Consider the following 51384-nt stretch of genomic DNA (forward strand, 5'->3'; position numbering starts at 1 on the left):
CATTCATCACCCATAAAGAGGTGGATATTGAAATGGCTCAGGATATTGTAAGTAAGCTTATCAAGACATCAAACAGAACTATTTCTATTGAAAAGATACAGAGAGTGGTTTGCGATTATTTTGAATTATCGCTTGATGTACTGCACTCTAAATCCAGGAAAAGAGAAATTGTTCAGGCACGCCAGATTGCTATGTATCTTGCGAAAAATTATACTAAAAATTCACTTCAGAATATTGGTCAGCAAATAGGAAAAAGAGACCATGCCACAGTATTACATGCCTGTAAAACAGTTAATAATCTGATGGATACCGATAAATCATTCAAATCCAGTTTAAAAGAACTGGAATTAAAGCTGAAATTCTGAAAAACAAGATATTTTTAAGGATGCGGAGGGGTAATTATACTCCTCTTTTTTATGTCCTTTAATTTTTATTTTTTCATATAAATAAAAAATGTATTTTTGTCTCACCACAACACGTAATTTTCTGAATTATCCATTCTTTATAAAAAAATAATAAACTCAAAGTCAGTATGATATCTGATTCATCCGCAGGTTGCATAACAATGTCGGTTTTGAACTGTTATCATTATGAGAATATTGGAAATGGAATACACAAATTTTAGAAAGTAAAGCACATGAAGATACAATCATTTAACGTAAATCCACCTCAGTGGAAGACTATTAATGTGGCTTCGAGCCTGCCGGAAGAACTTAAAGGTTTAGGTGAGATCGCCAGAAATTTCTGGTATGTCTGGAATTATGAGGCCACGGATGTATTCAGTACCATTGATCCGGATTTATGGGAAGATTATAAAAACAATGCAGTTTTGCTCCTGGAGCGTACTAATTATAAAAGATTCGAAGAATTATTGAATAATGAATCTTTTATGAAAAAGTATCATAAAGCCTATGATAAGTTTAATGCTTATATGGCTGAAAAACCTGCAGAAAATTCGCCTTCCATTGCATATTTCAGTATGGAGTATGGTCTTGCAGATATTTTAAAAATCTATTCCGGTGGTTTGGGAATTCTGGCTGGTGACTATTTGAAGGAAGCCAGTGATTGTAATGTCAATATGACTGCAGTTGGCCTGATGTACCACTATGGTTATTTTACACAAACCTTATCAATCAACGGGGAACAGCAGGCCATTTTTGAAGCACAGAATCTGAATCTTCTGCCTGTTGAACAGGTTAAGGATGAGAATAATAATTTAGTGAAATTTACGCTTCCCTTTCCGGGACGTGATTTACATGTTGCCATCTGGAAAGTCAATGTTGGTCGTGTCTCGCTTTTATTGCTTGATACCGATCTGGAGGAGAATAATCCGGCAGACCGGACGGTCACGCATCAGCTCTACGGAGGTGACTGGGAAAACCGTCTGAAGCAGGAATTACTTTTAGGTTTCGGTGGTATAAAAGCACTCGAAACACTTGGAATTGAGAAAGAACTTTATCACTGTAATGAAGGCCATGCCGCGTTTATTAATGCTTCCAGGTTATCTCATTATGTAAATTTTGAAAACCTTGACTTTGAAGTCGCACTTGAACTTGTTCGGGCGTCTTCGCTGTTCACCACACATACACCTGTTCCAGCCGGACATGATAGTTTTGATGAGGATATGCTGAAGCATTACCTCAGTTATATGCCGGAACAACTAACTTTGGGTTGGGATGATTTTATGGCTCTCGGTCGTACCAATCCTGACGATAAGAATTCTAAATTTTCAATGAGTGTTTTTGCGGCAAAAACCTCACAGGAGATGAATGGGGTAAGCTGGTTACATGGTAAAGTCAGTCAGGATATGTTCCAGAATTTGTGGCCCGGATTTATGCCGGAGGAACTGCATATTGATTATGTGACCAATGGTGTTCACTATGGCACATGGACTGCCCGTGAATGGAGACGATTGTATGAAAAGAATTTTGGAGAGGATTTTCTGACAGATATTTCTAATCCTGCACATTGGAAAAAGATTTATTCCCTTCAGAATGATGAAATCTGGAAGGTAAAGCTGACTTTGAAGGAAAAGCTTGTGGATTATATCAAACAGCGCTTTGAAGAAGACTGGCTTAAGAAGCAGGGCGATCCTTCACGAATTGTTCAATTGATCGACGGTATGCAATCGAATGTTTTAACCATTGGTTTTGCCCGTCGTTTCGCCACATATAAACGTGCGCATCTGTTATTTAATGATCTAGACCGTTTATCTAAAATCTTAAATAATCCGGAAAAACCTGTACAGTTCCTGTTTGCAGGTAAAGCACATCCTGCTGATGGTGGTGGTCAGGGCTTAATCAAGCACATCGTGGAAATTTCTAGAAGGCCGGAGTTTTTAGGTAAAATTATCTTTCTTGAAAACTATGATATGTCACTGGCCCGCAGATTGGTTTCAGGAGTGGATATCTGGCTCAATACGCCAACCAGACCGTTGGAAGCATCAGGAACCAGCGGACAGAAAGCTGAAATGAATGGTACGCTTAACCTGAGTGTATTAGATGGATGGTGGCTTGAAGGATACCGGGAAGAAGCAGGATGGGCCATAACCGATAAACGGACTTATGATAATCAGGCTTTCCAGGATGAATTGGATGCAGCAACAATATACAGCCTTCTTGAGAATGATATAGTACCGGCGTATTACAACAGAAACAAAGAAGGCTTGTCTCCGGATTGGATTGAATATATTAAGAAATCGGTCAGTGAGATAGCACCGCATTATACCACCAAAAGGATGCTTGATGATTACATTCATAAGTTTTATACCAAACAACATAAACGGGTAACAAAACTGAAAGCTGACGATAAGAAACTGGCCAGGGAACTGGCAGATTGGAAAAACAAGGTAATTGAGCAATGGGATGACATTGAAATTAAATCAGTTGATATCCCTGATTTTGCCGTAATGATTCCTAAAATCGGAGAATCGTTTGATATTAAGGTTGTGGCAGATATTAAAGGGCTGAAAGCAGAGGATCTTGGTATTGAACTGGTTCAGATGGCGGAAGATGACGAAATGCATAAACAGTACGTTAAGGAATTGAACCAGCTGGAAGTATCAGAGGTAAACGGTTCAGAAATAACGTATCACCTGAATCTGAAATTTTCTGATCCGGGTTCTTATAACTATGCCATCAGAATGTATGCCAGACATGAAAATCTTCCTCACAGGCAGGACTTCGGTTTGGTAAAATGGTTAAACTAAAAAATAATTGAAAATAATGTGAAAGGTCTTCTGAAAAGGAGACCTTTTTTATTATCAGAAATTCAATGGAAAAATTTTTAGATATCTGTAATATGTGACATTTTGTTACATTTTTGCTCCATTTTGAACCTTAACATAAGGTTTTAAATGTTAATGTTGTTTAGAAATCCTTTAATCTGTTAACATTTCTTGAATGACTCAGTCTGTATTCGTAAATTTGATTCTTTCGGTAATTTCTTAAATTGAATAATCATGAAAATGGCAAACTTAGATAAGGAATCCATCACTAAAGCGGTTCTAAAGGAGGTTGTTCGTCACAACAGAGGGGCAGAAATCCATGCCAGGCATACCCGGGATCTCCCAAATCCTGCACGTTTAGCCTGGAAAAACAAGGAAGAAAACTATATGCCTGATATCATTGTAAGAAATGGTAAGAATGGTCTTAATATATATGAAATTGAACTGACAGACGAGTTCGATATCAGTAAATGGCGTCTATATTCCATGTACGCCAGAAAATCGAACGGTAAGCTGCATCTTGTATTACCCCGTTGGCTATCTAACCGGGCCAAAGAAAAAATTGAAGAAAGCAACCTTAAAAATATTCTTGTCGAATATGTTACTGATGCCTGAATATTAATAACCTAATTTTATACTCACTTATACATGACTAACTACACTAAAGTACAGCAGGGTATTGCTGAGAAGATAGATTCTGAAACTACTGCAAGAAACTGGAGAGACTGGAAGTGGCAATTAAAAAACTCAATTGACTCCATTGATAAATTCGAGAGACTCTCCGGCGTTAAATTTTCAACTGAACAACGCACAAGACTTTACAAAACACTCGATAAATTTCCCCTTTCCATCACCCCGTATTATTTTTCACTCATAGATTTCGAAAATTTTGAAAATGACCCGGTTTTCAAGCAATCATTTGCAGATGAACGGGAATTAATAATTGCAAAAAGTGATTTGAAGGATCCGCTAAGTGAAGATAAAGACAGCCCGGTTCCCGGAATAACACATCGATATCCCGACCGGGTATTATTTCATATCAGCAATACCTGTTCCATGTATTGTCGCTTTTGCACCAGAAAGCGGAAAGTTGGCGATACAGATTACATCCCCAACAAAGCACAGCTAAAAGAAGGAATAGATTACATCCGAAGTACACCGGAAGTGCGGGACGTATTGCTCTCAGGAGGTGATCCGTTAATGTTACCGGATGATTATCTGGACTGGATATTGACAGAGTTGCGTTCAATTGAACATGTGGAAGTTATACGTATTGGTACCCGGATGCCGGTTGTATTACCATACCGGATAACCGACGGCCTGGTGAATATGTTAAAGAAACACCAGCCATTGTGGATCAATACACATTTTAATCATCCCAGAGAAATTTCGCCATCTTCAAAAGAAGCCGTACGGAAACTTGCGGACGCCGGGTTCCCGCTGGGTAATCAATCCGTTTTGCTGGCCGATGTGAATGACTGTCCAAAAATTATGAAGAGCCTGATGCACAAGCTGGTAATGAACAGGGTTAGACCCTATTACCTTTACCAGTGTGATCTGTCTGAAGGATTAACACATTTCAGAACTCCGGTAGGGAAAGGCATTGAAATTATGGAGAATCTGATTGGGCATACCAGTGGATTCGCTGTACCAACATTTGTTGTGGATGCACCCGGTGGCGGAGGAAAAATTCCGGTTACTCCCAATTATATCATTTCATGGTCTACCAATAAGGTTATCCTGAGAAACTATGAGGGGGTAATTACAACGTATAAAGAACCGGATAGCTATGAAGCAAAATACTGTAACAGGGATTGTGAGAATTGCACTCTGGAACTTGACCTAAACGAAGCAACTGAATCTCAGATGTTGGGTATTCAAAAACTCCTTTCTGATGAAAATGATTCCATTTCACTAATTCCAAATGAAAATGAACGGTATAAAAGACGCGAAGATAACATTTGATAAAATTGAGAAAATAGGACAGGGGAGTCTGGTTCAGCATGGTAAAATGAATGACAGGCTTTATCTCATGAAGATGAGCCCCGGTGATAAAGACAGCATTGTAGATCTTATTGAAAAACTGGCTGTTGACAACAGCTACTCAAAAGTGTTTGTCAAAATTCCTTTTTCTGTACGGGATAGTTTTATACGCCGGGGATTTGTTCAGGAGGCTGTTATTCCACACTATTTTTTAACAGGAGATGATGCCTGGTTTATGGCTAAATATTATTCTGAAGAGCGAAAGATACCGGATTTTGAAGATTTGAAAAATTTCAGAAAGGTTCTTGATTCTCCGCTAAATTCAGTAACGTATAATATTGACCCTGATATCCGGTTGAGGGAATTAGTTGATGCAGATACAGATGATGTGGTCGGCATTTATAAAAAAGTGTTTGAGACCTATCCGTTTCCCATCCATGATCCGGATTATATCCGAGAGGTAATGAAAAGTCACGTGAGGTTCTGGGGAGCTTATTTGGATGATAAGCTGATTGGTTTGTCATCTGCTGAAATGGACCGACAGTCAGGTGCCGCAGAAATGACAGATTTTGCGGTACTACCTGAAAGCAGAGGTAAACGCATTGCATATCATTTGTTGCATCTGATGGAAAAGGGAATGCTGGACGAGAACATTAAAACGGTGTATACAATCGCCCGGATTAAATCTGCAGCCATGAATAAAACATTTATAAACAGTGGCTATACCTTTGGTGGTACACTGGTAAATAATACAAATATCAGTGGAAATATTGAATCAATGAATGTATATTTTAAAAAGCTGCTAAGTTAAAGGTCACTGTATCAGTTCCATTAGTCCGGTTTCATTAACGATTGTAATTTTTTTGCCATCAGCAACAATTAGTTTGTCTTTATCCAGCTCGCGCATTGCCCGCGTAAGCGAAGGTCGTGCCACACCAAATACTTCTGACAATTCATTATGGGATGCCTTTAATTCAAACGTTTTATTTCCCGCCTTTTTAGACTGCTGTATCAGGTAGTGTGCAATTTTACCCTTTATGGTCTGAAACGACAGAAACCGAATTCTTGAGGTAAGGAATTGGGCACGATTAGATACGAGACCCAGATAATTATTAAGGATGGTCTGGTTTTGCTGGAAAAGCTGTAACAGTGAGTCCTTCGGAATAACAAGTATTTCTGATTTTTGTAAAGCAACCACATCCACTGGAAAACGATTGTTCTTACCAAATATAAATGAAGGAGCCAGTGGTTTTCCCTGATCCAGTTCCTCTATACGGATAACTTTTCCGGAGAAATCCGTCATTTCACCTTTTACTTTACCTTTAATTACGACATACAAAAAACGGCATTCTTCATCGCTGAATGCAATCGTTTCTTTAGGATTGAATATTTTAACTTTATAAGAAATCTGTTCCAGTTCATTATCTATAGCTTCACCTGATAACCCGTGGAAAATTGGACATTTCATAAGAACTCCGGCAACATCAGTCATATTTATTATTTTTTTCAAATCTACATTTTTAACAGCCTCTACCCAATTATGTTCTGAATTTCGGTGAATCGACCAGTTTTTTCTTAAAATTTTCGGGGCATGTAACAAATGTTACCGCTTAAAAAGAATAAATCATAGCATTTTTGTAGTGTAAAATTAAACAAGATGCTTAGAGACGTTGTAAAAATAGATGAAAACCTATGTACCGGATGTGGCGACTGTGTTCCGGGATGTCATGAAGGTGCTCTGCAGATAATTGATGGGAAGGCCAGGTTGATCAGCGATCTGTTGTGTGATGGTCTGGGGGCCTGTCTTGGGCATTGTCCTACAGGAGCCTTAACCATAGAAAAACGTGAGGCAGAGCCATATGATGAGTTGAAAGTCATGGCTCTGATGGTTGAGAAAGGCCATAATACCGTAGTGGCTCATATGAAGCACTTAAAAGAACACGGAGAAACCGGATTTTTAAAGCAGGCCGTAGGGTATTTAAAAACCAATGCATCCGTAATCAGCCTGGATGTTCCTGCTATAATTTCTGAAGTGCATAACAGTGGTGGCTCTTGTGCAGTAAGACATGATAATCATAAGCCGGTAATGAAAATGCAGCATGCCGGCAGTAGCTGTCCCGGATCAAAAAGTATGAGTTTTGCACCTGCTGGTGTTACGGGTGCGACAGCGGCTAACTCCGAAGATTTTACAGCTCTGTCTCAATGGCCTGTTCAGATGCATCTTATTAATCCTGCCGCAGGCTATTTTAATGGTGCGGATGTACTAATTGCTGCTGATTGTGTCGCATTTGCCATGGGGAATTTTCACCAGAGGTTTTTAACGGGAAAAAAATTGTGTATAGCCTGTCCGAAGCTGGATTCAGGATTGGAAACTTATCTTGATAAAATGAAACGGTTAATTAATGAATCCGCTATCAATACGTTAACCGTAGTCATTATGGAAGTACCGTGCTGTTCAGGATTACTCCGGTTGGCTCAGATTGCTGTGGATCAGGCTTCAAGAAAGATTCCATTAAAAGCAGTTACAGTATCCATTCAGGGTAAGGTATTGAAAGAAGAATGGGTTTGAAACCAAAAATCAGAAAAATAAAATAAAATAATAAACCAAATAAATTTAAGATTTAACGATGAGTATGTTTTGTTATCAATGCCAGGAGGCAGCAAAAGGAACCGGTTGTACGGTAAAAGGAGTTTGTGGAAAAACGGATGAAGTGGCTGCAAGTCAGGATACCTTAATTTATGTGGCAAAAGGGATATCCTATCTGGCAAATGCACTGAACGAAGCCGGACAGAAAAGTGAAACCGCTGACAAATTTGTATTTGAGGCTTTGTTTATTACGATAACGAATGCCAATTTTGATAATGCAAAAATTGAGGATAAGATCAGGCAGGGAATGAAGCTTAAAGCAGAATTACTGGAAACTGTAAAATCATTTTTTGTTCCTGATTTCAAATATCCGGATGCAGTAACCTGGCATGCCGAAACGGAAAAGGAATTTGAGCTTAAGCGATTTGCGGTAAGTATTTTAAGTGAAGACAACGAAGATATCCGTTCGTTGAAGGAATTGTTGACTTATGGCTTGAAAGGCATGGCAGCATATGCAGAGCATGCATATAATCTGGGATATACCAATAATACCGTTTTTGATTTTATGCATAAGGCACTCGCAGCTACTTTGCTAAAGGGTATTTCTGCAGATGAACTAACGGGTCTTGTTTTGGAATGTGGCAAGCATGGTGTGGATGTGATGGCTCTTCTGGATCAGGCGAATACTGAAAGTTACGGTCATCCTGAATTATCCACTGTAAATATCGGTGTAAGAAATAATCCGGGTATACTGATTAGTGGTCATGATTTGAAAGATATGGAAGAACTGCTGAAGCAGACAGAAGGAACCGGTGTAGATGTATATACTCACAGCGAGATGCTTCCTGCAAACTATTATCCGGCATTTAAAAAGTACCGACACCTTGTAGGAAACTACGGTAACGCATGGTGGAAACAGAAAGAAGAGTTTGAAAGCTTTAACGGACCTGTATTGCTGACAACAAACTGTTTGGTTCCACCGAAGGAAAGCTATAAAAGCAGGGTTTATACTACCGGAGCTGCTGGTTTTGACGGATGTGAACATATAGAGGATCGTAAGGATGGCCAACCCAAGGACTTCTCGGCAATAATTGAACATGCCAAACATTGCGATGCTCCTCTGGAAATTGAACAGGGTTCTATAGTTGGTGGGTTTGCGCATAACCAGGTTTTTGCACTTGCCGATAAAGTTGTTGACGCCGTTAAATCAGGTGCTGTTAAGCAGTTTGTGGTTATGGCAGGTTGTGACGGACGAATGAAGAGCAGGGATTACTACACTGAATTTGCCAATGAATTGCCAAAGGATAATATAATTCTTACTGCCGGATGTGCGAAGTACAGATATAATAAACTGAGCCTGGGAGATATTGGCGGAATTCCTCGTGTGCTTGATGCGGGGCAGTGCAATGATTCATATTCGCTTGTAGTAATTGCTTTAAAGCTTAAAGAAGTTTTTGAATTGAACGACATCAATGAATTGCCAATTACCTATAATATTGCATGGTATGAGCAAAAGGCAGTAATTGTACTGTTGGCACTACTTTATCTTGGAGTTAAAAATATACACCTGGGACCAACATTACCAGCATTTGTTTCTCCCGGTGTTGCAAAAGTTCTGATTGACAATTTTGGATTAGGTACCATATCGGATGTGGAGAGTGATTTAGTGACAATGGGGTTAGCAGCAGTTTAGGATTGATTTTGGATGAACGGAACCTATATGGTACAAACGAAGGAGGGTGTCAATTAATTGACACCCTCCTTTTTGTTTTGAGTTTTTTTTACCAAAGTTTTGACGGGTATTCTCCATCAGCGATTAAACGGTTTAATCTGGCTACTGCATCCTCCTTATCTTCTTTATAGGTTACACCAAACCACTGAGCCGTTGTGCTTAATACCTTCACTTCCGCTTCTCCTTTATTTATAAGTGTATTCAATACCGATGGCATATAGAATTCTGCCTTGGGATTGTCGACATTCTCAGTGATAAATGCATTAAAGTATGCTTCGTAATAGGTAAATACGGAAGGTGTGAAAGCCATAAAGTTCATTGAAACAGGTTGTTGTGGATTCAGTTCGTGGAGAGTTCCGTTATCATCGTAAACAATTTTATCATTGTTTCTGAATATTTTTGTTCGTTCCACAATGTCGGTCAGGTTACCATCCTGATCTACGCCGCAGATGCCACGTGAAACTGATCCGAACTCAGATAAGGTTTTCTGCACCTCATATCCTAAAAGATAATAAGTTTTTGTTTCATTCGAAGTGGCATTTAATTCCTTTGCAACGGTTTCAAAGGCATCACGCCCATAAAAATCGTCGGCGTTGATCACAGCAAAAGGTGTCTTAACCGCATCTTTAGTCACCAACACAGCGTGTCCTGTTCCCCATGGTTTGGTTCGCTCCGGAGGTACGCTTAAACCCTCTGGTAGGTTATCCAGTTCTTGGTACACATATTCAACTTCTATTTTGCCCTCGAATTTACTTCCGAAATGGGCTTTGAACGCTGCTTCAATGTTTTCACGCACCACAAAGACCACTTTCCCGAATCCGGCTCTGATGGCATCAAAAACAGAGTACTCAATAATAGCTTCACCGTTCGGGCCAAACCCATCAATTTGTTTCAAACCTCCATAGCGGCTTCCCATTCCTGCCGCCAGTATTACTAGTGTTGGTTTCATTTTATTTTGTTTATTTTATTTGCAAAGTCAACAGAAACATAATTGTCATAACTCATACATACCTCGCTAGAAAAAGACGTGGCAATTTCAGTTATTTTTTTCCACATGGATTCATCTAGTTCTTTGAGTTCATTTCTGTTTATGTTATACTTAAATAAAGCGTAAGCAAAACCTGCGTTAAAGTTATCGCCGGCACCAATTGTACTCAGTGGCTCTAACTTCTGTACCGGGAACCGGTAAGTATGGTCTTTTAGTATTATTTTTATACCTTCTGAACTCATCGTGTAAATCAGGGGTTGTTCATTTTTACAAACCTGCCTGTATATCTCATCCGTGTTTTCTGATTTCAATATGTTGTAGAAGTCCTCATCAGATCCACGGATGATTGTGGCATCCGAAAAGTTTTCAAAAATAGTTGCTTTTATAGCATCCAGCTGATGAAGATGTGAGCTCCTGAAGTTAGGATCGTAATATACAATAGCGTTATTCTGATTGGCTTTGTTTACAAGGCCCTTTACCTGGTTTCTTAAAGCAGGATTAATGGCGAAGTATGATCCGAACAGGATGAAATCATCTGAGTGAACCTCCGGAAAACCTGATTGCAGGCGCTCTTTTGGATAAGTTTTATAAAACTCATACTCAGCATCATTATTTTCGTTCAGGAAGGCCAGAGCCAGGGCTGATTTACCATTTTCAAAACGGGTAATGTATTTTGTTTCAATATTATTCTGTTCCAGGAAGCGGATAATAAGATCTCCCACTTTATCTTTTCCTGTTTCACTGATAAAAGTAGATGGTATTCCGGTTCTGCCAAGCGATATAAGTGCATTAAATGAAGAGCCACCGGGTTTGGCTGCGACCGGTTGTTCATCTTTAAAAATGATATCGAGTACGGTTTCACCAATGGCGATAACTTTTCTCATTCTATTTTTCTTTAGCCTGTGTTCTGGATTTGTCACCGAGGTAGCCGCCATGATGGCGTTTGGCATAATCCATACTACTGAATTTAATTTTTTCCATCATTAATACGACCAGAATATTACCGATAACATTCATGACCGTGGTTGATGTAGTAGGGGAGAGTCCCAGCGGACATATTTCACCTGGATTGCCTGTCCAGATGGTTGAGTTGGCTTCGTTGGCCAGAAAACTATCTTGCTGACCGGTAATAACAATTACGGGAATATCCGGTATGAGAAACCGCGCCAGATCAATAAGCTCAATAATTTCCCGCGTTTTTCCGGAATTGGATATTAAAAGTAATACATCATTTTTCTGAAGCAAGCCGAGATCTCCATGTTGTGCTTCGCTCGGATGCATAAATGTGGCAGGAGTACCGGTGGAGCTGAATGTAGTTGCCATGTTGTGGGCTATTTGTCCTGCTTTCCCCATACCGCTGGTTACAAGCTTGCCACCTTTTATCTGAACCTGTTCAAATATAATATTGATTGCTTCCTCAAAAGATGCCTGTATCGGAATATTTTTAACGGCCTCTGATTCAAATTTCAGAAGCTCCGTAATGCGGTTTGTCATTGCCAATAATTTCTTATGCAGTCTTTTTGTAGACTTTAATCCAGTCCACAATAAGTTTTCCCGGTGCAGGGTGTTTTTTTGTTTTGTAAATCATGGAAGCGAGTTCCAGAGCCATCTCTTCCCCGGGAAGCCTGATTTCTGTTCTGAAAACCTCTTTATCATTTACTTTCCAGATGAGCATCTCATTTTGCCATTCAACCGAGAAGATATGAAAATCAGAATTTGGATTCAGTCCTTTAATTCTTGAAGTTCTTATTGTATGGCGTTTCCCATCATATGTGCTTACACCTACCATCGGTTTCCCTTTTTGAGAAATCTGTAACAGTTTTATCTGAATATTGCCTTTTGCCGAAACCAGTTGTACCGAGTGCGCAACTGGTGCATGGCTGTCGGTTTTAAGTTTAACCTTAAAAATACCCTGGTTTTGTTTAAAGCTTTTTCCGGTAGAAATAACTCCGGAGGTATATTTCATTTCCTTTTGTATAAAACCATGATCTTTGTCCCAGATTCTTCCGGTTGTGTTTTCAGCTCTTGTGTCAATAGTCATATAATCCCGGGATATTTCTATATTTCTACCATTGGAATATGCCTGAAGATGATTGCTGAGGCTGTAATTACCCTGGCCAAAGTCGGATCCAAGCTGAAAAGCTGTTTGCCATTTATGCATATCCAGTTTTTCAGGGGCAAAATCTTCTGCAAAAGTGATGTCGTAAAATTTATACAGATCAAACATGTTGGAATTATGGAACCTGACGTAATTCTTAATATTTATATCCTGATCCAGATTGTGAAACCGTTGTTCTTTCTTGGCCTGTTCAGTGTGATTCCATCGGTGCGCATCCTCACAAAAGGATTTATAAGCCTTAAATTTGTCTGATTCAACTTCTTCCTTAAGTTTGATGTATTGATTCAGGACTGTTGAACCTTCAATCTTCCTGTAACTTTTATATTTCTTTGAATTTTCAAATCTGAAAAAACGGTCCAGGTCAGCTAATTCCTTTCTTTTTTTCTTGTCGTTTATATCCCTGTAACTATCCGTTTTTCTGAATTCGAGATAGGCATTCAGTTCTGATGAATCCTTTAATTCAAAGTAGGCTTTTAAATCTTTATTTTTAGTTAACTTGTTAAATTCTTTAAGCCTGGAATATTCTTTTGTGGATTTCCATTTAAGACGTGTTATCCGATTTTTTTCATTTACAAATTCAGGAGAAGTTATCTCATCTTTTAATTCCAGATACTCCTTTAAATCCTCTGAATTAGCTGTTGCCAGTACTTCCTGATAAAGGCGCTTGTGTTCTGCGTCCTGTTTTTCTATCTTCTCTGTGCTGGGGAATTTATTTCCAAAAAGGCCCATGTTTTTTAATTTTTACAGACTCATGCCAAAAATACTAAAAATATTAACAGCAAAGAATGATAATATAGAATTAATTTTAAATTAAAGTGAGTGGTCGCGTATTACTTTTCCACTTTCAGAAAAACGTATTTTTTCAACTTTTATGATTTCACGGGGTTTTTCAAATACATCAAGTGAAGAATCTATTGTTTTTTTCAATTGCTGATAGGCATCTGAATTTTGTTTTTCAATCACTATAACGAGTTTTTGACCAAGGGTTTTATCTGTTTTTCCACTGATATAGAATGGAAAAGGAATTAACGTTTTAAGTTTGGATTCTATGTCTTCAGGAAAAACCTTAACCCCGCCGGTATTAATCACAAAATCAAATCGTCCTTTCCAGTAGAAATGATGATCATCAACCAGGTCAACAATGTCATTTGTTACGATGGGTTCCGTAGATACATGATCAGCATGAATTAAAAGACAATTTCTGTGGTCAATGCTGAAAGATACACCCGGGATTGCAGCATACGGATGAATGATCTCAGTGTGATTCAACGGTCTGAGTGCAATGTGACTCGCCGTTTCTGTCATGCCATATGACTGATAAATTCTTGTGTCGAATTCATTCAGCATATCGTGTGTTGAATTATCAAGCGGAGCACCTCCAATTAAAACGACCTCTGTTTTTTTCAGGGAATCAGGATGTTCAATGGATTTTTTTAACTGCATAGGTGTCATTGCAACAAAATCAATTTTTTCATTCAGTTTAGCCAGCGGATTGCTGTCGGGTTCCTGGAGCAATAAGTTCATCCCGCTGGCGATCGCCCTGATTATCATCAGCTTTCCTGCAATGTAATTCACAGGTAGACAGAGTAATGCAGTGCTTTTTCCTGTCAGCTTGAAAATTGAACAGGTCTTTAATGCTGAAGCAAAGATGATTGATTTTTGCAGTTCGAGGCTTGTTGGTGCACCTGTTGAGCCTGAAGTGCTTACCTGAATAACGGTATCCCCGTTATACCATTCTTTAAGAAAATGAAAAACCTCAGTACTGAATTTATCGGCTTTAAACATACCGGTGGGTGTAGTCTCGCTAAAATATGCAGGATCATACCAGTTGTTATTCAGTTTTATCGGATTCAACGGATTTGGCATAATGAAACAGCATTTATTATTTGTTTCTTTCCATTACAAATATACCACAGGTACCTTCCTGATCAATGCTGCTGCCAATAATTTTACCTTCACTGTTAATGTTACCTTCCCAGTTATCCAGCGAATATTCTGTCCTGAAATCTCCACCGTTCAGGATTTTATATGATGTACCTTTCAGAACAATTTTCCTGTCAAGTACAATGCCTGCAAGCTTTTGAATCAGGTGCAAGGGGGACTGACCTTTAATGTTTTCTGTCATTTCAATCTCACCCCATAATTTGTTGTCCTCCTGGAATAGTTTGGCTACACCATTGCAGACTCCTGTTTCGAATTCTTCTTTGAAGAACCATTTCCCGGAAATATCCATACTAATTGTTTTAGCAGAATTCAAATATAACGTTATTCTTAATCTGATTTGTCAAAAATATGTGAATTAATAATTAAGTAATAGGTGGATGCTTTTTGAGGATACATGTGATTAAATGTTAAATTTATTCAAATCCCTTTTAGAATCAGCAATTTGATTCTGTACGGTGTTTATGTTAAATTGAATTAATAGAATATTTTTAGTAATTTTGTGCGATCTTTTCAACAACAAAGTATGGAAGCAAAAAAGGTTCTATTTATATTTCAGGAAATTACTCCCTATGTCCCCGAGTCAGAATTATCAACAATTGGTCGCAATTTACCGCAAGGTATACAGGAAGCAGGAAAAGAAATCCGGACCTTTATGCCACGGTATGGTTTAATTAATGAAAGACGAAACCAGTTGCATGAAGTTATACGTTTGTCGGGAATGAACCTGATAATTGATGATACAGATCATCCACTTATTATTAAAGTGGCTTCTATACAGGCTGTTAGGTTGCAGGTCTATTTTATTGATAACGAAGACTTTTTTCAGCGTAAAGCTATTGTGGCTGATGATGATGGTAAAGAATTCGAAGATAACGATGAAAGAGCTATATTTTTTGCCAGGGGAGTGCTTGAGACCGTTAAAAAACTGAGATGGTCACCGGATATAATTCATTGTCATGGCTGGATGTCTGCATTAGTGCCGTTGTTTATTAAAAAGTCATACCATGATGATCCGTTCTTTCAGCATTCTAAAATGGTTTATTCTGTATATGACAATCCGTTTGAAAATACATTCAGGGATTTATTTAAAGAAAAAATTCTGATGCCGGGGATAACAGCCGATGATTTAAGCCTGGTGGAAAAACCCGATTTTGTGAATCTGAATAAACTGGCGGTTCATTACTCTGATGCTGTAATCCAGGGAAGTGAAAATATAGATAAGAACATAAAAAAATATATTGATGCCGAGCAAAAGAAATTCCTTGGTTATCAGGCACCTGAGGAATATATTCAGTCTTATGATCGGTTTTATGATGAAATTTTAAGTTAAATTAACGCCGTTTAGTGTATAAAAACCCGTGTATAAACGTTATTCCCGAAAAAATATATATGAATTTTAAACCCTTACTGTTAGTATTAATTGTAATTGCTGCTATCACAGGTTGTACTCAGGATGAAAATATCATCGGTGGTTCCATCAGTCCACTTAAAGATAAAATCAATGTTGCTTACGTTGATTCTGTTCCATTCAAAGCTTTTAGTTTTAAACCTGCTGCCCATACGTTAAGGACAGATGGAGGTGTTGAAGGAAATGACTATTTTTTACTTGGTGGTCTGAAACCCGATATTGCAGATGCCGCTGGAATAAAGGGGGATATTGCTATGGAATTCTGGTATAAGGAACTTGATATCACACAATCCAGTCCGGATAGTATTCTTGTAGTTGACAGTGTTTTACTGGTATTGCTGCAAAATAGCTACGATGGTGATTCCACCGCTCTACACTTTTTTGAGGTTTATGAATTGGATAAACTACTCTCCAACAGTGAGGATTATTTTGCAGATGAAAATCCTGAAGACTATTATTCTGAAGAAAACAAGATTGGAGAAAAACAAATACAGACTATTGATTTCACCGTACCAGACAGTATAAGATGGTCGCAAAATTATATGCATCATATTTCAATTCCATTGTCAAAATCGATCGGAGAACGTATTATTGAAAATTATGATGATATATATAATAATGTAAATAAATTCAGGGAATTATTTAAGGGCGTTTATATTAAAACCACCTTCGGTTCCAAGGCTATGATGCATATATATCCTTTTATGTCTACATCATCACCAACCGTAAGCTATACCGATTTTAGTGCCCTGAACCTGGTCTATCATTACAATCCTGCTGATACTGCAATTGTTGGAGAGGATACGGTGATTACTTATCCGGAGCGTGATACATCATTCTATGCAGTTCAGAGTATTGTAGTTAATAATGAATGCCCGCGTTTTAATGTGATCCGGAAAAACTATGGTGATTATGATTTTTCATTTAATGCCAACACGGTACAACCATCGGCGCTATATCTACAGGGATTAAATGTTTCAAAAGTGCGTTTGAAATTTCCTGCTGTTTACACCCTTGATGCATTTAAACCTCTTGCAGGAGAAGATAGTGCAAGAATTGCGATAAACAGTGCAAAACTGACACTTCAGATTGATAAAAATATTCAGGATATTAATCAGTATTTTCCACCTGTTAGGTTGCTGTTGAGAAGAGATACACTGGGACGCGATACAATAGGAAATGTTACATATATTCCGGATGAAGCAGTTTATGTGGCTCAAAATAAAACCGCCAGTTATACCTATGGAACTTTAATAAGTGACTATACGTATGAATTTAATATTGCAGAATATATTCAGGATCTTTTTGACAGCAAAGTAGACCATCCGGATGATCTCATACTTTCTGTTTCGGATAATGTGAATAATCCTGGATTTGTATTCCTGAATGGTTTGACCAAAAGCAGTGATAACCTGAAACTGGAAATTGTGTATACTAGATATTAAAGTTAAAGAGTATGTGTGGAATAGTTGGTTACATAGGATCGAAAGATGCGTGTCCTATTTTAATAAATGGGTTGAAAAGACTTGAATACAGAGGCTATGATTCAGCAGGTATAGCACTTTATAATAATGATAATATCTCCGTTTTTAAAAAGAAAGGAAAGGTATCTAAGCTGGAAGAAAACCTGCAGGGAAAAGATACGGAAGGATCGATAGGTATCGGTCATACAAGGTGGGCAACCCATGGTGAGCCTAATGATGTAAACGCACATCCGCATATGTCAATGAATGAAAAATTTGTCCTCATTCATAACGGCATAATAGAAAATTACGGCACCCTTAAAGCATTTCTTCTTACCAAGGGCTATGAATTTAAAAGTGAAACAGATACCGAAGTTCTGGTAAACTGGATTGAATATGTTTACATGAGCGAGGAAATATCTGCTGAAAAAGCCATTCGTTCGGCTTTGGCTAAGGTGATTGGTGCTTTTGGACTGGTCATAATCTGTAGGGAAGAAGGCGATAAACTAATTGCCACAAGAAGGGGGAGTCCATTGGTAGTCGGTGTTGGTGATAATGAGTACTTTCTGGCATCAGATGCAACACCTATCATTGAATATACCAAACGGGTGATGTATCTTGATGATGATGATATTGTAATCCTGACCAATGATTCATTACAATTAAAAAATATTCATAGTAATGGTAACATGACGCCACTTATCCATAAGCTGGATATGGATGTTAATGATATCGACAAGGGCGGTTTTGACCATTTCATGCTGAAAGAGATTTTTGAACAACCTACAGCCGTTTTGGATACCATCCGTGGACGTGTGGCTGCTGATGGAAGTTCTGTACGTCTGGGAGGAATCAGGGAGGTGATGCCGAAACTTGAAAAGGCAAACCGTTTAATTATAATTGCCTGCGGAACATCGTGGCATGCCGGTCTGGTTGGTGAGTATTTATTTGAAAAATATGCCAAACTCCCGGTGGAAGTAGAATATGCATCTGAATTCCGGTATCGGGAACCAATTATAACAGAAGATGATGTTGTACTGGCTATCACGCAAAGTGGAGAGACCGCTGATACCTTAGCTGCAATCCGTATGGCGAAGAAAGCTGGCGCTACTGTCCTTGGTATTTGTAACGTGGTTGGCTCGAGTATTTCACGTGAGACAGATGCCGGGGTTTACACCTATGCCGGACCGGAAATAGGTGTAGCCTCAACAAAAGCATTTACGAGTCAGATTACCGTGCTTACAATGATGACATTGATGCTGGCACAACGTAAAGGTACCATTGATGAAGATACATTTCAGGCAATGGCACTGGGTTTGCGAAATATGCCGGATAAAATACGTTTGTTGCTAAAGCAGAACGATCATATAAAAGAACTTGCCGAAAAGTATGCCGAGGCGACTAATTCGCTTTACTTAGGACGTGGTATTCAATTCCCGGTGGCATTGGAAGGCGCCTTGAAACTGAAGGAGATATCATATATCCATGCCGAAGGATATCCTGCGGCAGAAATGAAACACGGTCCGATTGCATTGATCGATGAGAAGCTTCCGGTGGTATTTGTGGCAGCCAAAGATCCTAATTATGAAAAAGTGGTCAGTAATATTCAGGAGGTTATTGCACGAAAAGGAGTTGTAATAGCGGTTGTGACAGAAGATGATGAACATATCAGACATATGGCAACTCACGTCATTGAGGTTCCTGAAACACATGCGGCACTGACACCATTATTGTCTGTAATTCCCCTGCAGTTGTTTTCCTACCACATTGCAGTAAAACTTGGACGGAATGTGGATCAGCCAAGAAATCTGGCTAAATCTGTTACAGTAGAATAAAAAAAGATAAAATATATTTTAAAAGGGGATAGGTTTTTACTCAATCTGTCCCTTTTTTTAATACCTCCATTTGTTGGCTAATGCAACCAAAGAAAGCATTACCGGAACCTCTACCAAAACACCCACAACGGTTACCAGGGCAGCAGGCGATTGCAGGCCAAACAAGGCAATAGCAACGGCTACGGCCAGTTCAAAAAAGTTGCTGGCGCCAATCATGGCAGCCGGTGAACAAATGGCATGAGGCAACTTTAAAAAGCGTCCTGCAAACCATGCTATAAAAAATATGAAGTAGGTTTGAATAACCAGTGGTACAGCTACAAGCAGAATTATCAATGGTTTTTGTGTAATAGTAGATCCCTGAAATGCAAATAACAGGATCAGGGTAACTAACAATGCAATAATGGAAACGGGTTTGAATTTCGGAAGGAAACTGGATGTAAACCAGGCCTCGCTTTTCTTTCGTATCAGAATCTTATGTGTGAGATAACCTGCAAGTAGTGGTATGACCACGAAAATAAAAATACTTGCAACAAGTGTGTTGTAGGGTATTGTAATATTGGTGATCCCTAAAAGTAATCCAACGATAGGTACAAAGGCGACCAGGATGATCAGATCATTTACCGAAACCTGTACCAGCGTATAGTTGGGATCACCGTTAGTAAGATAACTCCATACAAACACCATGGCAGTACAGGGAGCTGCACCAAGCAGTATGGCACCGGCAATATATTCGCCTGCCATTTCTGGTGAGATAATAGCAGAATAAATCTTTGAGAAAAAGATCCATGCGAAGAAGGCCATTGAAAAAGGTTTGATCAGCCAGTTTATAACCAGGGTAAGAATCAAGCCTTTTGGTCTTTTTCGCACATCCTTTAAGCTCGAAAAGTCCACCTGCAACATCATCGGGTAGATCATAAGCCATACCAGGATGGCAACCGGCAAATTGACGTTGAAGATTTCCAGTTCACTCAGAAATTTTATGGTATCACCGGTGAAATGCCCTATGGCAATTCCTGTTGCAATACACAGAGCGACCCAAAGTGTCAGGTATTTTTCAAAGAAACCTATTCTTCTTTCTGATGATTCCATTTTAAAGTTGTGGTTTTATCTCATGGATATAGAGATTATAAAATGCTTCTTTAATTTCATCTCTGACCCTGATGAATTCACTCCAAATAAATTCATCTGTACCGGTGGCATGTGATGGGTCATCAAACCCGATATGTAAACGGTGTTTAACCTTGCCTAAAAAAGCCGGACAGGTTTCATTGGCTCCGCCGCATACAGTAATCACATAATCCCATTGGTCGTTCAGATATTTATCAACTGAATCAGAAGTATGGTGACTGATGTCAATACCTGCCTCTTTCATGACTTCTACAGCTTTGCTGCTTAATTTACCCGAAGCGTTGGTGCCGGCAGAGCATACTGTTAAACCGGGATCAAACGACTGAAGAAAACCATGTGCCATCTGACTACGGCAGCTGTTTCCTGTGCATAAGATTAAAACTTTCATATGATTAATTGTTATAATATTAAATTGAAAATGAAGCCTACCAGCATAATTCCTGTAGCAACTATACCTATGAAAATGGCGATGAACTGCCATTTCAAAACTTTTTTAAGGATTACCATTTCAGGAAATGACAGTGCAATAACGGACATCATAAATGCCAGTGCAGTTCCCATGGAAACGCCTTTTTCTATCAGTACACTGACAATAGGAATAATACCTGCAGCATTAGAATATAGCGGGACACCAACCAGAATAGCTAATGGTACGGAATACCAGTTTTGTGCTCCCAGGATATTTGCCATAAGATCATCGGGAACGTAACCATGAACTCCGGCTCCAACCGCAATTCCTATCAAAATGTAAACCCATATTTTTTTTATGATTTCTTTTACCAGGTTATATCCGGCATCGAGCTTGTCGCTTAACTGAAGTTTTCTGTTATCTATGGTTTGCTGCTGACCCTTAATCTGAAAAACCCAGTCGGCAACATAGCGTTTCATGCCAAGCTTCTCAATTATAAATCCCGAAACTATCGCTATGATAAGTCCGGTTCCGACATATATAGCTGCAATTTTCCATCCAAATAAACCACCCAGCAATACAAGTGCTACTTCATTGATCATGGGTGCCGCAATTAAAAAGGAAAAGGTTACGCCAATGGGAATGCCGGCTTCAATAAACCCAATAAACAGAGGAATGGCAGAACAGGAACAGAATGGGGTAAAGATGCCAAGAACGGAGGCAAAAATGTTTCCGGCAAACAGCGGCTTTCCTTCCAGTGCTTTTCGTGTTTTTTCGGGTGAAAACCAGGATTGTATAAATCCTACTACAAATACCACCATAGCAAGCAGTAGCAGGATTTTGGGGGCTTCGTAAATGAAAAAGCGGATAGCAGACGTATAAAACCTGTTTGGGTTCATGCCAATGATCTCATACAGGGAATAGTCGCAGATGTAAACGAACAGGTTTGTTTGCCCCGAGCAACATTCCGGGTATTTTAACATCAACGGAGTGTAGTCAATAAAAGGCAGTTTTGTAAAGAAAACCACCCAAAGCAGCAATAAGGTAAAGAAGAATAGAAGACGTTTGTACATCAGTTTCTATGTTTGCTTTGTAGTATCCGAATAATTTCGTTTACGGATGGTACATTTCCTTTGGTTACAACTTCACCATTTACTACCAGAACAGGTGTTGTCATAACGCCATATTGCATAATCTCAACAATATCTTCTACCTTAGTAACGGTAGCATCAATGCCTGACTGTCTCACGGCTTCCCTGGTAACGTTGGCGAGCATATTACATTTTTTGCAGCCTGTACCTAATACTTTAATATCCATTTTGTTTTGTTTTTCGGTTGAACACGAATCGTTTGTCTGTATCTCTTTATTGAATAAAGTTTCTATCAATTGTCTGGCATCATGCCATGCTGTTTTATTCAGACAGTATTTTATTTTAGGTGCTTCTATTTCGCCCTGTATAAGCCCGGCTTCTTTCAGTTCCTTCAAATGCTGTGACAAAGTCGATTTGGCAATTGGAAGTTCATCACTTAAATCACCACTGTAACAACAGGCCTGTTTCGAGAGCAATTCAAGTATATATATCCTTACCGGATGACTTAATGCCTTGGCATATCTTGCTGTCTGTGTCTGCTCTTCTGTAAAAATTGTTACTTTCATTTCGTATTTCGTAAAATTACGAACAAATATAAAGGTTTTATTTTTATTGCAAAATATCAAGCGTAAAATACCTTAACTATTTTTTAAGCTGTTAATAATTTATATATTTGATGAATGTACTGATCTGCTTATGAGCATTTTACATAAATAACCTGAATGTTTATTCTAAAACCCCAAAATCATGAAACGAATTCTTCCGTTATTATTTATTGTTTTAATTTCTTTTCCTGTGTTTGCACAGGTTGTTGTTAATGATCCTGTGGTTGGTTTGTCCACAGTAAAGGATTTGTCTGTTAGAAAAATTACACTTACAAAAGATAGTACTGTTATAGACTTTTCTTTTCAAACCTATAAGGGAAGAGGGTGGTATGCAATTCCGCGTAAAACCTACATCCAACCTGTTGGAAGTGATGAAAAACTATTCCTGATCAATAGTATCGGAATAGAAGTGTCTAAACAAAATACACAGGATAAAACGGAAAAGGTAACCTATTCACTTGTTTTTCCAGCTCTTGATAAGTCAGTAAAGGCATTTGATTATGGTGAAGCCAATGAAAGTGGAGGCTGGTTTATTTATGATATTCGCTTGGAAGATAGAAAAAATGTCTTTCCGCTACCTGAGGCGCTTTATGGAGAATGGTTCGACTCTGAGAGCCATTTGTGGAATATTGGCTTTTATAATAATATAGTAATATATAAAAGTAAAGTTTGGGATTATGGTCCCCTTAACCTGAAAAAGAAAAAAGGAGAGCTCGTTTTAAAAGGGAAAGATGATTCAGAGCTGAAAATCTTTTACAGGTTAACTAAAGAGGGACTATATATAGGAGAATCGAATGTACTGGTGCGAGAAAATGTACTTGCAGAAAAACGCCAGCCTACGGATAACAAGCCATTTGACGAACCTCTGTTTAAAATTGACACGGTAACTTACAGTGGTGTAATATTGAATTATACACCACGAATTGGTATAAGAACTTTCATGATTTATCACAATAATGTTATTTTAGGTGATCAGATTTCATATACTGTGACCATTCAGGAAGATGGTACATTCAGCAAGAAAATACCTGTTTATTGTCCTACAGAATTAATGCTTAGTAATAGTTTTGCTAAAGAGAACAGAAAAATTTTTATAGAACCGGGAAAATCACTTTTTCACGCATTTGGCACAGCTTCTGATAAGGCAAAATACATGGGAGAACTGGCTAGGGTTAATAGTGATATTGATCTGTTCCATGATGTTCATGGATGGAATTATTACGAGATGCGGGATACCATATTAAAAATTACGCCCGAAGAATACAAAATATATGCACAAAACGCATGGAATAAAGATCTGAACAATTTTGAGGATGTCGTACGAGAGAACAATACATGTCTTAAAGCCAACATGATTGAGAAAAGAGACATTGATCAAAGCTATCTGGGTATAATGATTTTTTATGATAATAATTATGAGTCGGCATATCGGGAAAAAAATAATATACCGCGTTCACAACGTCAGTTGAACCTTGACAACTTTCCTTTGCCAGCCGGATATTTTGATTTTCTTACATATGAAATCCTGAATGATAAATTCGGACCAATGACATTCGAGTATTATTTTTTCATTAACAGAGTGATGTATTGTGATTTAATACCGAAAAAGATAATCTATATGAACTATATGGATTGTGTGGATGATTTTATTGAGGATGGTCAGACCTTGACCGCGAACGAAAAAGAAATTATTGAGTTTCTTAAAAAAAGAAAGAAAGTATATGATTTACCTGAAGTTAAATCTTTTATGAATATTCTTCCCAAAGAGTGGCAGGGGCTTCTTGATAATTTCAAGGATTCAGGATTCGATTTCAAAAATGAACAGCTTGATATATCCAGCATAAATAAAGCTGTTAGTGATCAGGGGATTAGCTTAAATGAAGAGGATCAGAAGTTATTAGACGTTTACAAAAGCTATATTGCTTGTAAAGCTGTGCATAAAATAAATACCTTCTTTCAAGAGAATAGAGATTCAGTACAAAAGTTCGAAAATAAATTGAAAGCCTATAGCGATTATTATTATATAAGGGACAGAAATCAACATCGCAATGAAGCACTGAAAGACAGTCTGGGAATTGAATATGGATTGGTTAACGACATAATGTATGCTCAGGATATACTGGGTGATGTGGTTTCACAAATGACACCCTTGTCGGAAAGGAACCTGAAGAGGGTACAACGCGATATTCAAAATGATTTTATTTCAGAATACATCGCATACGCTAACGTTGCAACGATCAAAAAAATACAAGATCAAAAAAACAAATCCGGTTTTGTTGTTAACGATGTGCCTGAAACAGAGGGCGATAAATTGTTTGAAGCCATTATGAAAAAGTACAGAGGAAAGGCAGTTTATGTTGATTTCTGGGCTACTTGGTGCGGACCCTGCCGATCTGGAATTGAAAGGATTAAGCCTTTAAAGGAAGAAATGGATACCTCGAAAGTAGCATTTGTATACATCACCGGTCCCTCTTCACCTGAAAATAAGTGGAATAACATGATTCCTGACATAAAGGGTGAACATTACCGGGTGTCGAAAGATGAGTGGAATTATTTGTGTGGTAAATTTGAAATATCCGGTATTCCGCATTATGTGTTTGTAGGTAAAGATGGAGAAGTCATTAATCCTCATTTACCACACTTGCAAAACACCCAGATTAAGGCATTAATTGAAAAGGAGACAGAATAATAACTAAAAAAACCTGCTTAATAGAAAAGCAGGTTTTTTTTATGTTTACTTTTCATAAAATGTATAGTGAATTCTCAGAGCCAACTGATAATTGGTTGCTGTGCTGTATGCCAGAAACGGATCCAAACTGAAATTTTCATTCAACATAAGCCTGGGATTCAAATACAAACCGGACTCACTTATTCCAATACGTATGCGATTTCCCGGATGATTTCTGAAACCGACACCAAGCCCGGCCTGAAATGCGGGTAGCTCGCCGGGCAGATAATCTGCATAATGTGCATCCACAAAAAAGATATTTTCAGGTCCTATTCTCAAAGCTAGTGAAGGCACAATCTCCGAACCTTTATATTCACTTTCAAGATTGCTCAGGTTGATGCCTAATTTTCCTCCGATGTACCTGCTGTCCCATTTCAGATAGGGGGTAAAACCCAAATAGTTAGCGTAGTCATAATTTATTGTATAAAGTTGACTACCAAAAGAAAACTTTTTATCTTTTTTATATTCATTCGTGTATTCAAGATTCATTCCAAAGGCACTATACTCGTTCACGCCACCACATATTTCTTCCTCTTTTCCGTAACTTCCTCCAGCGCCAATGGTAAAATATTTTTTGGATGTAAAAACAGAATCCAGGGGAGTACTTAATGTTTGAGACATCAGTAAAAATGCCATAAACATCATAAGCGAAGGCAGTGCATATGCAACCTTGATCTTAAGGGTTTGAATTACATTTATGGAAGTGATAAAAAGTGCTGAATAGCTCAATAACTGCAGGAAGATAAGTTCAGTAAATGTGAGCCAGTTCGAAATCGAAATCAGCAGGAGCAGCAGTCCCGTGAGTACAAAAATATACCTGTTAATATCAGTGAATGATCTTTCTGATTCCGTCTTGTCTTTTCTGTATTTCTCAGCAATAAAAACAAATCCTGTAGATAGGATAAATAATAACAGAGAAATGACCTGTGCCTTCTGTAATCCCAGGACTCCGGATTGGCCCGGGCGTATGAATTCTTCGAAAAACCTGAAGAAGCCATACAGCGTAATGGATAAAAAGAATAAACTGCTCTCATGTTTTAATATTCTTTTTTTGTAAATGGTATACAACATAAAAAGTAATACAACACAAAATATGATCTCATACAACGGAACCGGGTGGACCGGAAGAGAGACGGTTTGTCCAGGTTGGATCAGACCGGTAAACAGCTGGGAGTTATATGCCAAGGAACCTTTAGCGTATGAGATACCTAAGACAGAATCTGTAACATGGCCATAACAACAACCGCCTGTCAGACAGCCCAGTCTAGTAACGATTAAGCCAACAGGCCACGCAAAAGCGAAGGCTGTACCAACCGGATATTTGAATTTTAACAGATACCGGGTCAGATAAAACCCGATAACTCCAAAAATAAGATATCCTAAAATGGTCTTGTTTCTGGTTTCGGGAATCTGCTGGGTTTTTAAAATGTTCAACCATTCGTCAAAACCAAAGGAAAAAAGTTTGCCACCAAGGATTGAAAATAAAAAAGTGGAAAATAATAGTAATATTAGGGGAGTCAGCGGAATTTTTTTACGAACACCATATGCAGTAATTATTACCACAACTGTTGCCAGTGCGAATAAGTAAAACAGTAAATGTTGATTTCCCTGATTATCAGGATCTATGGTAAGCCAACTGTTCATAAGGCATCAATAAATTAATTATTTAATGCAAGTAAAGTGAAGGTGGTTAACAGTTATAAAGTTAGTACTTTTTAAATTAAGTTGTCAAAAGAAATGAATTTGTATAAAAAGTAAACCTCCGATGAAGTAAAATTGGTTCTAAGCTATGGATAAAGCATCTCTGATTTATAAGAACTATTTGAAGATCATATTCAATGTATTCTTTCATGAATTTTGCCTGTTTCTCAGACTCTTAATTCTTTTCCATCGTTCTTTTGCGAATTTCTGCATATCGTTTATCTCATCTTTTTCATCTATGATCTCAAAACCTAAAAGGGATTCGATGATATCCTCCATTGTAATGATACCCTCTGTACCCCCAAACTCATCTACAACCAGGGCAAGATGTTCTTTACGGCTCAGCAGGATATCCCAGGCATTGATAAGACCCATGGATTCAGGTACGATGGTTATCTCACGTCTGATATCTTTAAGCGTCAGATCAGTCTCACCTTCGGCTGTTTTTTCAAATGCTTGTTGGCGAAATACATAACCGGTAATGTTTTCCATCCTGCCCGAAAAGACAGGAATACGGGAAAACCTGAATTCTTCACGTTTATCAAAAAATGCAGAAAGGGGCATGTTTTCATCGGCAGTGGTCAATACAACCCGGGGGGTTCTTACTTCACTCACCTTCATGTTTTTAAGATGAATAAGGTTCTGCATGATCTTACTTTCAGTATCTGTGAAAATGCCTTCCTGGTTACCAATAACAGCAAGTGCTGATATTTCATCCCGGCTTATGGTTTGGGATTTTTTTGTTTTTGAAATCAATTTTGTGAGTAAAGCAGAAAAGAGAACCAGCGGATAGGTAATAAATATCATTCCCTGGATGACATGCGCAGATGGCCTGGCCAGACTTCTCCAATAGGTTGCTCCGATGGTCTTCGGAATAATTTCACTGAAAATAAGTATCAGAATTGTTAGAATTGCAGAGATAAGCCCGAAGTAGGTTTCCCCAAAGATGGCAGTTGCCTGCGCTCCAACGCCGGCAGCCCCTACTGTATGAGCAACGGTGTTAAGTGAGAGAATGGCAGAAAGAGGTCGGTCGATGTTATCCTTCTGTTTGAGAAATAACTGAGCAAATGCTTTTCCTTCTTTTGCCTTAACATTAATATGCGACAAGGGGGTTGACAACAGTACTGCTTCCATAACAGAACAGGTTGCAGAAATAAACAGTGCCAGAAACAGATAGAATAACAGTAGAATCATCGGTGTTTATTTAGTTGATGAATGATATTAAATATTTAATGAATGCATTAGTCTAATGAACTGCTTGACTTATTATACTAATGTTTCTTCGGATTATTTTGTTTAAATAGCTGGAAGTGTTGAAGTGAAAATTCCGGTTACTACAGAAAAACCGGTATCTGTACCACAATGAGTAAAATATGTATTCTGCTTTTTAAGTTGTGCAATCAGATGTCCCAGTATTGTTTTTAATCCGCCTCCGCTGATATAAAGCAAAGGGTTTTTGCATGAAAACCATGTAATTAATAATAGCTTTAATACGAATATTAATAAAACCAGAACTCTTCCATTAATGATAAAATGTATAATAATAATCACCTAAGGTGTCATGAAATCCCCATCCTGTATTTTCTGTTGTCCTGAGAATCTCATAAGCCCGTAGTTTAAATTTTTCAAGTAAACCTTCTGATTCCATAAACTTCAGGGTTTTAAGGTACATGCTTTCCATACTGTTGTAAAAGGGTTCGTCTATATCACCATATTCATTGGTGTAGGAAGCTCCGGTTTCCACATAAAACAGCATTAAATCTGCCAGAGCATCAGCAGGAAGGCCAATTTTTTTAGCATCGCTTATTGCTTTTCTGGCAACAGATAATCTTTCTTTGGGAAGTCCTCGTGTGGGGAAAAATTCATTTTTAATAATCGATTTGTACTTCTCTGTGGTTCCCGATGTATCACCGTTGAGGTAAAGATGATAGTATTCCTGAACGGGTTTATACTTTTTATCCAGCTCCATAATGTGTTTAATCAGTTCTTCTTTGGATAATGATTTCAGAAACTTCTTAAGGTTGCTCGTTGCCATAATTGAATTAGCTTTTATTCGTAAATACCTCATTTAAAAATTCCCGGTGCTCTTCAATTTGAAATTCATAGGGATTGAAAACGTCGGTTTCATCAAGAAAAAGTTCACGATATTCCGTATATTCCGGATGTTTTGGATCAGTTAGTATTTCTTTTAGCCCCATATATCCCCACGGGCCGCCACAGTCCTCAGGGGGACACATACCCTGACCCTTTATTAATGTAGGATACATGCTTGTTTCAGGCAATATTTTTTCAAGCGTAATAATATGATTCCAGTCATCCCCGAAATCGTACAGGTAGGTAAATTTTTGTTTTTCATTCACAAATATGTCCGATAGTTTTATTTTTTCGGCATCATATACATCACCGTGGGCAAACTCCATTTCGCTCATTTCATCATCAAAGTGCAATTGAATTTGCGGATAAGAGCGGTAACCGTTAGGAGAAAACTTAAACAGATGCTCATTGAACCATCCAAAGGCTATCTGAATGATTATATGAAATTCAAAAAAAGTGTAGTGTGAAGGTACGGTTAGTCTGCGCCAAATGGTTGGATCGGAAATATTTTTGAGCTGAATTTTGAATTGATAAGTCATGATACTTATGTTTTTTATTGAGGAAGATGTTTATAATACGGATATAAATATGGGAATTCTTTTCTGAAGAACATAAAATATTTAGAATCATTGTTGTCCGGTTAAAAAAACCAATATTAATTAAAGATTCTTCGCTTCATTTTATTGCGCTCAGAATGACAGTTTCTTAGGTTCATATGGGGCTGGAGGATGGGTTGGTTTGCGAATCCGTAGCAAACCAACCCATCCTCCAGCCCAACAGCCAGCAACTGCCTGTCATTCCGAGTGAAGCGAGGAATCTCTGAAGCTTATACCGGACAACAATGATTTTGAATCCTTAATTTCATATTGAGACGATTTGAGCCACTTATTTTTGACAACAACGTTTTATGCTCAAAAAAATCCTCATAAATCCTACCTTAACCTGTTTTTTCTGCCGATCCACCGGTTTTTCTGTTTATTGCATGACCATAATTGGAGCTGAATGGTTGAACCGTTATGAATACGATGGCGGATAGCGCAATACCGAAAAAGTTAGCATCCAGACCAAAAGGTAATTTCAGTTTCAGGAAAATAAGCATCAACGTGGTTAAACCGCCGGATATCATACTCCAGAATGCAGCAGAAGCAGACGGTTTTTTCAGGATCAGTATTGCTAATACCGGAATGAATAATCCTGAAACCATAAAGGCATAGGAGTAGAGCATGAGTTCCAGAACGTTCTGCATGGTTGTGGCAAGGAATATGGCTATGGTTCCTATCATAAGGGTGATAAATTGCGAACGCCTGATATTATTCGTTGTTTTGATTCTGCTCAAAGCGCCTATAATATCAGTCTGCAGATTTCCGGATGCCGCCATAAGGCAACTGTCTGCTGTTGACATGATAGCAGAAAAATAGGCCGACATCATTAAACCCATTAGGCCAACCGGTAAAATATGGGCCAGAAATAAAGGCAGGCCAAGTTCGGGATCCGGTTCATTGCCCGGTGCATAACCAAAGGTTGAAAATAATCCCTGTTCAAATGCTACACGGGCAAATAATCCCAGGATCACTCCCATGAATGCCATAACTGGCCATTCAAAAAGTCCCGCAATACGCCAGGCCCGTTTTGCCGTTTTTTCGTCTTTACAGGCATATATGCGTTGGTAAAGTGTCATGCCTACAAACCAGATTGGCACAATGGTGATGAGCCAGTTAAAAAACTGCATCCAGGATATATTGGTGAGTGAAAACAAATGATCCGGGATATGGGTTTGGATAGATCCCCAACCACCCAGCTCGTAATAACCATATGGTATACCGATCAGGACCAAACCTGAAATCAGAATGATCCATTGAATGGTGTCAGTGTAGATTACGGCTTTTATACCGCCCATTACCGTGTATAATGCAGCAATGACACCCATAATCAAAACTGCCTCTGTAATGGTGATAGCAGGAAAAGTAGCTGTAGCAAGTTTGGCACCTGCAAGAATCTGTGAACTGGTGAAACCGATATAACCAATCAGTGATATTATACCTGCAACTATAGCTACGGGTTTATTATAGTAATGTTTTAAAGCTTCAGGAAAACTCAGTAACCTGTATTTACGGGCCACCGGGTATATTCTGGGTATCAGTAATGCAGCGCTGAGCCAGGCACCCAAAAGACCTGTAAATAACATCCAGCTGCCCGACAGGCCTATAGCAAATCCAAGTCCGCCAAGACCAATAGAAAAGCCCCCGCCAACATCTGTTGCAACAACGGATAAGCCAACATGTCTTGCAGACATCTCGCGTCCTCCAACATAATAATCTTCATCAGAACTGTTTCTTTTTAAGAAGTAAAAGCCAACTCCCAGCATTGCTGCCAGATAAAGGATAAATATCAATGCATCAATCCAGTGTATTTCCAAAACGTTATATTTTATTTGATCACAGTATAACATTTTATATGTATTTACCAAATGTTGGTTTCCATATGATAATTTTATAAGGTCTATTCAATGGTTTTTAGTAACTACTTTCATGCAACTTTTTTTACCTTTGTTCATCGAAAACGGGACTTTCCCTCAAAATAATGTATTATGTCAGCAATTACAGGAGACAGAAAAAGAGTGACGACACACCGCCTTTCTGAAATGAAACTGCGTGGTGAAAAAATATCGATGTTAACGGCATATGACTATTCAATGGCGCGGATTGTAGACCAGTCAGGAATTGACGTAATTCTGGTTGGCGATTCGGCATCAAACGTAATGGCAGGTAATGAAACGACATTACCTATTACACTGGATCAGATGATATATCATGGAAGCTCTGTGGTAAAGGCAGTGAATACAGCGCTTGTTGTTGTAGATTTACCTTTCGGATCTTACCAGGGAAATTCGAAAGAAGCGCTGAGCAGTGCCATTCGAATTATGAAGGAAACACATGCGGATGCAGTGAAACTGGAAGGAGGGAGTGAAGTGCTGGAGTCGGTAAACAGAATCTTGTCTGCTGGAATTCCGGTGATGGGACATCTGGGCCTGACACCGCAGTCCATACATAAATTCGGTACATATTCGGTAAGAGCCAAAGAAGAAGCCGAAGCTAAAAAACTGGTTGAAGATGCCAAATTACTCGAGGACGCTGGCTGTTTTGCAATTGTACTGGAGAAAGTACCTGCTTCACTTGCAGAAAAGGTTGCTAAGGAACTCAGCATTCCAATTATTGGTATTGGTGCTGGTTCCGGTGTAGATGGCCAGGTACTCGTACTCCATGATATGCTGGGAATAAACCAGGAGTTTTCACCGCGGTTTTTACGCCGTTATCATAATTTATTTGCAGAGATTAAAGGGGCTGTTGAAAACTATGTGCAGGATGTGAAATCTGTTGACTTCCCCAATAAAAAAGAGTCCTATTAATTCTGCTTCACCGAATGGATGATTTAAATATTTTATACGAGGACAATCACCTGATTGCTGTAAATAAAAGCACTTCAGATCTTGTTCAGGGGGATAAGACCGGTGATGTGACCTTAGCCGACCGGATAAAAAGTTACATCAAGATAAAGTACAATAAACCCGGTGATGTTTTTCTTGGTGTGGTCCACAGGCTTGACCGCCCTGTCAGTGGCGTGGTACTTTATGCAAGAACATCGAAGGCACTTGCCAGGATGAATAAACTGTTTCAGGATCGTGAAGTCGATAAACTATACTGGGCTGTTGTTAAGCAGCAACCTGAGAAGACAGAGGATAAGCTGGTTCACTGGTTAGTTCGAAATCAAAAACAAAACAAGTCGTATGCATATGATAGTGAACGTAAGGATGCCAAAAAGGCTATACTAAGTTACAGGACAATATCCAAACTTACCAATTACAGTTTATTGGAGGTGCGACTGGAAACCGGGCGGCATCATCAGATTAGGTGTCAGTTGGCTAAAATCGGATCACCTATAAAAGGTGATCTCAAATATGGCTTTGCCCGGTCAAATCCTGATGGTGGAATTTCTTTACATGCGAGAAGTGTAACATTTGTTCATCCGGTTCAGAATAAGGAAATAACCGTTGTGGCGGATCCTCCGGAAAATGATAATCTATGGCAGGCTTTTTTAAATAGCATAACCCAATAAATAACATATATGAAAAAGTTTTTCTTTGCTGCATCGTTTCTTATTGTGATGCTTTACAGTCAGGCTGCAAACAATGTAGCATCTCCGGATAAGCAGATAAATGTGACTTATGATATAGGTGATCAGGTCACATGGAGTGTTTCTTTTAATGGTAAATCAATTATCAGGAACGGCGTTATCAACCTTATTGTGGACGGTAAGGAAATGATGAAAAATCAAAAAGTCCGTAAAGCGTACTCCGGACTGGTGGTTCAAACTGTTACACCAGCTGTTCCATTAAAATTTGCAGATCATACGGTTCAGTATAATCAGGAAAAGCTGGTTTTAAAAAACGGAATATCATTGGTATTCAGAGTTTATAACAATGGTGTGGCCTATCGCATATTAACGGATTTCCGCAAAGAAAAGACGGTTGACACTGAAGTTGTTCAGTTTGGTTTTGAACCCGGATCATCCCTTCTCTTTCCTCAGGAAGACCAGCTGATGTCGCATTATGAACGTTCTTATCTGCATCTTAATATTAATGAGGTTAAAGATGATATGTTTTGTTCATTGCCTATGCTGGCAACAAGCAATGGTGTTCGAATTGGTGTCACAGAAGCGGATGTTCTGAACTATCCGCAAATGTTTCTCAAAGGACATAAAGAGAGTGGGCTGACATCACTTTATCCGAATTATCCTCTGGAAATAAAAGCCGGAGACCGTGCATCTGATCGTTCCGAAGTGATTACAAAGGAAGCAGAGTATATTGCAAAGATTAATCCCGGACAGGAACTACCCTGGCGCGTTTTTATGATTGCTGCTGATGACAAGGCATTACTTGAAAATAATCTGCCGGTTTGCCTGAACAGCAAAGCAAAGATTAATACTGAATGGATCAGGCCGGGAAAGGTCGCCTGGGATTGGTGGAATGCCAATAATATATATGGCGTTGATTTCAGGTCAGGTATCAATACAGAAACGTATAAATACTATATCGATTTTGCATCAGAATACGGTCTTGAGTATATTATTCTGGACGAAGGCTGGTCAAAGAGTACGACCAATATTCTGGAACCTAATGATGAAATAAATCTTGAGGAACTGATATCGTATGGTAAGGAAAAGAATGTAAAACTTATCCTTTGGGTACTGTGGAAACCATTGGATCAGCATCTTAATGCTGCACTTGAGCTCTATGAGAAAATGGGTGTTGCAGGAATAAAAGTGGATTTCATGCAGCGGGCAGATCAGCTCATGGTTGAGTATTATGAAAAGGTGGCAAGGGAAGCTGCAAAACATAAACTGCTTGTGGATTTTCACGGTGCGTTTAAGCCCTCTGGTATTGAGGCGGTTTATCCCAACGTGGTTAATTATGAAGGTGTAAAGGGATTGGAAAACTGCAAATGGAGTGATCTCATTACACCGGAACATGATGTTACGTTGCCGTTTACGCGTATGCTGGCTGGTCCGATGGACTATACACCGGGTGCGATGCATAATGCGCAGGAGATAAATTTCAGCATTTCTTTCGACCGACCCATGAGCCAGGGAACACGCTGTCATCAGGCATCCATGTATGTGATTTACGAAGCACCGTTGCAAATGTTTGCAGATAATCCGTCAAACTATTTAAGAGATCCGCAATATACTTCCCTGGTGGCCCGCTTTCCCACTACATGGGATGATACCAGAGTGTTGGAAGCAAAAGTAGCTGATTATGTGGTATTAGCCAGAAAAAAAGGTCAAACCTGGTATATAGGTGGTATGACAGACTGGACAGAACGGGAATTTGATATACCTCTTGATTTTCTGGTTGATGGTAAGTTATACAAGCTTACATTATTAAGTGACGGAATTAATGCGAATCGTATGGCAGAAGACTATAAAATTTCCCGGTCAAATGTGGTAAAGGGTACCAACCTTCATATTAAGATGGCGATGGGAGGCGGTTTTGCAGGAATACTGGAACCGGTAGATGAGTGATTATTGAAAAATTTGGAAAGAATAAAAAAACACCGTAGCAGATCTGCACGGTGTTTTTTATTGTTATGTTTCCAAATCTTATTTAGACGGCCTTAAGACTCATGTCCAGGCTTTTAACAGAATGTGTCAGTGCCCCGACTGAGATATAATCCACGCCACATTCGGCATATGCTCTGAAGGTATCAAGTGTTATGCCTCCAGATGATTCAGTTTCATAGCGCTTATTAATGATTTCAACCGCTTTTTTTGTGTCTTCAGTATTAAAGTTGTCCAGCATGATCCGGTGAATACCACCCACTTTAAGTACCTGGTTCAGTTCTTCAAAATTGCGGACTTCAACTTCTATTTTCAAATCTTTATGGTGGTCCTCCAGATATTTTTTTGTTGTTGTTATGGCGTTCTCTATGCCACCTGCAAAATCAATATGGTTATCCTTCAGCATGACCATATCAAATAAGCCCATTCTGTGATTTTCACCACCGCCGGTTTTTACTGCCATTTTTTCCAGAATCCGCATGCCCGGCGTTGTCTTGCGAGTGTCCAGTACTTTTGTGTGCAGGCCTTTAAGTTTTTCAACATAAACTGCTGTTCGGGTAGCAATGCCACTCATGCGTTGCATAATGTTCAGAACAAGGCGTTCAGTTTGCAAAAGACTTTGAGTCTTTCCCTCCACTTCAAATGCAATATCACCAACTTTAACAGGTGTTCCGTCCTTTATGAATACGTCGATTTTTAACTCCGGATCAAAGCGGTGAAAAATAAGTACTGCCACATCCACTCCAGCCAGTATACCATCCTCTTTGATAATGAGACGGGATTTTCCTTTGGCATCTGCCGGAATGCAAGAAAGCGTAGAGTGGTCGCCATCGCCAATGTCTTCTTTAAATGCCAACTCAATGAGTGCATCTATGTATGCGTTTGATATCATGTATTTGGAAATATTTTACTGAATTCTGATCTGATGGATTAACGTAGTGCTTCCTTTGTCGCGGAGCAAAAAGATGATACGGTAGGTCTTATTGCTTTTTGTAGTCAGATTACCAATTAAAAATCTGGCATCTTCACGTGTACTATCGTGAGCAATATTAAAGTCTGTTGGAGGATTTTTTTTGAAAAAATCACTCATAACCATCTGAGCCTGAGCTTTGGTATACATTTTGTCATCGTTATTGATGATAATCTCAACCGAAGAGTTGAAAAGTTGAGAAAGCTGTCCGGCATTTCCCATTTTAACGGCAGACGTCAGGTTGTCAACGGTTTGAGCATTCAACATGGTACCGTATAACATAAGTGTAAGAATGATAAGAATATGTTTCATCATTTTTCTTTTGTCACATGCAAATTTAATACCAATACGCAATAATAAAAATTATTTCCCATTTTTAGTAGGTTGTCGCGTAAATGTTAACTTTGTAAAGGCCTGCGTAAAAAGGAACTGATGAACATTAAACTGATAGCTGTAGGAAAAACCGATTCTGATCATGTCAAAGTGGGAACTGAACTTTATATCAAACGTATAAAACGTTACATCAATTTTGATTTCGTCATCATTCCTGATCTGAAAAAATCCAAAAAAAGATCGGAAGACGTTCAGAAGGAGCTGGAAGGAAAAATTATACTGGATAATTTGCAGGCCGGTGATTACCTTGTACTTCTGGATGAATACGGTAAAGAGTTACGTTCTGTAGAATTTGCAGATTTTATTCAGAAAAGAATGAATAGTGGTATTAAGCAACTTGTTTTTTTAATTGGAGGACCCTATGGATTCAGTGAGGAGGTAAAAAAGAGATGTGATTATACATTATCGCTTTCTAAAATGACCTACTCGCATCAATTGGTACGTGTTTTGTTTGCTGAACAACTTTACAGGGCATTTTCTATAATTAAGGGTGAACCCTATCATCATGAGTAAAGAACGACAAAATAGATATTTGGTCACACTTCTGGTATTGAGTGCTGTATTCATTATTGCAGGACTTTTATCCGAAAATATTTATTTGTCACCACCCGATAAAACTGAAGTTAAGAATAAAATAGAAGTTCATATTCAGCAGAAACAAACAGAACTGAAAGAACTCCTCAATTCCTATCGTCTCGAACTGGCTTCAGATTCTTTTTATACAGACCATTTCGGCACTTTATTGCACCAGTCCAATAAAGGGTTTTACATGTTTGGATTTCAGAACGGATCAATGAAATTCTGGAACTCAAATAAGATAATAATTGATACCACAGAAATAGATAAACTTTCAAACACAGTTGTTGAATTCCCTAACAGCTACTGCATCTGGGATAGTATATCCGTGGGTGATAAGTCCCTCTTTGGCTTTTATCCTATTGAGTTTATCTACCGTATTGAAAACAGGTTTATTAAAAGTTATTTTCAGCCGGAGCTGGAAATTCCCGAACATTCGGTAATTTATTTAACAAATCTGGGTAAAACATCGAGTATCAGAGGTGTGGACAATCAGATTCTCTGTTATCTTGATATTGGTCCGGTTAAAACCAGGGGAAGCTTTTTTAAGATTACAGGTCTTTCATCTTTTCTCTTGTTTCTTCTGCTTACATGGGGAGCGTTTCTATTGTATATTGCCAACGTTGGAAGTCACATAAAGAAGAATCTTCTGATCTTACTTTCTTTCGGCATCATATTCCTTATTGTCGCTTTCGTTGGAGGTATGGAGTATCCGGTTTTACTTAATTATGCTCAGCTTTTTGCACCTTCGGTGTTTGCAATGCCCGGACTGTTTAAAAATCTCGGGCTGATACTTGTATTTGGATTGCTGTGGATTTTATCCTCTCTACTTTTTAAGGAAAAGTTTTCGTTCGGGAAACCGGGTCACATAAAGAACATTTTATTCTCTGTTGTAATGGGAGTAGTGTTTGTAGAGATAATCCGGTTATATGTAAACGTAATAGAACATTCAGTTATTAATTTTCAATTGCAGCTGCTAAAAGAAGTAGATACATATTCTTTACTGGCATATCTCATCTTCATTCTGTTATTCGGCGGTTGGTTTCTCATTGTTGATGCCTTTTCAAAATTTATCAGCAGGACCACAAATTCCAGTATTTATATTTTTTCATCCCTTGCAGTCATTGCCGGTACGACCGTACTGTTTACTTTTTTAAGAGATATAAACCTTACATTGCCGTCTCTGATGGCCATTGCAATTGCCGGAGCCTCTTATATTATCCGTTGCAGAACAACCGGTGGGTATAATTTTATGAACCGCTTTGTTATTATTCTGCTCTTCAGTGTGCTTGGCTGGTTGATGTTTTGGCAAACACAGGATGAAACTGACCGTTCAAAAGAAGAGACTTTGCTGGGGAACCTGGCATCGAGTGTTTTAAAGGAAAGGGATCCGATAACTGAGATAAATCTTGTAAATAAATCAGAAGGTATTTTTAATGACTATTACGTCAAACAGCTGGTCTCAGGTGAAGATATAAAGGTGGACCAGTTACAGGAGTACCTTAGAAAGTTTTATCTGAATGAATTTTGGCGTAAATATGATATTCAGGTGGTCCTCTGCTGGCCCGGAACTGATCTGTATGTTGGTGATGATGGCGAAAACAGTGATTGTTACAGCTATTTCAACGGCATGGTAAATGAAATAGGTGAAAAAATTAATCAGTCTGATGTATATTACCTTGATAATTACAATGGACGGGTTAATTATTTTGTATGGCTCAAATATAATGAAGGAAAGAACAATGAAGTATCACTTTTTATAGATCTGGAAACAAGGAGTACTTCAAAGGGAATTGGCTATCCTGAACTTTTGTCTGATAATAACATTGATTTGAGCAGTCTTTATGACGATTACTGTTTTGCACGTTATGTGGATGGAAAACTGGTAAATTATGCGGGCGATTACCAGTACAATACATCCAGTGACTGGGTGGTGAATGATTCGGTAATCCAGGTTTTTAACGGTTATATTCACCGGTTTTATAAAACCGGTAATAATGAACTTTTTGTGCTCTCAAAGCCTGTAAGATCCACATTCGATACCTTATTATTCCTGGTATATCTGTTTCTTTATCTTTTTATTCTGACTTATGTTTCCATCTTTTTGACGGGATTATTCAATCACCGGACAAAACACAACCGTACGCTTGCTTACCGGATACGGCAGAATGTATTGCTTATACTGCTCCTAAGTTTCATGCTGGTTGGAGCCACATCTATTTACTTTAATGTTCGTCAGTATAAAAACAAGCAACTTGAGGTATTGCAGGAAAAGAACAGGAGTGTTCTGGTGGCCCTTGATGGTTACCTGGGGCAGGTTACATCCCTGAATAATATTGATCTTAGGGAGTTTACTTCTCTATTACAGGAGTTGTCGAATACATTATATATCGATATTAATGTTTACGATACCGATGGAAGACTGGCCGCTACTTCACGCCCTGAGGTTTTTCAACGTGAAATTATAAGCCGTAGAATAGAACCTGAATCTTACTATCAGCTTAAATATCTTAAGCGGCCTTTTGTCCTTACCAATGAGTCTCTGGTTGGACTGAATTATTTATCGGCATATCAACCCATCAGTAACTGGGAAAATAATTTTCTTGGCTATGTCAATCTGCCGTATTTTGTTAGTTCTGATGAGCTCTCTAATGATGTGAGTGATTTTATTGTGGTCTTACTAAATATTTACCTCATATTCGTTATTATAGCTGTATTTCTGACCGTATTACTTACCCGGGAAATCACAAGACCATTGCTGCTGATCCGTGAAAAGCTGGCAGGTTTCAGATTGCGTGGCGCTAATGAAAAAATTGACTATCATGGACGTGATGAAGTCGCACAGCTCGTGGCAGATTATAACCGTTTAGTCGATGAACTGGAAAAAAGTGCTGAACAGTTGGCAACATCTGAGCGTTCTATGGCCTGGAGGCAAATGGCACGGCAGATAGCGCATGAAATAAAAAATCCGCTGACCCCAATGAAGCTGAGCATTCAGCATCTTCAGAGAGCCAGAACGGAAAATGATGAACGCTTTAGTGAGTTTTTTCAGAAAACAACCAAAACACTTGTGGAGCAAATAGATAATCTGAGCAGGATTGCATCAGAGTTCTCATCGTTTTCCAAGATGCCGGAATCCAGGCCTGAGGTTGTCGATATTATCGAACGTGCCGGGGTTGCTGTGGATCTGTTCGTCGATACTCCAAATGTTAAGGTTTCTCTTAAAAACAGCCGGCAGAGTATCCTGGTTTATGCCGACCGCGAACAGTTAAAACAGGTGTTTAACAATCTGATTAAAAATGCCATTCAATCTGTGCCTCAGGACCGTAAAGGAATAATTACCGTTAATGTGATCGAAGAGAACGGGTTTGCCCGTGTTCAGATAACAGACAACGGTAAGGGAATTCCGGAAGACTCGAGGAGTAAACTGTTTGAACCTAACTTTACCACGAAGTCGAGTGGTATGGGACTGGGATTGGCAATCACCAAAAACATTGTAGTCAATTCAGGCGGGGAAATCTGGTTCGAAACAGTTGAAAATAAGGGAACAACGTTCTTCTTTACTTTACCTCTATTTAAGCGATAAAATGGTTAAAATAACGGTTTTAAACGATAACACGCCGGGGAGAGGTATGTTATCTGAACACGGTTTGTCATTTCATATCCAGACCAATGACAGGAAAGTTCTGCTGGATGCCGGGCCGGGTGACGTTTTTAAACGAAATGCTGAAAAGCTTGGAATAGATCTGTTTGACTTGGATGCTGTAGTGCTCAGTCACGGACACTGGGACCATGGGAACGGCCTGCGGTATCTGCCCAGTTTACCCTTGTATACACATCCGGCGGTATTTAAAAAACGCTACCATAACAACAGGGATGGCGTTTATGTCGGTCTCGACTTCAACAGAGCTGATCTGGAAGAACGATTTGATCTGCATGTAACAGACAAACCCTTTCAGTTAGGGCGGAACATTTGGTATTTGGGAGAGATACCAAGATTGAACAACTTTGAATCGAAAACAACAGCATTTCAGGATGATGCAGGAAATGAGGATTTTATGATGGACGATACAGGAGTTGCTGTAAAATCGGAAGGTGGCTTAATTGTAATTTCAGGATGTGCGCATGCCGGAATAGTTAATACTATTATCCATGCCAAAAAGGTAACCGGGATAGAGAATGTTAAAGCTGTTCTGGGAGGCTTTCATCTGAAGAAAAACAACGAAGTTACCCGTCAGACCATCAGGGAAATAAAACAGATGAATATTCGTGACGTGTATCCATCACATTGCACTGAATTGCCGGCTCTTGCAATGTTTTTTAACACTTTTGGGATGAACCAGGTTAGAACGGGTGACGTTCTAACGTTTGAATAAAATGCAATAATATGGTATATGTACATTTCGCAGAAGGTTTTGAAGAAATAGAAGCAGTATCAATCGTTGATGTACTCCGAAGGGGACAGATCCCCGTTAAAACAATTTCGCTGACAGGTCATAAACTGGTGGCCGGAAATCATAACATCCCCGTAATGACAGAGGAGTTATTTGAAGACGCGGATTATACCGAAGCAGATATGCTGGTTTTACCCGGTGGATTACCCGGAGCACATAATTTAAGAGCTCATAAGGGATTAGAGGAGAAACTGCTGCAGTATAAAAAAGAAGGCAAATGGATAGGCGCAGTATGTGCAGCGCCTTATGTGCTTGGTGATCTTGGTATACTGGAAGGAGAAAAAGCAACATGTTATCCCGGATTTGAAGACCACCTTAAGGGAGCGGTTAAAGTATATGAACCGGCATTGATATCCGGTAAGATTGTAACCGGCAGGGGACCGGGAGTTGCTATCAAATTTGCCCTGAAAATTGTTGAAGCTTTAAAAGGCGAAGATGCAGCTAAAGGGGTTGCAGATAAAATGTTAGTTGAATAACAATATTTATCGGTTATATTTGCAGAAATTTTTATGGGCAGAATAGTCGCGATAGATTACGGAAAGAAGAGAGTGGGTCTGGCTGTTACAGATCCTCTGAAGATGTTTGCCCAGGGATTAACAACCGTCAGCAGCGATCAGATATTTATATTTCTGAAATCATATGCAGAAAAAGAGGAGATTGAGACGTTTGTGGTTGGCTGGCCAATGAATCTGAATAATAAGCCGGCTGAATCAATGCAATACGTGGAACCGTTTGTAAATGGACTGAAAAAGCGATTTAAAGCTGTTCCCGTTGAATTGGTTGATGAGAGATTTACGTCTGTCCTTGCTCAAAAAGCAATGCTGATGGGCGGACTGAAAAAAAAACAGAGACAGAATAAAGCATTGATTGATGAAATCAGTGCCCAGATAATTTTACAATCCTGGTTGGATTCAAAAAACAGATAACATGATACTTCCTGTAGTTGTATACGGACATCCGGTTTTGCGGAAGGTAGCTGAGGATATTACTCCGGATTACCCGCAACTGAATAATTTGATTGAAAATATGTTTCAAACCATGCACAATGCTGATGGTATTGGTCTGGCAGCACCCCAGGTTGGGTTATCGATCCGTTTATTTGTCATCGATCTTTCCATTATGGGAAATGAAAACCCGGAATTTGCTACCTTCAAAAAAGCTTTTATTAATGCCCAGATACTGGAACGGGCTGGCGAGGACGTATTTGAAGAGGAAGGTTGCCTGAGTATTCCTAATATAAGGGAGCGTGTATTAAGAAAGGACAGGGTGAGAATTAAGTATGTGGATGAAAATTTTGAGGAACACGATGAAGTTTATGAGGGCTGGATAGCACGCGTCATTCAGCATGAATATGATCATATCGATGGCCGTCTGTTTGTTGATCTCATTTCTCCATTAAGACGCAGACTCATTAAAAATAAGCTTCTGGCAATTTCAAAAGGCAAAATATCAGCAGGTTATAAAACAAAGATTGCCTGATATTAACATGTTATGAGCATGGGTATTTTCCCAACTTTTCCTAAGTAAAGTAGTTCTTAATTGCATTTATTGGTACAATTTTTCTAAATTGGTATCTCTGTTTGAGTGACCATGATCAGACGAATTGTAACAATAATCGTGTTTTCTGCATGCATTATCAGCATGTTGCATGCCCAGGTGTTTTCAGGGCGCGAGACGGTTTTGTTCGATTTTGACTGGCGATTCAGGAAAGGCTCCATTGCCGGAGCTGCACAATCTGATTTTAATGATAAAAAATGGCGGGCTGTAAACTTACCGCACGATTGGAGTATTGAAGATTTACCGGTCGTGTCCGATGAAAACGACAAAGTGATAAATCTCTCCACAGGAAGATGGAAATTCATCAGGGGAGATAATCCGGAGTATAAAGAATACAGCGCTTTTGAAGGGAACTGGGATCTTGTGGAAGTACCGGCGGACTGGTCGTCCTATCCGTTTCCTGAGGTTGCACCTAACTGGGGCTGGTACAGACGTTCTGTTGTATTGGGAGAAGAGGACAGAGGTAAAAATATTTCTGTTCAGCTTGGTAAGATCGGTGAGGCTGACGAACTATATGTTAACGGAAAGCTGGTGGGATCAAGCGGGCAGATGCCACCTTCATTTGTATCGGCAAAAAATGAGGATCGGGTTTACCTGATCCCACCATCAGCAATAAACTATAACGGCAGAAATGTTCTTGCACTTAGGGTTTACAGGGAGACTGGCGAAGGGGGAATTTACAGGGATAAGCCGGTGCGAATAATAAGCGGACCTTTTGATTCGTACAGTGAAGGTGGACCGGAGACCGGTTATACGGTAGGTGGTATAGGTTGGTATCGTAAAGTGTTTCATGTGGGTGAAAATGATATTAGCAGAGCCTTCCGGATTAAATTTGATGGTGTGTATAAAGATGCTGAAGTATGGATAAACGGCCATAAGATGGGCATTCACAATAATGGATATACACCATTTGAATATAATGTCACAGAATATATCAGACCGGGTGAAGATAATGTGCTTGCAGTAAAAGTTACAAATACCGGGAGGAACAGCAGATGGTATTCCGGATCCGGTATCTACCGTCATGTCTGGCTTGTGAAAAGTGAGAAGATTTTTCATGATGACCGGTACTGCAAATTGGAATTTTCTAAAGTTGATACCGTATCTTCCATTTTAAATTTCACTGCGGGCATTGAGAATATAACCAAAGATACAACTTTGTTAAGATGGTTGGTTCAGATTGAAGATGCTGACGGTAATGAAGTTGTACTGCAGGAAAAGATGATAAATGTTTTTGCCGGAGGACCGCATGAGTTTAATATGAAACTCAACATTGACCATGCCAGATTATGGAATCCGGAGCATCCGTATTTATACACCTTGCATTCAACCCTTTTTTCAGGATTAAAACCGATGGATGGTCACATCATATCGTTTGGATTGAGGAACATATCGTATTCTGCGGATAAGGGCTTTATGCTTAATGGTGAGTCCGTCGTGCTGAAAGGAGGAAACCTTCCGCACGATAATGGTGCACTGGGAGCAAGGGCATTTGATGCAGCTGAGTTTAGGAAAATTAAACTTTTGAAGGATGCCGGGTTCAACGCTGTAAGAACAGTTCATAATCCTCCTTCATCTGCTTTACTTGCTGCATGCGATCAATTGGGAGTAATGGTTGTGGAGGATCTTTTTGACGTTTGGCGCGTCTCCCGTTTGCCACAGGATTATCATATGTATTTTGATGACAATTGGAAAAAAGACCTTGCATCAGTGGTTTTGCGGGACAGAAATCATCCTTCTGTGATGATGTGGAGTTTGGGAGATGACGTTCCGGAACGTTTTGATCCGGGCGTGGAAGATATGGTTAAAGCATTATCAGATGAGATAAAACAATACGATAATACAAGGCCTGTAACTGCTGGTATAAGCAGGAACTCAACTGAATGGAAACGCGCAGATAACTTTTTTAATCTGCTTGATCTTGCCGGCTATAATTACCAGTCCGAAACATATGTTCCCGATCATCAACGTGTTCCTGAACGGGTAATCTGGAATTCAGCTTCATATCCATATCAGGCATGGAACTACTGGGAAAGCGTTGTGAAATATCCATATGTTATTGGCGACTTTGTTTGGTCGGCTTTTGATTATCTTGGAGATGCCGGCTTAGGCTGGTACAGTAAGCAGGGTGAACCGGATGTATTGTATCCGTGGACAATCTCATACTGTGGTGATTTTGATATAACCGGCAATAAACGTCCGCAATTGTATTACCGCAATACACTCTGGAGTTCCAAACCAGAGGTGCATCTTTTTATCCGAAACCCAAAACCTGTGTTCGGAGAGCGGTCAAAGATAGAATGGGGCTGGGATGATATCAGTCCGGTATGGACCTGGAAGGGATATGAATCATTGTTTTTTGAGGCTGTGGTATATTCGAATTGTGATGAAGTAAAATTATTCAGTAACGGAAAGGAGATAGCGGGTAAAAAAATGACACCGGCAATGAAAAACACAGCTACATTTCTGGTAAGGTATGAGCCCGGAACACTTGTTGCGGCAGGAATTAATCAACAGAAAACGGTTTCGACATCTACCTTAAAAACATCCGGTTTTCCGGCAGTTATCGTATTGAAACCCTCAAAAGACATTCTGGTAGCCGACGGACAGGATCTTGTCTATGTGGATGTTGAAATTCATGACGACAAAGGTGTGCTAAATCCTAATTACAGGATTCCGTTAAGTTTCGTGGTGGATGGGCCCGGAGAAATTGTTGGGATCGGTAATGGTGATCCGCAAAACACTGAAAGTTTTCAGGGGCCGGTTAAATCCACATATAACGGGAAATGTCAGGTAATTATCAGGTCAAAACGGGAAGCCGGTTCTGTCCATCTTCATGTTGCTGATATCGGAAAACTGATCCCCGGTGAACTGACCATCAAATCTGAAAGCACCCGCAGAAACTTTTTATGGTAGAACTTCTATAGCTTTGTTAAGGCGCCTTATCGTCTCCTCTTTGCCAATTACTGCAATGATATCAAACATATGCGGGCCTTTTCCCTCACCAACAATGGCCAGGCGAAATGCATTCATGATAGCTCCCATGCCCAGTTCATTTTCCGTTATCCAGTTTTTAACTGCTTCTTCGCTCTGTTCGGCATCAAATACGTCAACGTTTTCAAGCACCTGGATTAATTGTTTCATCAAGCCGGGAGTTTGTTCTTTCCACCGCTTTCTAACGGTCTTCTCATCGTAGGATTCAGGTGCAGCAAAGAAAAATGAAGACTGATCCCAGAGATCCTGCACAAAGGTTGCCCGTTCTTTAACCAGTCCGCAGATATACGCCAGCTTTTCTTCTCCAACAGAAATTCCTTTTTCCTTTAGAAAAGGCAGATACAGCCCCGCCAGTTTGTGATTATCAAGGTTGACAAGATACTGGTGATTGAACCATTTAGTTTTTTCCGGATCAAATTTAGATCCTGATTTACCAACCCGTTCCAGTGTGAAAAGATTGCTCAGTTCTTCAAGAGAAAAGATCTCCTGGTCTGTTCCGGGATTCCATCCCAATAAAGCCAGCATGTTTATAAATGCTTCAGGCAAATACCCGTCTTCGCGGTATCCCGATGCTATTTCGCCAGTTTTAGGATCATTCCACCGTAGCGGGAATACGGGAAATCCCATTTTATCACCGTCGCGTTTGCTCAGTTTTCCCTGTCCAACAGGTTTAAGAATCAGTGGAAGATGCGCAAAATCAGGTCTTTTGTCTTCCCAGCCCAGGGCCCTGTAAAGCAAGGCATGGAGCGGGAGGGAGGGAAGCCACTCTTCACCGCGAATAACATGCGATATTTGCATCAGGTAATCATCCACAACATTGGCGAGATGATAGGTGGGGAGTCCATCTGATTTAAAGAGAATTTTATCGTCCAGGTCACCGGAATTAAAACTTACTTCACCACGGACAATATCATTTATTGTTACAGTTTCATTTTCGGGCATCCTGAACCTGACAACATATGGTTCGCCGTTTTCCATTTTTGCTATAACTTCATCTGCACTCAACGTGAGTGAGTTTTTCAGATTCTGACGGGTAGTATGGTTGTATATAAATGTGTTTTTTTCGGCTTCGTATTTCGACCGGATATCGTTTAATTCTTCAGGTGTATCAAAGGCATAATAAGCCCATCCGCTGTCAACCAGTTTTTCACTGTACGTTTTGTAAATCTCTTTCCGCTCACTCTGGCGATAAGGTGCAAACGGACCATCACCGAAGCCAGACCCTTCATCCGGAGAAATACCACACCATTTTAATGCTTCAATAATGTAATCCTCTGCTCCGGGTACAAACCGAGTCTGGTCTGTATCCTCAATCCGGAGAATAAAAGTTCCCCTGTGTTTTCTGGCAAAAAGGTAATTGAAAAGTGCTGTTCTTACTCCTCCCATGTGCAATGGGCCTGTTGGACTTGGTGCAAATCTTACGCGAACGTCTGACATATCTTAATTTTATGAATGCAATCCCTCCCGGAAGCATTGGTTTAACCTGATTTTTAGTTCGGCAAAGATAATAAAATAGAAGCTTTCAAAAAGTTAGTGCCGGCTTTGTTTATAAATCTTTAGAAAAGTTATTGTGTTGCTTATAAAACTGAAATACTGTTGGGATAAATAAATTTAGAACGGCTTTAAATTAAATCGGGTTGTTTTATGAAACAGTTTATTTTATAGTTTTATACGTTCCAAAACATTTTACTGATACACAAATTTACCTCACATGATCTGGAATGAAACGTTTGAATGCATGGACCGTGAATCAATGGAAATTGTTCAGGGGAAGCGCCTGCATGATATGATTGAACGAGTATACCACAATTCTCCATTTTACAGGAAAAAACTGCAGGAGTTCAATCTTACACCCGACGATATACAATCTGTTAATGACCTAAAAAGACTTCCCTTTACGCTGAAAACAGACCTGCGAGATAATTATCCGTTTGGTATGTTTAGCGTTCCAATGAGTGAAATTGTAAGATTGCATGCTTCTTCCGGGACCACGGGAAAACCAACAGTTGTAGGATATACGCGAAAAGATATCGGAACCTGGAGCGAGGTCATGGCTAGAACTTTTTCAGGAGCAGGCGTCGTTAAAAACGATTTTATTCAGATCGCATATGGCTACGGATTATTTACCGGTGGTCTGGGTGCACACTACGGGGCTGAAAAAATTGGGGCCTCTGTTATTCCTATATCTGGTGGTAATACAGATAAACAGCTTCAGCTGATGGAAGATTTCGGAACAAATGTTATAGCCTGTACTCCTTCTTATGCCCTTTTTCTGGCAGAAGCAATCAAAGAAAAGAAACTGGATCGCAAAAAACTGAATTTGCGGGTAGGTGTTTTCGGTGCCGAACCCTGGACCGAAACCATGCGTCGTGAGATAGAACAGAAACTGGAAATAAAAGCAATCGATATTTATGGGCTGAGTGAGATCATTGGCCCGGGAGTATCATTTGAATGTGAACATCAGTGTGGCTTACATATTAATGAGGATCATTTTATTCCGGAGATTATCGATCCGGTTACGTTGGAACCTCTTCCTGAAGGAAGTGAAGGTGAACTGGTATTTACAACGATTACCAAAGAAGGACTGCCATTGATCCGTTACCGTACAAGAGATCTCACTTCGCTGGACTCTGAAAAGTGTAAGTGTGGCAGAACTTTGGTGCGAATGAAAAAGTGTACCGGTCGGTCGGATGATATGCTTATCATACGCGGGGTGAATGTATTCCCTTCTCAGATAGAAAGTGTGCTTCTGGAAATGAGCGAGACAGAACCACATTATCAGCTGATTGTGGAAAGAGAGGGTACGCTTGATACTTTAACCGTTTTGGTTGAGGTACAGGAGCAGTTCTTTTCCGATGAAATTCGCGTTTTGCAGAATCTGCGAAAGAAAATCACGCATAATATTCAATCCACCCTTGGAATTTCAGTCAGTGTGAAGCTGGTGGAACCCAAAACCATTGAGCGGACAGCGGGAAAATCCAAACGTGTAATTGATAACAGGAAAATATAAATAAGACACAAGACACAAGACACAAGATATATACACATACCATCATGATAGCGAAACAACTTTCAGTTTTTTTGGAAAATAAAACCGGTAGGTTAACAGAAGTGGCCCAGTTTCTGGGTGATGCCGGAATAAACATGTCAGCTTATACACTTGCAGACACATCCGATTTTGGTATATTAAGAATGATCGTTTCGGATCCTAAGGAAGCTTATAATGTACTGAAAGCGGCCGGATTTACAGTTAAAATTTCAGAGGTTATCGGCCTGAGTTGTCCCAATGAACCGGGTGCGTTGGCTAAGGCATTACAAATCCTTTCCAGAGAAGGTCTGGAAATAGAATACCTGTATGCTTTTTCTGTTAATGAAAGTGCAAATGTTATTCTTAAACCTGATAATGTTAAGAAGTGTATTGCTGTTTTACAGGAACACAAACTCGAACTGATTGCTGCCAGCGATTTGTACCGGTTGTAGCAACTAATGTTCGCTTTTTATCTTATGCCCTCTAACTGCATAGAAAAGGATAAAGAGGTAAGAAGGAACTAAAATCCAGTAAGCAGTCTGGGAGCTGTAGACATCAAAAAGTTTGCCCCACAATAATGGCATTAATGCCCCGCCCAGAATAGCCATGATCAGCATGGCAGAGCCCGTATTTGTATGCCTGCCAAGACCTTTAAGTGCAAGTGGCCAGATCGCTGGCCAAACCATGGCATTCGACAGACCAAGCAATGCGATAAAGATCACAGATATTTCACCTTTCAGCAGTATTGCTGCCAGCGCAAAAACAATACCTGAAAAGGCAGAAATTTTTAATATACCTTCCTGGCTTATATATTTAGGAACAGTTATAATGCCGATAATATATCCTACAGTCATGAAAATCATCGTTACGGAAGTAAGTGTCTGAGCAACATTCATACTGATGCCCATGGCTGAACCGTGGCGAATAATTGTGTCTCCGGCAATGACTTCAACTCCAACATAAAAGAATAAGGCTACAACTCCAAGAATGAGATTGGGATACGCAAATACAGTGCTCCGGTCATGGTGATTTGCTGCAGGACTTTCATTCTCCTCAGGTTCTATTTGGGGAAGTGGTGAAAGCTTTACCCCGATACCCATGGCGATCAATGCCACAGTCATCACCATATATGGACCAATAACTCTTCGGGCTAATTCATTCAGAGCTATTATTTTTTCTTTGTCACCCATGAGTTCCAGGCTCTTTGTTAAGGCGTCGGCATCATTTAAAATATAATATGCCAGGATAAGTGGGGCAATAGCTCCGGCAAGTTTATTGCAAATTCCCATGATGCTGATCCGTTTGGCGGCACTTTCAATGGGACCTACAATAGTAACATATGGATTTGCTGCCGTCTGCAACAGTGCCAGTCCGGTTCCCATGATGAATAAACCCGTAAGAAAAACAGCATAGGTTCGGGAAATAGCAGCAGGAATAAACAGGATGGTTCCCAGTGCCATAATAAATAAACCAATCATCATTCCGTTCTTATAACCTGTTTTTTTCAGGATCCAGGCAGATGGCAAAGCCATGAAAAAATACGAGATATAGAACATGAATGTAACAAACATGGCCTGGAAATTACTCAGTTCGCATGATATTTGTAAGTAAGGTATAAGAATCCCGTTTAGCCAGGTTACAAAACCAAAAATAAAAAACAGGGCACCAATTATGATTATAGGAGGAAATTTACTCCGTGCAGATGTTTGCATATGGTTATTTTTATTGCTGGTGGATCAGAGGTACAACCTTAAGTTGCACACTCATTAATATGGTTCAAATATAGTTATCAGAAATGAAAAAAACGAGGGTTTTTCTTCAGTTACTATTCCTATGACAGCGACCTGTGGGTACAGTTTGGGTATTAGAACAACCAATACCAGGTAGTTTATAGCGTATTAAAAGATAGATTTCCCACTCTTTCACCCGTACCTTCTTTCGAAATGACACGAACGTTTTCCCCTTCGCGGATGCAGCACGTACTAACATAATTATGGATTCGGTTAGTGTCTGCGGAATAGGCTTGATTGACATTCACAGTAAGAGTTGTAAGAAACCTTCAGTCTGGTATTCATATAAAAGATGCATGCAATTACGGAAGTGTCCTTAACATAAAGATTTCTCACTTCTTTTGAAATGACACGAACATTTTCTCTTTCGCGGATGCAGCAAGTACTAATATAATTATGGATTCGGTTAGCATCCGCGGAATAGGCTTGATTGACATTCACAGTAAGAGTTGTAAGAAACCTTCAGT

43 protein-coding genes (1 of these 43 cut by a window edge) are annotated in these 51384 nt (G+C 39.3%); 23 read left to right on the top strand and 20 right to left on the bottom strand.

The window, feature by feature from the left end; genetic code table 11:
- The 5 genes from dnaA to ablB all read left to right on the top strand — a co-directional run.
- Positions 1 to 365, top strand: the end of a protein-coding gene (gene dnaA, locus ACE1EF_RS10120) for a chromosomal replication initiator protein DnaA (protein WP_375720540.1). It extends 1069 nt beyond the left edge of the window; 365 of the gene's 1434 nt are visible here — the last part of the coding sequence; the start codon falls outside the window, past its left edge; its stop codon occupies positions 363 to 365.
- Positions 366 to 637: 272 nt separating this feature from the next.
- Positions 638 to 3208 carry an alpha-glucan family phosphorylase gene (gene glgP, locus ACE1EF_RS10125; RefSeq protein ID WP_375720541.1) on the top strand — a complete coding sequence of 857 codons (2571 nt, stop codon included), beginning with the start codon at positions 638 to 640 and terminating at the stop codon, positions 3206 to 3208.
- A 258-nt stretch (positions 3209 to 3466) separates the two neighbouring features.
- On the top strand, positions 3467 to 3841 hold the full coding sequence (locus tag ACE1EF_RS10130) for a hypothetical protein (RefSeq protein WP_375720542.1): 375 nt from the start codon (positions 3467 to 3469) through the stop codon (positions 3839 to 3841).
- 33 nt (positions 3842 to 3874) lie between these two features.
- Positions 3875 to 5191 carry a lysine 2,3-aminomutase gene (gene kamA, locus ACE1EF_RS10135; protein WP_375720543.1) on the top strand — a complete coding sequence of 439 codons (1317 nt, stop codon included), beginning with the start codon at positions 3875 to 3877 and terminating at the stop codon, positions 5189 to 5191.
- On the top strand, positions 5157 to 6020 hold the full coding sequence (ablB, locus tag ACE1EF_RS10140) for a putative beta-lysine N-acetyltransferase (protein ID WP_375720544.1): 864 nt from the start codon (positions 5157 to 5159) through the stop codon (positions 6018 to 6020). Before kamA ends, ablB begins: the two co-directional genes overlap by 35 nt.
- Positions 6021 to 6023: 3 nt before the next feature.
- Here ablB and ACE1EF_RS10145 read toward each other — a convergent pair whose 3' ends face one another.
- Positions 6024 to 6719 carry a Crp/Fnr family transcriptional regulator gene (locus tag ACE1EF_RS10145; RefSeq protein WP_375720545.1) on the bottom strand — a complete coding sequence of 232 codons (696 nt, stop codon included), beginning with the start codon at positions 6717 to 6719 and terminating at the stop codon, positions 6024 to 6026.
- A gap of 147 nt (positions 6720 to 6866) precedes the next feature.
- Here ACE1EF_RS10145 and ACE1EF_RS10150 point away from each other — a divergent pair, with 147 nt between their 5' ends.
- On the top strand, positions 6867 to 7778 hold the full coding sequence (locus ACE1EF_RS10150) for an ATP-binding protein (protein ID WP_375720546.1): 912 nt from the start codon (positions 6867 to 6869) through the stop codon (positions 7776 to 7778).
- Positions 7779 to 7836: 58 nt separating this feature from the next.
- A complete protein-coding gene (gene hcp / locus ACE1EF_RS10155) occupies positions 7837 to 9489 on the top strand; it encodes a hydroxylamine reductase (RefSeq protein WP_375720547.1) in 1653 nt (550 codons plus the stop codon).
- Between the two features lie 88 nt (positions 9490 to 9577).
- Here hcp and ACE1EF_RS10160 read toward each other — a convergent pair whose 3' ends face one another.
- The 6 genes from ACE1EF_RS10160 to ACE1EF_RS10185 all read right to left on the bottom strand — a co-directional run bounded on the left by ACE1EF_RS10160 (position 9578) and on the right by ACE1EF_RS10185 (position 14868).
- Positions 9578 to 10477, bottom strand: coding sequence for a nucleotidyltransferase family protein (locus ACE1EF_RS10160; protein WP_375720548.1), 900 nt, complete (start codon positions 10475 to 10477; stop codon positions 9578 to 9580).
- The gene (locus ACE1EF_RS10165; protein WP_375720549.1) at positions 10474 to 11400 is read right to left on the bottom strand and encodes a PfkB family carbohydrate kinase; all 927 of its coding nucleotides are present in this window, start codon (positions 11398 to 11400) and stop codon (positions 10474 to 10476) included. Before ACE1EF_RS10165 ends, ACE1EF_RS10160 begins: the two co-directional genes overlap by 4 nt.
- 1 nt (position 11401) lies before the next feature.
- Positions 11402 to 12010: an SIS domain-containing protein gene (locus tag ACE1EF_RS10170; RefSeq protein ID WP_375720550.1), complete on the bottom strand. Its 609-nt coding sequence runs from the start codon at positions 12008 to 12010 to the stop codon at positions 11402 to 11404.
- Between the two features lie 13 nt (positions 12011 to 12023).
- The gene (locus tag ACE1EF_RS10175; RefSeq protein ID WP_375720551.1) at positions 12024 to 13364 is read right to left on the bottom strand and encodes a family 16 glycosylhydrolase; all 1341 of its coding nucleotides are present in this window, start codon (positions 13362 to 13364) and stop codon (positions 12024 to 12026) included.
- Positions 13365 to 13445: 81 nt separating this feature from the next.
- On the bottom strand, positions 13446 to 14501 hold the full coding sequence (locus tag ACE1EF_RS10180) for an AMP-binding protein (RefSeq protein ID WP_375720552.1): 1056 nt from the start codon (positions 14499 to 14501) through the stop codon (positions 13446 to 13448).
- 16 nt (positions 14502 to 14517) lie between these two features.
- Positions 14518 to 14868, bottom strand: a complete 351-nt coding sequence (locus ACE1EF_RS10185; RefSeq protein WP_375720553.1) for a hypothetical protein — start codon at positions 14866 to 14868, stop codon at positions 14518 to 14520.
- A gap of 234 nt (positions 14869 to 15102) precedes the next feature.
- Here ACE1EF_RS10185 and ACE1EF_RS10190 point away from each other — a divergent pair, with 234 nt between their 5' ends.
- Genes ACE1EF_RS10190 through glmS form a run of 3 tightly spaced genes read left to right on the top strand, consistent with a single transcriptional unit; the run spans position 15103 to position 19285 of the window.
- Complete coding sequence (locus ACE1EF_RS10190; protein ID WP_375720554.1) at positions 15103 to 15909, top strand: glycogen/starch synthase; 807 nt, start codon at positions 15103 to 15105, stop codon at positions 15907 to 15909.
- Positions 15910 to 15968: 59 nt separating this feature from the next.
- Positions 15969 to 17432 carry a DUF4270 family protein gene (locus ACE1EF_RS10195; RefSeq protein ID WP_375720555.1) on the top strand — a complete coding sequence of 488 codons (1464 nt, stop codon included), beginning with the start codon at positions 15969 to 15971 and terminating at the stop codon, positions 17430 to 17432.
- An 11-nt stretch (positions 17433 to 17443) separates the two neighbouring features.
- Complete coding sequence (gene glmS / locus ACE1EF_RS10200) at positions 17444 to 19285, top strand: glutamine--fructose-6-phosphate transaminase (isomerizing) (RefSeq protein WP_375720556.1); 1842 nt, start codon at positions 17444 to 17446, stop codon at positions 19283 to 19285.
- Between the two features lie 57 nt (positions 19286 to 19342).
- On the opposite strand, the gene arsB is transcribed toward glmS, so the two are convergent.
- Genes arsB through ACE1EF_RS10220 form a run of 4 tightly spaced genes read right to left on the bottom strand, consistent with a single transcriptional unit; the run spans position 19343 to position 22479 of the window.
- Complete coding sequence (arsB, locus tag ACE1EF_RS10205) at positions 19343 to 20374, bottom strand: ACR3 family arsenite efflux transporter (protein ID WP_375720557.1); 1032 nt, start codon at positions 20372 to 20374, stop codon at positions 19343 to 19345.
- Position 20375: 1 nt separating this feature from the next.
- A complete protein-coding gene (locus ACE1EF_RS10210) occupies positions 20376 to 20801 on the bottom strand; it encodes an arsenate reductase ArsC (protein WP_375720558.1) in 426 nt (141 codons plus the stop codon).
- A gap of 11 nt (positions 20802 to 20812) precedes the next feature.
- On the bottom strand, positions 20813 to 21895 hold the full coding sequence (locus ACE1EF_RS10215; protein ID WP_375720559.1) for a permease: 1083 nt from the start codon (positions 21893 to 21895) through the stop codon (positions 20813 to 20815).
- Entirely contained in the window at positions 21895 to 22479 is a 585-nt protein-coding gene (locus tag ACE1EF_RS10220; RefSeq protein ID WP_375720560.1) for an MTH895/ArsE family thioredoxin-like protein, read from the bottom strand. The genes ACE1EF_RS10215 and ACE1EF_RS10220 overlap by 1 nt, the downstream gene beginning before the upstream one ends.
- 181 nt (positions 22480 to 22660) lie before the next feature.
- Between ACE1EF_RS10220 and ACE1EF_RS10225 the strand changes: the two genes are divergently transcribed.
- Positions 22661 to 25207: a thioredoxin-like domain-containing protein gene (locus ACE1EF_RS10225; protein ID WP_375720561.1), complete on the top strand. Its 2547-nt coding sequence runs from the start codon at positions 22661 to 22663 to the stop codon at positions 25205 to 25207.
- A gap of 45 nt (positions 25208 to 25252) precedes the next feature.
- Here the strand turns inward: ACE1EF_RS10225 and ACE1EF_RS10230 are convergent, their stop codons facing one another.
- The 5 genes from ACE1EF_RS10230 to ACE1EF_RS10250 form a co-directional block, all read right to left on the bottom strand.
- Positions 25253 to 26890 carry a prolipoprotein diacylglyceryl transferase family protein gene (locus ACE1EF_RS10230; RefSeq protein ID WP_375720562.1) on the bottom strand — a complete coding sequence of 546 codons (1638 nt, stop codon included), beginning with the start codon at positions 26888 to 26890 and terminating at the stop codon, positions 25253 to 25255.
- 204 nt (positions 26891 to 27094) lie between these two features.
- Entirely contained in the window at positions 27095 to 28141 is a 1047-nt protein-coding gene (locus ACE1EF_RS10235; RefSeq protein WP_375720563.1) for a CNNM domain-containing protein, read from the bottom strand.
- A 328-nt stretch (positions 28142 to 28469) separates the two neighbouring features.
- Positions 28470 to 28982: a DUF6155 family protein gene (locus tag ACE1EF_RS10240; protein ID WP_375720564.1), complete on the bottom strand. Its 513-nt coding sequence runs from the start codon at positions 28980 to 28982 to the stop codon at positions 28470 to 28472.
- Between the two features lie 7 nt (positions 28983 to 28989).
- Positions 28990 to 29580 carry a plasmid pRiA4b ORF-3 family protein gene (locus ACE1EF_RS10245; protein WP_375720565.1) on the bottom strand — a complete coding sequence of 197 codons (591 nt, stop codon included), beginning with the start codon at positions 29578 to 29580 and terminating at the stop codon, positions 28990 to 28992.
- Between the two features lie 398 nt (positions 29581 to 29978).
- A complete protein-coding gene (locus tag ACE1EF_RS10250; RefSeq protein WP_375720566.1) occupies positions 29979 to 31457 on the bottom strand; it encodes a sodium:solute symporter family protein in 1479 nt (492 codons plus the stop codon).
- A gap of 171 nt (positions 31458 to 31628) precedes the next feature.
- Between ACE1EF_RS10250 and panB the strand changes: the two genes are divergently transcribed.
- From panB to ACE1EF_RS10265, 3 genes are read left to right on the top strand one after another with little or no spacing between them, the layout of a single operon-like run.
- Positions 31629 to 32447: a 3-methyl-2-oxobutanoate hydroxymethyltransferase gene (panB, locus tag ACE1EF_RS10255; protein WP_375720567.1), complete on the top strand. Its 819-nt coding sequence runs from the start codon at positions 31629 to 31631 to the stop codon at positions 32445 to 32447.
- Positions 32448 to 32461: 14 nt separating this feature from the next.
- Positions 32462 to 33154, top strand: coding sequence for an RluA family pseudouridine synthase (locus ACE1EF_RS10260; protein ID WP_375720568.1), 693 nt, complete (start codon positions 32462 to 32464; stop codon positions 33152 to 33154).
- Between the two features lie 9 nt (positions 33155 to 33163).
- Positions 33164 to 35119 (top strand): glycoside hydrolase family 97 protein, encoded by a 1956-nt coding sequence (locus ACE1EF_RS10265; protein ID WP_375720569.1) that lies wholly within the window; start codon positions 33164 to 33166, stop codon positions 35117 to 35119.
- 82 nt (positions 35120 to 35201) lie between these two features.
- Here the strand turns inward: ACE1EF_RS10265 and nadC are convergent, their stop codons facing one another.
- Complete coding sequence (gene nadC, locus ACE1EF_RS10270; protein WP_375720570.1) at positions 35202 to 36047, bottom strand: carboxylating nicotinate-nucleotide diphosphorylase; 846 nt, start codon at positions 36045 to 36047, stop codon at positions 35202 to 35204.
- Positions 36048 to 36062: 15 nt separating this feature from the next.
- The gene (locus tag ACE1EF_RS10275) at positions 36063 to 36440 is read right to left on the bottom strand and encodes a DUF4783 domain-containing protein (protein ID WP_375720571.1); all 378 of its coding nucleotides are present in this window, start codon (positions 36438 to 36440) and stop codon (positions 36063 to 36065) included.
- 117 nt (positions 36441 to 36557) lie between these two features.
- On the opposite strand from ACE1EF_RS10275, the gene rlmH reads away from it, so the two are divergent.
- The 7 genes from rlmH (at position 36558) to ACE1EF_RS10310 (ending at position 46021) form a co-directional block, all read left to right on the top strand.
- Positions 36558 to 37031 (top strand): 23S rRNA (pseudouridine(1915)-N(3))-methyltransferase RlmH, encoded by a 474-nt coding sequence (rlmH, locus tag ACE1EF_RS10280; protein ID WP_375720572.1) that lies wholly within the window; start codon positions 36558 to 36560, stop codon positions 37029 to 37031.
- Positions 37024 to 40680 (top strand): sensor histidine kinase, encoded by a 3657-nt coding sequence (locus ACE1EF_RS10285; RefSeq protein WP_375720573.1) that lies wholly within the window; start codon positions 37024 to 37026, stop codon positions 40678 to 40680. The genes rlmH and ACE1EF_RS10285 overlap by 8 nt, the downstream gene beginning before the upstream one ends.
- A 1-nt stretch (position 40681) precedes the next feature.
- Positions 40682 to 41470 (top strand): MBL fold metallo-hydrolase, encoded by a 789-nt coding sequence (locus tag ACE1EF_RS10290; RefSeq protein WP_375720574.1) that lies wholly within the window; start codon positions 40682 to 40684, stop codon positions 41468 to 41470.
- Between the two features lie 11 nt (positions 41471 to 41481).
- The gene (locus ACE1EF_RS10295; RefSeq protein WP_375720575.1) at positions 41482 to 42024 is read left to right on the top strand and encodes a DJ-1 family glyoxalase III; all 543 of its coding nucleotides are present in this window, start codon (positions 41482 to 41484) and stop codon (positions 42022 to 42024) included.
- A gap of 33 nt (positions 42025 to 42057) precedes the next feature.
- Positions 42058 to 42474, top strand: coding sequence for a Holliday junction resolvase RuvX (gene ruvX / locus ACE1EF_RS10300; RefSeq protein ID WP_375720576.1), 417 nt, complete (start codon positions 42058 to 42060; stop codon positions 42472 to 42474).
- 1 nt (position 42475) lies between these two features.
- Positions 42476 to 43027, top strand: a complete 552-nt coding sequence (def, locus tag ACE1EF_RS10305; RefSeq protein WP_375720577.1) for a peptide deformylase — start codon at positions 42476 to 42478, stop codon at positions 43025 to 43027.
- A 111-nt stretch (positions 43028 to 43138) separates the two neighbouring features.
- The gene (locus tag ACE1EF_RS10310) at positions 43139 to 46021 is read left to right on the top strand and encodes a glycoside hydrolase family 2 TIM barrel-domain containing protein (protein ID WP_375720578.1); all 2883 of its coding nucleotides are present in this window, start codon (positions 43139 to 43141) and stop codon (positions 46019 to 46021) included.
- On the opposite strand, the gene gltX is transcribed toward ACE1EF_RS10310, so the two are convergent.
- Positions 46013 to 47536, bottom strand: coding sequence for a glutamate--tRNA ligase (gltX, locus tag ACE1EF_RS10315; RefSeq protein ID WP_375720579.1), 1524 nt, complete (start codon positions 47534 to 47536; stop codon positions 46013 to 46015). The genes ACE1EF_RS10310 and gltX overlap by 9 nt on opposite strands.
- Before the next feature lie 274 nt (positions 47537 to 47810).
- On the opposite strand from gltX, the gene ACE1EF_RS10320 reads away from it, so the two are divergent.
- Complete coding sequence (locus ACE1EF_RS10320; protein WP_375720580.1) at positions 47811 to 49109, top strand: phenylacetate--CoA ligase family protein; 1299 nt, start codon at positions 47811 to 47813, stop codon at positions 49107 to 49109.
- 44 nt (positions 49110 to 49153) lie between these two features.
- Positions 49154 to 49579, top strand: a complete 426-nt coding sequence (locus ACE1EF_RS10325; RefSeq protein ID WP_375720581.1) for an acetolactate synthase — start codon at positions 49154 to 49156, stop codon at positions 49577 to 49579.
- 3 nt (positions 49580 to 49582) lie between these two features.
- Here the strand turns inward: ACE1EF_RS10325 and ACE1EF_RS10330 are convergent, their stop codons facing one another.
- Positions 49583 to 50839 carry a sugar MFS transporter gene (locus tag ACE1EF_RS10330; RefSeq protein WP_375720582.1) on the bottom strand — a complete coding sequence of 419 codons (1257 nt, stop codon included), beginning with the start codon at positions 50837 to 50839 and terminating at the stop codon, positions 49583 to 49585.
- Positions 50840 to 51384 lie beyond the last annotated feature (545 nt).

Origin of the sequence: Quyinboa sediminis (assembly GCF_042219855.1) — a bacterium.
GTDB lineage: Bacteria > Bacteroidota > Bacteroidia > Bacteroidales > UBA5342 > JBHJHP01.

Coding starts and splice junctions, on each gene's coding strand:
- glgP (WP_375720541.1), top strand. CDS start 638: ATGAAGATACAATCATTTAACGTAAATCCACCTCAGTGGAAGACTATT.
- ACE1EF_RS10130 (WP_375720542.1), top strand. CDS start 3,467: ATGGCAAACTTAGATAAGGAATCCATCACTAAAGCGGTTCTAAAGGAG.
- kamA (WP_375720543.1), top strand. CDS start 3,875: ATGACTAACTACACTAAAGTACAGCAGGGTATTGCTGAGAAGATAGAT.
- ablB (WP_375720544.1), top strand. CDS start 5,157: ATGAACGGTATAAAAGACGCGAAGATAACATTTGATAAAATTGAGAAA.
- ACE1EF_RS10150 (WP_375720546.1), top strand. CDS start 6,867: ATGCTTAGAGACGTTGTAAAAATAGATGAAAACCTATGTACCGGATGT.
- hcp (WP_375720547.1), top strand. CDS start 7,837: ATGAGTATGTTTTGTTATCAATGCCAGGAGGCAGCAAAAGGAACCGGT.
- ACE1EF_RS10160 (WP_375720548.1), bottom strand. CDS start 10,477: ATGAAACCAACACTAGTAATACTGGCGGCAGGAATGGGAAGCCGCTAT.
- ACE1EF_RS10165 (WP_375720549.1), bottom strand. CDS start 11,400: ATGAGAAAAGTTATCGCCATTGGTGAAACCGTACTCGATATCATTTTT.
- ACE1EF_RS10170 (WP_375720550.1), bottom strand. CDS start 12,010: ATGACAAACCGCATTACGGAGCTTCTGAAATTTGAATCAGAGGCCGTT.
- ACE1EF_RS10175 (WP_375720551.1), bottom strand. CDS start 13,364: ATGGGCCTTTTTGGAAATAAATTCCCCAGCACAGAGAAGATAGAAAAA.
- ACE1EF_RS10180 (WP_375720552.1), bottom strand. CDS start 14,501: ATGCCAAATCCGTTGAATCCGATAAAACTGAATAACAACTGGTATGAT.
- ACE1EF_RS10185 (WP_375720553.1), bottom strand. CDS start 14,868: ATGGATATTTCCGGGAAATGGTTCTTCAAAGAAGAATTCGAAACAGGA.
- ACE1EF_RS10190 (WP_375720554.1), top strand. CDS start 15,103: ATGGAAGCAAAAAAGGTTCTATTTATATTTCAGGAAATTACTCCCTAT.
- ACE1EF_RS10195 (WP_375720555.1), top strand. CDS start 15,969: ATGAATTTTAAACCCTTACTGTTAGTATTAATTGTAATTGCTGCTATC.
- glmS (WP_375720556.1), top strand. CDS start 17,444: ATGTGTGGAATAGTTGGTTACATAGGATCGAAAGATGCGTGTCCTATT.
- arsB (WP_375720557.1), bottom strand. CDS start 20,374: ATGGAATCATCAGAAAGAAGAATAGGTTTCTTTGAAAAATACCTGACA.
- ACE1EF_RS10210 (WP_375720558.1), bottom strand. CDS start 20,801: ATGAAAGTTTTAATCTTATGCACAGGAAACAGCTGCCGTAGTCAGATG.
- ACE1EF_RS10215 (WP_375720559.1), bottom strand. CDS start 21,895: ATGTACAAACGTCTTCTATTCTTCTTTACCTTATTGCTGCTTTGGGTG.
- ACE1EF_RS10220 (WP_375720560.1), bottom strand. CDS start 22,479: ATGAAAGTAACAATTTTTACAGAAGAGCAGACACAGACAGCAAGATAT.
- ACE1EF_RS10225 (WP_375720561.1), top strand. CDS start 22,661: ATGAAACGAATTCTTCCGTTATTATTTATTGTTTTAATTTCTTTTCCT.
- ACE1EF_RS10230 (WP_375720562.1), bottom strand. CDS start 26,890: ATGAACAGTTGGCTTACCATAGATCCTGATAATCAGGGAAATCAACAT.
- ACE1EF_RS10235 (WP_375720563.1), bottom strand. CDS start 28,141: ATGATTCTACTGTTATTCTATCTGTTTCTGGCACTGTTTATTTCTGCA.
- ACE1EF_RS10240 (WP_375720564.1), bottom strand. CDS start 28,982: ATGGCAACGAGCAACCTTAAGAAGTTTCTGAAATCATTATCCAAAGAA.
- ACE1EF_RS10245 (WP_375720565.1), bottom strand. CDS start 29,580: ATGACTTATCAATTCAAAATTCAGCTCAAAAATATTTCCGATCCAACC.
- panB (WP_375720567.1), top strand. CDS start 31,629: ATGTCAGCAATTACAGGAGACAGAAAAAGAGTGACGACACACCGCCTT.
- ACE1EF_RS10260 (WP_375720568.1), top strand. CDS start 32,462: ATGGATGATTTAAATATTTTATACGAGGACAATCACCTGATTGCTGTA.
- ACE1EF_RS10265 (WP_375720569.1), top strand. CDS start 33,164: ATGAAAAAGTTTTTCTTTGCTGCATCGTTTCTTATTGTGATGCTTTAC.
- nadC (WP_375720570.1), bottom strand. CDS start 36,047: ATGATATCAAACGCATACATAGATGCACTCATTGAGTTGGCATTTAAA.
- ACE1EF_RS10275 (WP_375720571.1), bottom strand. CDS start 36,440: ATGATGAAACATATTCTTATCATTCTTACACTTATGTTATACGGTACC.
- rlmH (WP_375720572.1), top strand. CDS start 36,558: ATGAACATTAAACTGATAGCTGTAGGAAAAACCGATTCTGATCATGTC.
- ACE1EF_RS10285 (WP_375720573.1), top strand. CDS start 37,024: ATGAGTAAAGAACGACAAAATAGATATTTGGTCACACTTCTGGTATTG.
- ACE1EF_RS10290 (WP_375720574.1), top strand. CDS start 40,682: ATGGTTAAAATAACGGTTTTAAACGATAACACGCCGGGGAGAGGTATG.
- ACE1EF_RS10295 (WP_375720575.1), top strand. CDS start 41,482: ATGGTATATGTACATTTCGCAGAAGGTTTTGAAGAAATAGAAGCAGTA.
- ruvX (WP_375720576.1), top strand. CDS start 42,058: ATGGGCAGAATAGTCGCGATAGATTACGGAAAGAAGAGAGTGGGTCTG.
- def (WP_375720577.1), top strand. CDS start 42,476: ATGATACTTCCTGTAGTTGTATACGGACATCCGGTTTTGCGGAAGGTA.
- ACE1EF_RS10310 (WP_375720578.1), top strand. CDS start 43,139: ATGATCAGACGAATTGTAACAATAATCGTGTTTTCTGCATGCATTATC.
- gltX (WP_375720579.1), bottom strand. CDS start 47,536: ATGTCAGACGTTCGCGTAAGATTTGCACCAAGTCCAACAGGCCCATTG.
- ACE1EF_RS10320 (WP_375720580.1), top strand. CDS start 47,811: ATGATCTGGAATGAAACGTTTGAATGCATGGACCGTGAATCAATGGAA.
- ACE1EF_RS10325 (WP_375720581.1), top strand. CDS start 49,154: ATGATAGCGAAACAACTTTCAGTTTTTTTGGAAAATAAAACCGGTAGG.
- ACE1EF_RS10330 (WP_375720582.1), bottom strand. CDS start 50,839: ATGCAAACATCTGCACGGAGTAAATTTCCTCCTATAATCATAATTGGT.